Annotated in this window: 46 protein-coding genes (1 of these 46 cut by a window edge); 21 read left to right on the top strand and 25 right to left on the bottom strand. The window is 66.3% G+C overall.

Annotated features, from left to right (window positions below; genetic code table 11):
* Positions 1–135 precede the first annotated feature (135 nt).
* Together BLT03_RS20965 and BLT03_RS20970 are read right to left on the bottom strand one after the other, a co-directional pair.
* Positions 136–1,686: a UxaA family hydrolase gene (locus BLT03_RS20965; RefSeq protein ID WP_092745723.1), complete on the bottom strand. Its 1,551-nt coding sequence runs from the start codon at positions 1,684–1,686 to the stop codon at positions 136–138.
* Between the two features lie 92 nt (positions 1,687–1,778).
* A complete protein-coding gene (locus tag BLT03_RS20970) occupies positions 1,779–2,783 on the bottom strand; it encodes a tripartite tricarboxylate transporter substrate binding protein (protein WP_092745724.1) in 1,005 nt (334 codons plus the stop codon).
* Between the two features lie 159 nt (positions 2,784–2,942).
* Between BLT03_RS20970 and BLT03_RS20975 the strand changes: the two genes are divergently transcribed.
* The 4 genes from BLT03_RS20975 to BLT03_RS20990 all read left to right on the top strand — a co-directional run bounded on the left by BLT03_RS20975 (position 2,943) and on the right by BLT03_RS20990 (position 6,914).
* Complete coding sequence (locus BLT03_RS20975) at positions 2,943–3,398, top strand: thioesterase domain-containing protein (RefSeq protein WP_092745776.1); 456 nt, start codon at positions 2,943–2,945, stop codon at positions 3,396–3,398.
* Positions 3,399–3,458: 60 nt separating this feature from the next.
* Positions 3,459–4,391 carry a LysR substrate-binding domain-containing protein gene (locus tag BLT03_RS20980; protein ID WP_092745725.1) on the top strand — a complete coding sequence of 311 codons (933 nt, stop codon included), beginning with the start codon at positions 3,459–3,461 and terminating at the stop codon, positions 4,389–4,391.
* A 196-nt stretch (positions 4,392–4,587) separates the two neighbouring features.
* The gene (locus BLT03_RS20985) at positions 4,588–6,003 is read left to right on the top strand and encodes an AAA family ATPase (RefSeq protein ID WP_092745726.1); all 1,416 of its coding nucleotides are present in this window, start codon (positions 4,588–4,590) and stop codon (positions 6,001–6,003) included.
* Positions 6,000–6,914, top strand: a complete 915-nt coding sequence (locus BLT03_RS20990; protein ID WP_092745727.1) for a DUF4435 domain-containing protein — start codon at positions 6,000–6,002, stop codon at positions 6,912–6,914. Before BLT03_RS20985 ends, BLT03_RS20990 begins: the two co-directional genes overlap by 4 nt.
* Positions 6,915–7,092: 178 nt before the next feature.
* Here the strand turns inward: BLT03_RS20990 and BLT03_RS20995 are convergent, their stop codons facing one another.
* Together BLT03_RS20995 and BLT03_RS21000 are read right to left on the bottom strand one after the other, a co-directional pair.
* Positions 7,093–7,647, bottom strand: coding sequence for a hypothetical protein (locus tag BLT03_RS20995; RefSeq protein ID WP_245711492.1), 555 nt, complete (start codon positions 7,645–7,647; stop codon positions 7,093–7,095).
* Positions 7,648–7,858: 211 nt separating this feature from the next.
* A complete protein-coding gene (locus BLT03_RS21000) occupies positions 7,859–8,950 on the bottom strand; it encodes a tartrate dehydrogenase (RefSeq protein WP_092745728.1) in 1,092 nt (363 codons plus the stop codon).
* A 105-nt stretch (positions 8,951–9,055) separates the two neighbouring features.
* Between BLT03_RS21000 and BLT03_RS21005 the strand changes: the two genes are divergently transcribed.
* Complete coding sequence (locus BLT03_RS21005) at positions 9,056–10,030, top strand: LysR substrate-binding domain-containing protein (protein WP_092745729.1); 975 nt, start codon at positions 9,056–9,058, stop codon at positions 10,028–10,030.
* Positions 10,031–10,170: 140 nt separating this feature from the next.
* Here BLT03_RS21005 and BLT03_RS21010 read toward each other — a convergent pair whose 3' ends face one another.
* Together BLT03_RS21010 and rpsU are read right to left on the bottom strand one after the other, a co-directional pair.
* On the bottom strand, positions 10,171–10,620 hold the full coding sequence (locus BLT03_RS21010; protein ID WP_092745730.1) for a GatB/YqeY domain-containing protein: 450 nt from the start codon (positions 10,618–10,620) through the stop codon (positions 10,171–10,173).
* A gap of 120 nt (positions 10,621–10,740) precedes the next feature.
* The gene (rpsU, locus tag BLT03_RS21015) at positions 10,741–10,953 is read right to left on the bottom strand and encodes a 30S ribosomal protein S21 (protein WP_007833691.1); all 213 of its coding nucleotides are present in this window, start codon (positions 10,951–10,953) and stop codon (positions 10,741–10,743) included.
* 300 nt (positions 10,954–11,253) lie between these two features.
* On the opposite strand from rpsU, the gene BLT03_RS21020 reads away from it, so the two are divergent.
* Positions 11,254–14,481 (top strand): EAL domain-containing protein, encoded by a 3,228-nt coding sequence (locus BLT03_RS21020; RefSeq protein WP_092745731.1) that lies wholly within the window; start codon positions 11,254–11,256, stop codon positions 14,479–14,481.
* Here the strand turns inward: BLT03_RS21020 and BLT03_RS21025 are convergent.
* Positions 14,436–14,816: an antibiotic biosynthesis monooxygenase family protein gene (locus BLT03_RS21025; protein WP_092745732.1), complete on the bottom strand. Its 381-nt coding sequence runs from the start codon at positions 14,814–14,816 to the stop codon at positions 14,436–14,438. The genes BLT03_RS21020 and BLT03_RS21025 overlap by 46 nt on opposite strands.
* Positions 14,813–15,214 carry an NIPSNAP family protein gene (locus BLT03_RS21030; RefSeq protein WP_092745733.1) on the bottom strand — a complete coding sequence of 134 codons (402 nt, stop codon included), beginning with the start codon at positions 15,212–15,214 and terminating at the stop codon, positions 14,813–14,815. The genes BLT03_RS21025 and BLT03_RS21030 overlap by 4 nt, the downstream gene beginning before the upstream one ends.
* Positions 15,215–15,438: 224 nt before the next feature.
* Between BLT03_RS21030 and BLT03_RS21035 the strand changes: the two genes are divergently transcribed.
* Positions 15,439–16,236: an ArsR/SmtB family transcription factor gene (locus BLT03_RS21035; RefSeq protein WP_175537825.1), complete on the top strand. Its 798-nt coding sequence runs from the start codon at positions 15,439–15,441 to the stop codon at positions 16,234–16,236.
* Positions 16,237–16,260: 24 nt separating this feature from the next.
* On the opposite strand, the gene BLT03_RS21040 is transcribed toward BLT03_RS21035, so the two are convergent.
* Both BLT03_RS21040 and BLT03_RS21045 read right to left on the bottom strand, forming a co-directional pair.
* The gene (locus BLT03_RS21040; RefSeq protein WP_092745734.1) at positions 16,261–17,523 is read right to left on the bottom strand and encodes a BaiN/RdsA family NAD(P)/FAD-dependent oxidoreductase; all 1,263 of its coding nucleotides are present in this window, start codon (positions 17,521–17,523) and stop codon (positions 16,261–16,263) included.
* The gene (locus BLT03_RS21045) at positions 17,523–18,647 is read right to left on the bottom strand and encodes a sterol desaturase family protein (protein WP_092745735.1); all 1,125 of its coding nucleotides are present in this window, start codon (positions 18,645–18,647) and stop codon (positions 17,523–17,525) included. The genes BLT03_RS21040 and BLT03_RS21045 overlap by 1 nt, the downstream gene beginning before the upstream one ends.
* A 119-nt stretch (positions 18,648–18,766) precedes the next feature.
* On the opposite strand from BLT03_RS21045, the gene BLT03_RS21050 reads away from it, so the two are divergent.
* A complete protein-coding gene (locus BLT03_RS21050) occupies positions 18,767–19,291 on the top strand; it encodes an acyl-CoA thioesterase (protein ID WP_217640195.1) in 525 nt (174 codons plus the stop codon).
* A gap of 220 nt (positions 19,292–19,511) precedes the next feature.
* Here the strand turns inward: BLT03_RS21050 and cobA are convergent, their stop codons facing one another.
* The 6 genes from cobA to BLT03_RS21080 all read right to left on the bottom strand — a co-directional run bounded on the left by cobA (position 19,512) and on the right by BLT03_RS21080 (position 29,339).
* Entirely contained in the window at positions 19,512–20,354 is an 843-nt protein-coding gene (cobA, locus tag BLT03_RS21055) for a uroporphyrinogen-III C-methyltransferase (protein ID WP_092745737.1), read from the bottom strand.
* Positions 20,351–21,274, bottom strand: a complete 924-nt coding sequence (ybiB, locus tag BLT03_RS21060) for a DNA-binding protein YbiB (RefSeq protein WP_092745738.1) — start codon at positions 21,272–21,274, stop codon at positions 20,351–20,353. The genes cobA and ybiB overlap by 4 nt, the downstream gene beginning before the upstream one ends.
* Before the next feature lie 62 nt (positions 21,275–21,336).
* Complete coding sequence (locus tag BLT03_RS21065) at positions 21,337–24,276, bottom strand: nitrate reductase (RefSeq protein WP_092745739.1); 2,940 nt, start codon at positions 24,274–24,276, stop codon at positions 21,337–21,339.
* Positions 24,277–25,023: 747 nt separating this feature from the next.
* Complete coding sequence (gene nirD / locus BLT03_RS21070; RefSeq protein WP_092745740.1) at positions 25,024–25,422, bottom strand: nitrite reductase small subunit NirD; 399 nt, start codon at positions 25,420–25,422, stop codon at positions 25,024–25,026.
* A gap of 65 nt (positions 25,423–25,487) precedes the next feature.
* Entirely contained in the window at positions 25,488–27,938 is a 2,451-nt protein-coding gene (gene nirB / locus BLT03_RS21075; protein ID WP_092745741.1) for a nitrite reductase large subunit NirB, read from the bottom strand.
* 384 nt (positions 27,939–28,322) lie between these two features.
* A complete protein-coding gene (locus BLT03_RS21080) occupies positions 28,323–29,339 on the bottom strand; it encodes a zinc-dependent alcohol dehydrogenase family protein (protein WP_092745742.1) in 1,017 nt (338 codons plus the stop codon).
* A 696-nt stretch (positions 29,340–30,035) separates the two neighbouring features.
* Here BLT03_RS21080 and BLT03_RS21085 point away from each other — a divergent pair.
* The 4 genes from BLT03_RS21085 to BLT03_RS24155 all read left to right on the top strand — a co-directional run bounded on the left by BLT03_RS21085 (position 30,036) and on the right by BLT03_RS24155 (position 34,968).
* Positions 30,036–32,438, top strand: a complete 2,403-nt coding sequence (locus BLT03_RS21085; RefSeq protein WP_217640193.1) for an IPTL-CTERM sorting domain-containing protein — start codon at positions 30,036–30,038, stop codon at positions 32,436–32,438.
* Between the two features lie 397 nt (positions 32,439–32,835).
* Positions 32,836–33,525, top strand: a complete 690-nt coding sequence (locus BLT03_RS21095; RefSeq protein ID WP_139160473.1) for a hypothetical protein — start codon at positions 32,836–32,838, stop codon at positions 33,523–33,525.
* A gap of 85 nt (positions 33,526–33,610) precedes the next feature.
* Entirely contained in the window at positions 33,611–34,336 is a 726-nt protein-coding gene (locus BLT03_RS21100) for a DUF2971 domain-containing protein (protein ID WP_092745779.1), read from the top strand.
* 62 nt (positions 34,337–34,398) lie between these two features.
* Positions 34,399–34,968, top strand: coding sequence for a hypothetical protein (locus tag BLT03_RS24155; RefSeq protein WP_139160474.1), 570 nt, complete (start codon positions 34,399–34,401; stop codon positions 34,966–34,968).
* A 718-nt stretch (positions 34,969–35,686) separates the two neighbouring features.
* On the opposite strand, the gene BLT03_RS21120 is transcribed toward BLT03_RS24155, so the two are convergent.
* Positions 35,687–35,935, bottom strand: a complete 249-nt coding sequence (locus BLT03_RS21120) for an IPTL-CTERM sorting domain-containing protein (protein WP_175537826.1) — start codon at positions 35,933–35,935, stop codon at positions 35,687–35,689.
* 133 nt (positions 35,936–36,068) lie between these two features.
* Between BLT03_RS21120 and BLT03_RS21125 the strand changes: the two genes are divergently transcribed.
* Positions 36,069–36,953: a LysR family transcriptional regulator gene (locus tag BLT03_RS21125; protein ID WP_092745749.1), complete on the top strand. Its 885-nt coding sequence runs from the start codon at positions 36,069–36,071 to the stop codon at positions 36,951–36,953.
* Between the two features lie 90 nt (positions 36,954–37,043).
* Here BLT03_RS21125 and BLT03_RS21130 read toward each other — a convergent pair whose 3' ends face one another.
* Positions 37,044–37,379: a hypothetical protein gene (locus BLT03_RS21130; protein WP_139160475.1), complete on the bottom strand. Its 336-nt coding sequence runs from the start codon at positions 37,377–37,379 to the stop codon at positions 37,044–37,046.
* 287 nt (positions 37,380–37,666) lie between these two features.
* On the opposite strand from BLT03_RS21130, the gene BLT03_RS21135 reads away from it, so the two are divergent.
* Entirely contained in the window at positions 37,667–37,993 is a 327-nt protein-coding gene (locus BLT03_RS21135; RefSeq protein WP_092745751.1) for a hypothetical protein, read from the top strand.
* A gap of 6 nt (positions 37,994–37,999) precedes the next feature.
* Here BLT03_RS21135 and BLT03_RS21140 read toward each other — a convergent pair whose 3' ends face one another.
* From BLT03_RS21140 to BLT03_RS21150, 3 genes are read right to left on the bottom strand one after another with little or no spacing between them, the layout of a single operon-like run.
* On the bottom strand, positions 38,000–39,724 hold the full coding sequence (locus BLT03_RS21140) for an efflux transporter outer membrane subunit (protein ID WP_092745752.1): 1,725 nt from the start codon (positions 39,722–39,724) through the stop codon (positions 38,000–38,002).
* A 26-nt stretch (positions 39,725–39,750) separates the two neighbouring features.
* The gene (locus tag BLT03_RS21145; protein ID WP_092745753.1) at positions 39,751–42,906 is read right to left on the bottom strand and encodes an efflux RND transporter permease subunit; all 3,156 of its coding nucleotides are present in this window, start codon (positions 42,904–42,906) and stop codon (positions 39,751–39,753) included.
* A gap of 13 nt (positions 42,907–42,919) precedes the next feature.
* Positions 42,920–44,308, bottom strand: a complete 1,389-nt coding sequence (locus tag BLT03_RS21150; RefSeq protein ID WP_092745754.1) for an efflux RND transporter periplasmic adaptor subunit — start codon at positions 44,306–44,308, stop codon at positions 42,920–42,922.
* Between the two features lie 547 nt (positions 44,309–44,855).
* Here BLT03_RS21150 and BLT03_RS21155 point away from each other — a divergent pair.
* The 4 genes from BLT03_RS21155 (at position 44,856) to treF (ending at position 49,990) form a co-directional block, all read left to right on the top strand.
* Positions 44,856–46,544: a methyl-accepting chemotaxis protein gene (locus BLT03_RS21155; protein WP_092745755.1), complete on the top strand. Its 1,689-nt coding sequence runs from the start codon at positions 44,856–44,858 to the stop codon at positions 46,542–46,544.
* A 131-nt stretch (positions 46,545–46,675) separates the two neighbouring features.
* Positions 46,676–47,332 carry a DUF937 domain-containing protein gene (locus BLT03_RS21160; RefSeq protein ID WP_092745756.1) on the top strand — a complete coding sequence of 219 codons (657 nt, stop codon included), beginning with the start codon at positions 46,676–46,678 and terminating at the stop codon, positions 47,330–47,332.
* Between the two features lie 133 nt (positions 47,333–47,465).
* Positions 47,466–47,912, top strand: coding sequence for a CBS domain-containing protein (locus BLT03_RS21165; RefSeq protein ID WP_092745757.1), 447 nt, complete (start codon positions 47,466–47,468; stop codon positions 47,910–47,912).
* A 374-nt stretch (positions 47,913–48,286) separates the two neighbouring features.
* Positions 48,287–49,990 (top strand): alpha,alpha-trehalase TreF, encoded by a 1,704-nt coding sequence (gene treF, locus BLT03_RS21170; protein WP_092745758.1) that lies wholly within the window; start codon positions 48,287–48,289, stop codon positions 49,988–49,990.
* Between the two features lie 61 nt (positions 49,991–50,051).
* Here treF and BLT03_RS21175 read toward each other — a convergent pair whose 3' ends face one another.
* Genes BLT03_RS21175 through BLT03_RS21185 form a run of 3 tightly spaced genes read right to left on the bottom strand, consistent with a single transcriptional unit; the run spans position 50,052 to position 53,101 of the window.
* The gene (locus tag BLT03_RS21175; RefSeq protein ID WP_092745759.1) at positions 50,052–50,858 is read right to left on the bottom strand and encodes an ABC transporter ATP-binding protein; all 807 of its coding nucleotides are present in this window, start codon (positions 50,856–50,858) and stop codon (positions 50,052–50,054) included.
* A complete protein-coding gene (gene ntrB, locus BLT03_RS21180; protein ID WP_092745760.1) occupies positions 50,855–51,802 on the bottom strand; it encodes a nitrate ABC transporter permease in 948 nt (315 codons plus the stop codon). Before ntrB ends, BLT03_RS21175 begins: the two co-directional genes overlap by 4 nt.
* Before the next feature lie 54 nt (positions 51,803–51,856).
* Positions 51,857–53,101 (bottom strand): CmpA/NrtA family ABC transporter substrate-binding protein, encoded by a 1,245-nt coding sequence (locus BLT03_RS21185; RefSeq protein WP_092745780.1) that lies wholly within the window; start codon positions 53,099–53,101, stop codon positions 51,857–51,859.
* A 464-nt stretch (positions 53,102–53,565) separates the two neighbouring features.
* Between BLT03_RS21185 and BLT03_RS21190 the strand changes: the two genes are divergently transcribed.
* On the top strand, positions 53,566–54,021 hold the full coding sequence (locus BLT03_RS21190; protein WP_092745781.1) for a hypothetical protein: 456 nt from the start codon (positions 53,566–53,568) through the stop codon (positions 54,019–54,021).
* Positions 54,022–54,042: 21 nt separating this feature from the next.
* Here the strand turns inward: BLT03_RS21190 and BLT03_RS21195 are convergent, their stop codons facing one another.
* Complete coding sequence (locus BLT03_RS21195) at positions 54,043–54,669, bottom strand: ANTAR domain-containing response regulator (protein WP_092745761.1); 627 nt, start codon at positions 54,667–54,669, stop codon at positions 54,043–54,045.
* 243 nt (positions 54,670–54,912) lie between these two features.
* On the opposite strand from BLT03_RS21195, the gene BLT03_RS21200 reads away from it, so the two are divergent.
* Together BLT03_RS21200 and tsaD are read left to right on the top strand one after the other, a co-directional pair.
* Complete coding sequence (locus BLT03_RS21200) at positions 54,913–56,064, top strand: branched-chain amino acid ABC transporter substrate-binding protein (RefSeq protein WP_092745762.1); 1,152 nt, start codon at positions 54,913–54,915, stop codon at positions 56,062–56,064.
* A gap of 137 nt (positions 56,065–56,201) precedes the next feature.
* On the top strand, positions 56,202–57,025 hold the 5' portion of the coding sequence (tsaD, locus tag BLT03_RS21205; RefSeq protein WP_092745763.1) for a tRNA (adenosine(37)-N6)-threonylcarbamoyltransferase complex transferase subunit TsaD. 217 nt of this gene lie beyond the right edge of the window; only the first 824 of its 1,041 coding nucleotides appear in the window; the start codon lies at positions 56,202–56,204; the stop codon falls past the right edge of the window.

Genomic DNA, 57,025 nt, shown 5'->3' on the forward strand with positions numbered 1-57,025 from the left:
GTCGGGGCGGGTGAGGGTCAGGGGCATGGGAAAAAGGCCATAAAACGAGGGTTTGAATGAAATCGGACTCTGGCGCAATCAGCACTAGGGAGGTGCGCTATCAATTTAGTAGTGATTGCGCAGGCGGCGAGAAGATCAGCTCACGATGCCCAGGTGCCACGGCACGAATTCATGGTCGCCCAGGCCCAGCAGTTCGCTCTTGGTCGCGCCGCCGCTGGCGTGCCGCAGGATCTGCTCGAAGATGCGCTGGCCCATCTCGGGCACGGTCAGTTCGCCGTCCAGGATCACCCCGCAGTTGATGTCCATGTCTTCCTCCAGCCGCTGGTACATGGCCGTGTTGCTCGCCAGCTTGATCGTCGGCGCCGGCTTGCTGCCGAACATCGAGCCGCGCCCGGTCGTGAAGCAGATCAGCTGCGCGCCGCTGGCGATCTGCCCCGTGGCGGCCACCGGGTCGTAGCCCGGCGAGTCCATGAAGACGAAGCCCCGCTCGTCGATGCGCTCGGCGTATTCGTACACCGCGCGCAGCGGCGTGGTGCCGCCCTTCATCGCCGAGCCGAGCGATTTTTCAAAGATGTTCGCCAGGCCGCCCGCCTGGTTGCCGTGGCCCACCACGCCGTTGAACTGCGCGTTCTGCCCGGCCGCGTAGCGCTCCCACCAGGCGAGGCGGTCCAGCAGTTTCTGCCCCACCTCGGGCGTGATCGCCCGGCGCGTGAGCATGAACTCCACGCCGTGGATCTCCGGCGTCTCCGACAGGATGGCCGTGCCGCCGTGGCGCACCAGCACGTCCATCGCCGCGCCCAGCGCCGGGTTGGCGGTAATGCCCGAAAACCCGTCCGAGCCGCCGCATTCCAGCCCGATCTTCAAATGGCTGGCGCTCACCGTGCTGCGCCGTGCGGCATTGGCCGCGGGCAGCATCGCCTCAATCGCCTCGACCCCGGCGGCGATGGTGGCGCGCGTGCCGCCCACGTCCTGCATCACCAGCGTGCGCATCAGCCGCCCGCGCTGCAGCCCTTGCGAATCCACCAGCCCATCGACCTGGTTGCGCTCGCAGCCCAGCCCCACGATCAGCACGCCCGCCAGGTTGGGGTGGCGCGCATAGCCCGCAATCGTGCGGCGCAGCACGTCGAAATGCTCGCTGGGCGACGACATGCCGCAACCGCTGCTCTGCGCAAAAGCCACCACGCCGTCGATGTGCGGGAAGGCCTTCATCCGCTCCGGCGTGAAGTGCGCGGCGATCTGCTTGATGACCGTGGCCGAGCAGTTCACCGACGACAGGATGCCGATGAAATTGCGCGTGCCCACGCTGCCGTCTTCGCGCACGAAGCCTTCGAACGTCGCTTGCTCGGCCTCGGGCACGTAATCGACCGGCTGCACATCCGCGCCGAAGGCCGGGTCGCGGTAGTAATCGACCAGCTCGATGTTGTGGCTGTGCACGTAGTCGCCCGGCTCCAGGTCGCGCGTGGCCACGCCGATGACCGTGTCGTACTTCTTCACCGCCTCGCCCTGCGCGATGCGCCGCGCGGCGATCTTGTGGCCCGCCGGCACCTGGGCGCGCGTGCGCACACCCAGCTCGGGAATCGACTGCCCGATCGCCAGCGCCGACTTGGCGACCAGCACGTTGTCGTTCGGGTGCAGGTGCAGCAGGGGGCTGTCGGCAAGGCTCTGGGGTGGCGCAATGGCGTTCATCGGTGGGGCTTTCGGGTGGGGCGCGCGGTTGTCGTCAGCGCTGCGGGGCTCGGCGCTTGCAGGCGGCTTGGCAGCGTTGCATCAACTTTTCATCAACTCTTCATCAGCTCGCGCAGCTTGAGCTTGTCGATCAGCACGGTCTCCTTGGCATACACCGTGTTCACGTATTTTTCGTAGTCGGGGCCGTCCAGGTACAGCAGCGGCGCATCGAGCCGGTCGGCCACGGCCTTGAACTCGGGGCTTGCCACGGCCTGGCGGAAGGCGTCGCGCAGCTTGGCCGCCACCGCCGGGTCCAGCCCCTTGGGCGCGCCGATGCCGTTGGGCGCATCGACCACCACGTCGTAGCCCAGCTCGCGCAGCGTGGGCGTGTCCTTGAAGCGCGCGGTGCGCTGCTCGCCCCAGGTGGCCAGCAGGCGCAGCTTGCCGGCTTCGACATGCGGCGCCCAAGAACTGGAATCGGCCAGCGCATCCACATGCCCGCCCAGCACGCCCTGCAGCGCCTCGGCCCCGCCCTTGAACGGCACATGGTTGAGGCGAATGCCCGCCACGCCGGCGAACTCTTCCATGCCCACGTGCGTGGCGCCGCCGACCCCCGCATGCGCATACGTCACCAGGCCCGGGTTGGCCTTGGCGTGTTGCACGAAATCCTGCAGCGTCTTGAAGCGCGAATCGGCCGGCACCGCGATGCCGAAGGTCTGCCCCGAGGTGCGCGCCAGGTAGGTGAAGTCCTTGCGCGGGTCGGCCTGCAGCGTGCCCAGCTGAGAAAACCGCGCCACCGAAATCGGAATCTGCCCGATCGTGTAGCCGTCCGGCTTGGCCGAGGCCAGCGCCTTCGAGCCGATCATTCCCGAGGCACCGGCGCGGTTTTCCACCGCCACGGCCTGGCCCAGCACGCGGCCGGCCACCGTGCACAGCGTGCGCATCGACTGGTCGGCCGTGCCGCCCGCCGGCCAGGGGCAGATGAAGGTGATGGGGCGGTCGGGGTAGCCGTTGGCCCGCGCGGCGGAGGTGAATGTGGATGTGGCGGCCAGGGCGGCCGCACTGGCAGCCCCCAGCACGAACTGGCGCCGCTGCATGGGGCGGGAAGATGGGTTCATCGTTGTCTCCTGTCTGTTTTTATCGGATCGGCACAGACCGGATTCTTGGGCAGACAATCATTGCTTTCCAATGAATTCGCGGACTGGCTTCATAGCCTCTAGGTTATGAAGCCAAAAGCCGCTTTCACCTCCCCGCATCACGAACGAGACGAAGCCTTCATGACCGATCCGACCCACGCCCTGCAGCAGGTGCTGCACCACGACATTCCGCTCACCCGCGACATGGGCCTGACCGTGCTGCGCTGGCAGGGCCACGCGCTGCGCCTGCACCTGCCCCTGGAGCCCAACGTGAACCACAAGAGCACGATGTTCGGCGGCAGCCTGTATTGCGGCGCCGTGCTGGCCGGCTGGGGCTGGCTGCATCTTCGGCTGCGGGAAGAGGGCATCGGCGGCGGGCACATCGTCATCCAGGAAAGCCACATCCGCTACCCGCTGCCCGTGCGCGGCGCGGCGGTGGCGATCTGCGAAGCGCCCGACCCGGCGTTGTGGCGCACCTTCCTCACCACCTACCAGCGCCGCGGCCGCGCGCGGCTGGCGCTGCACACGCGCGTCCGCGCGGAGGACAGCGAAGACGACGCGGTGCAGTTCACGGGGCAGTTCGTGTTGCACCGCTGATCGAGCCACTGCTTCCAATTCACACACACGCACTCCAAACCCACGCCAAGCCCACATCCCATGAGCCAGATCGACCGCGTTTTACGCTCCAACCTCAAGCTGCGGCACCTGCAGATGCTCGTCGCGCTGGACCAGTTTCGCCACGTCGGCCGCGCGGCGGATTTTTTGTCCGTCACGCAGCCCGCCGTCTCCAAGACCCTGGCCGAGATCGAGCGCATGTTCGGCCTGCCGCTGTTCGATCGCTCCACCCGCGGCACCGAGCCCACGGCAGCGGGTGCCAGCGTGGTGCGCTTCGCGCGCTCGGTGCTGGCCGGCTACGACCGCACGCGCGACGAAATCGCCGCCGAAGCCAGCGGCGCGCGCGGCCGCACCAGCGTCGGCGCCATGGTCGCCGCCACGCCCGTGCTGCTCGCGCAGGCAGTCGAGAAGCTGAAGGCCCGGTCGAGCCACACCACCGTGCTGATCGAAGAGGGCGACTTGACGCGCCTGTTGCCGAAGCTGCGCCTGGGCGAGCTGGACCTGTTCGTCGGCCGCCTGGAGCCGGGCTACGCCTCGCCCGACCTGGAAACCGAAGCCCTCTACGACGACCCCATGGTCGCCGTCGTGCGCCCGGGCCACCCGCTGGCGACCAAGCGCAAACCCCGCTGGGCCGACATCGCCACCCAGCCCTGCGTGCTGCCGCCCCCATGGGCCTCGCTGCGCGTGAAGCTGGAGCAGCAATTCTTCGCGCACGACCTGCACCCGCCAGCCGACATCGTGGAGTCGGCATCGTTCCTGTCGCAGATCACCTTCCTGCACCAGCGCGGCGCCGTGGCGTTCATGGCGCGCACGGTGGCCCGGCATTTTGCGGAGCAGGGGATGCTGGCGGTAGTGAAGGTACCGGTGGAGATCGAATTGCCGCCGGTGGGGTTGATCCGGATGCGGGGGGTGGAGGGGACGCCGGTGACGCAGGCGTTGGTGGGGTGTTTGAGGGACGTGGGGATAAATGCCTAGACTGCCGAGGCAATTTATACAAGCTGAAAATTTGGCGTGACGATTGCCACTTCATTCTGCCGTTTACAGCTTGTTGATAGTAGCCGAAGGCATATCAGGATATAAGTAACATCATTGTTGCAAATTGTGGAAATTTAAGATAAGGTGCAAATCTCCTGTGTATTCAATATTATTTTATTATTAAATCGGCAAAATCATGCAATCTCCATATATCACAAGAATCCAAGTTGACGGGATGCATGGCCAGTTTAATGTTGATATTCAATTGAAGTCGGGACTTAATGTCTTATACGGGCAAAATGGCCGTGGAAAAACAACTCTTTTGCATTTAATTGCTAACACTCTTGAGTTGGATTTTGATCGCTTTAAGTATCTTCGCTTTGAACTCATTGATATCAGTGTGTCAAATGGATCGGTGATAAAAATCAGACCTGAAAAAGACGAGTCTGGTATTTTGGTGTCATTGGATGGAAACGAGTTGCAGTGGCGCGAAGATGGTAGTGAAAATAGTAATCTGCATAGACGTATTTTAAGATCTGTTTTGGGAAATAGGCCAAATTATCTTCCTGCTTTTCGTTCTATTTTGGAGCGTGTAAGAAATGACAGTTTTTTGGGCGCCTTAACACCGTCCCAGCAACAAGAGTTTGACAAAATACGCATTGCTGAAGCTCGAGTAATGAGGGAGGATGGAGTATTGCCGGTCCGATATCCATCCCGGACTGAAGGGCCATCTCTGACTGCTCAAAAAACTTTACAGTGTCGGCAATGGTTTGGGGGGTTTTCGCCAATTATTCGGTACCCTTCTATTGGCGAGGTAACTGACAAGTTGGAAACGGAGTTTCGAGATGCCGAACTTGAAACAGCTGCTTTTGAACGTAGGATGTTTTCGGATTTTTTCTTGGGCACGATGAGAGCCCTTTTATCTGGTCAAGATTTGCCATCTGAGCAAGAAGTAGAAACGCTGTTGCAGCGAATAAGAACGGCTGTTGTAGAAGAAGAATCGAATCCAGAGCCTTATGAGCCTCATGGTCCGCAGATTATTCATCAACTTGCCCAAGCCGTTGATTCAGTCGCTGCGGAGGCCGCAAGAGCGGGCGCTGCGGAAAGGCGCGTTCTGAGACTCTATGCCGATATGCTTGAGCAGCGTGGGCGAGAACGGAGAAGTTCGTTCGAAAAAATAAAGAAATTTGAAACGGCAGTCAACAAATTTTTAGATAACAAAACTCTCCATATTGCAGAAGGGAGAAGATATGCGCCACGTTCACGTTCTACATATGTTGAGTCTGAAAATTATCAACAATATCCACTGACATCGTTGTCATCGGGGGAAAGGCAAGTTCTCACAATGCTATTCTCTGCGAGCAGACTCAGCGCAATGTCCGGATCATTTCTCATAGACGAGCCAGAATTATCTTTGCATATTGATTGGCAGCGGATCGTTTTGGCGGAATTGATGGCTCAAGCGGGCGGGCGTCAGATTATTGCTTGCACTCATTCTCCAGAAGTTGGGGCAGACCATATCGATGCTGTGCAGGTTTTTAATCCTATACCCTACCGTCGAAATAATAATCAAGAGGTCGTTTCCGATTCTTTGTTGGACGACTCGCTATGAGTACTTACGATCTAAAATCGTACGAACTTGTTTTGATGCTCCGGAAGAGGAAAACGATAGTCGTAGAGGGAAGTGTTGATAAGCGCGTAATATCGCGCATTCTTTTGGAAAAAGAAGTTATCTCTGGAAAGGAACGCCAATGTGTTATCGATGAGGTGTCGCTAATTTCTCGTGAGCGAAGCTTTTCTGGCTTGGGCAATAGAACTCGTGTAATAAACACCGGGGTGCATTTTTCAAATTTAACCTCAAATCTCAAGTGTCTTGTTGATAGGGAATGGGATGGTGTAAATCTTGTGACATTGCAAAATCCACACCCACCAATTGCTACGCCTAGTTGGGGACATATGACACATGGGCATTCTATTGAAAACTACTGGTTTACTGCATCGGCGGCTTGTAGTTTTCTAAAGATGCATTATGGCTCTAACCTTCAGGCGCAGTTTTTTGTCGAGCTCCTTCAGCGCTTCGAATCCATGCTCAGAATCTCTGTTGCTTTCTCACTTGCGGCAAAAAGACTTAATTTAATTACTACTTGCCAGAAAGGTCTTTTGAAGGCGTCACATGTAATATGGTTGGGAAATGCTTACCAACCTACGTCTGACTTAGCTCTTGCAGGCAAAAATAGAGGAATTGCATTCGATTTGCAGGTTGAGACGCAAGCTGAGCTGAGTCGTGCAGATTTAATGGCATTAAATGCCTCCGACATGCAGTGGATCTGTCATGGACATTTGGGTGAGCAAATGCTTAGGGCTTGTGCTGCAAATCTCGCTACGGAATTTTCGAATGAGGAAATTGCAGTCGATATTGAGCGCGGCTTCCAAGAGATTAAGCTCGCGCATGATGCTAATTGGCTGGCTACAAATGCTTTGAGCTCAAGTCCGTTAAATTGCCTTACTGATTGGGCTTTATAGCTCAATTAATAGCTATCTCGATTTCTATCCAGCAAGTGGCTGAAGCTATTGGATAAGAGGTATGGCACGAATGAGCCGGCGAACCACCACCAGTTCGACTGCCAGTAGGCGATTCCCCAGCATATCCAGGCGAACAGGACGGTTGCTCTGCGCACTACACGCGACGGGGGAACGGGTTTCATCTTGCGACCTTAACGCCTTGGAGGCCCCACCTCACATAGACAAGGTAGGGCACGATTCGCACGGTGCCTGCTGGAGTGGAAATGTGAATGGGGATGCGCGAAACCTTCTCGATGAATCCATTGAGGGGCCTGCCTATGCGGGCCATATACACCCCCGCTCCGAAGATGCCATCCAATCCGAAAGGGCTGGCGTTGATGACCCCAGTGCGAGCTATGCCGGCGGCGCCGGCCCTGGTGGTGAAATGGATCAGATTTTTCGGCAGCGCTGCGAAGCCATACCCCGCGGTCCCAAGCGTCAGGGCTGTGGTGGGTGCAATGTCTGGGGTCCACAGAACGGCCAAGGCGCCGGGCACATGCGCCAGGGGGCCAAGCGGGCTCTTCGAGTTCACTGCGATATCTGCCCAGTACTGAGCGGCACTGTCTCCGGCCAGCGTTGATGCTCGATAGAGTTGCTGGAGCTTGAGGACCACCCTGTTCATCGCGCCCGGATCGGAAACCTCGATAGGTTTACGGCACCCGTCGGGCAAGCACACCAATTTTTGTTCGGTCATAGAGCCTTATCAGTTTCACAGGCAGCGAACCATGGGCTGGTGTGGGCTCGCGTACCTCCCTTTAAATGCCGCCGGATTGGGCTTTTTTAGGCTTTCGTGAAACTGACAATGACTCGCCGAAATTGTGTGCAATGGTGGCTGCGTTGGCTCGGGTTTGAAGGTCGCCGCGCAAGCGCCCGCCGGAGTGACCAGAGCGCCGGCCCTGCGTTGATCAAGCCCTGGTGATTCGTTCCGCAATCGCCTCCCCCACCTGCGTGGTATTGGCCGTGCCCCCCAAGTCCGGCGTCTTGGGCCCGGTCTTGATCACCTCTTCAATCGCCGCCACGATGGCATCGTGCGCCTGCCTGCCCGCGCCCTGGCCCTGCGTCAAAAAGTCCAGCATCAGTGCGCCCGACCAGATCATGGCGATGGGGTTGGCGATGTTCTGGCCGTAGATGTCCGGCGCCGAGCCGTGCACGGGCTCGAACAGGCTAGGGAAGTGGCGCTCCGGGTTCAGGTTGGCCGAGGGCGCGAGGCCAATGGTGCCGGTGGTGGCGGGGCCCAGGTCGCTCAAGATGTCGCCGAACAGGTTGGTGGCGGCGACCACGTCGAAGCGGCCGGGCTGCAGCACGAAACGGGCGGTGAGGATGTCGATGTGCTGCTTGTCCAGCGTCACTCCCGGGTAGCCCTTGGCGATGTCGTCGGCGCGGGCATCCCACCAGGGCATGCTGATGGCGATGCCGTTGCTTTTGGTGGCGAGCGTGACGTGCTTCTTGGCGCGGCTCTGGGCCAGGTCGAAGGCGAACTTCAAGAGGCGGTTGGCGCCGTGGCGCGAGTAGACCGATTCCTGGATGACGATCTCGCGGTCGGTGCCTTCGTACATGACACCGCCAATGGACGTGTATTCGCCCTCGGTGTTCTCGCGCACGACGAAGTAGTCGATGTCACCGGGCTTTCTGCCGGCGAGCGGACACGGCACGCCTTCAAAAAGGCGCACGGGGCGCAGGTTGATGTACTGGTCGAACTCGCGGCGGAACTTGAGCAGCGAGCCCCACAGCGAGACGTGGTCGGGCACGGTGGCGGGCCAGCCGACGGCGCCGAAGAAGATGGCGTCCACGCCGGCCAACTGCGCCTTCCAATCGTCGGGCATCATTTTTCCGTGGGCGGCGTAGTAGTCGCAGCTGGCCCAGTCGATGGTGCGGCATTCCAGCGCGAAGCCGAAGCGCTCGGCCGCGGTGTGGATGGCGCGCAGGCCTTCGGGCATGACTTCCTTGCCGATGCCGTCGCCGGGGATGACGGCGATTTTGTAGGTGGTTTTGCTCATGGTGTCCTTCAGTGAAAGGGGTGCGGCGGGTGCCGGGTGAAGGCATTGTTCGGCAGTGCTGCGCAAAATACAATCCGCCGCCTGTGGTCTCATTCTTCACACTTCGTGCACAAAATTCCTTCCAGCGATGACCTGCGCGTGTTCATCGTGGTGGTGCGCAAATCCAGCTTCGGCGAGGCCGCCATCGAGCTGGGCACCTCACCCGCCTATGTGAGCAAGCGCATTCGCCTGCTGGAGGAAGACCTGGCGGTGAAGCTGCTGCACCGCACCACGCGCCGGGTGGTGGTGACGGAGGAGGGCGAGCGCGTCTTTCACTGGGCGCAGCGCATCCTGGACGATGTGGACCAATTGCTGCAGGAGGTGGCAGTCACCCGCCGCGAGCCGCGCGGCCTCCTGCGGGTGAGCTGCAGCTTCGGCTTCGGCCGGCGCATCGTGGCGCCAGCGCTGTCGCGGCTGGTGGAGCGGCACCCCGGGCTGCAGGTGCGGCTGGAGGTGTTCGACCGGCTGGTGGACGTGGCGGGCGAGGGGTTCGACCTGGACGTGCGCGTGGGCGACGAGATCGCACCGCACCTCATTGCGCGGCGGCTGGCCGACAACCACCGGGTGCTGTGCGCGGCGCCCGCCTATCTGGCGCGCCATGGCATGCCGCGCACGCTGGCCGATCTTTCCAGCCACGACTGCCTGGTGATCAAGGAGCGCGACCACCCGTTCGGCGTGTGGCGCCTGCGCAGCGGCGGGGCGGAGCAATCGGTGAAAGTGCGCGGCCCGCTGTCGGCCAACAACGGCGAGATGGCAGTGCAGTGGGCCATCGACGGGCGCGGCATCGTGCTGCGGTCGCTGTGGGACGTGGGGGCGAGCCTGGTCGGCGGCCAGCTGGTGCGCGTGTTGCCGGACTGGCAACAGGAGGCCAACGTGTGGGCGGTGTACCCGACGCGGCTGGAGCGGTCGGCCAAGGTGCGCGTGTGCGTGGAGTTCTTGCAGGAGCACCTGCGCGGGGAATGGGCGGCCGGCGGTAGCGGCGGTGGTGGCGTTAGCGGCGTTGGTGCCGATGCCGATGCCGATGGTGATGCGCGAGGGTGAAAGAGGAGCGGCCGGGCGGCGCCGGTGCCCGGCTTTTTGAAGCGCTGACAGTGCCGCTCATCAAGCCCGAAAGCGGTCGAGCGCAGGCTGCAAAGACGCAAAAAAAGGCGCGCATTGCACGCGCCTTCGGTGTGCTGAGATCAGCCGGCCAGCGCAGCCTTCACGGCGGCAGACACCTGGCCCATGTCGGCCTTGCCGGCCAGGCGGGTCTTGACCACGCCCATGACCTTGCCCATGTCGCCGGGGCCCGCGGCGCCCAGTTCGGCCACGATGGCTTTCACGGCGGCCAGGGTTTCTTCGGCGGACATGCGCTCGGGCAGGTAGCCCTGGAGCACGGCCATTTCAGACTTTTCCTTGTCGGCGAGGTCCTGGCGGCCCGCGCCTTCGAAGGCGGTGATGGAGTCTTTGCGCTGCTTGATGAGCTTGTCCACGATGGCGACCACGGCGGCGTCGTCGTCCAGGGAGATGCGCTCGTCAACTTCCTTTTGCTTGATCGCGGCCTGCAGCAGGCGGATCGTGCCCAGGCGCTCGCTGTCCTTGGCGCGCATGGCGGTCTTCATGTCTTCGGTGATCTTTTCTTTGAGGCTCATGTTTTTCTCCGGTCAACAAGGGGTGGACGGGTGGGGCGGGTTTTGCCCCAAACGAAAAAACCCGCGCTTGGCGTCCCTAGCGCGGGTTTTGCGGCGGTGAGGCCGGCTGGTGTACCTGGATCAGTACAGCTTCTTGGGCAGCTGCATGCTGCGAACGCGCTTGTAATGGCGCTTGACGGCGGCAGCCTTCTTGCGCTTGCGCTCTGCGGTGGGCTTCTCGTAGAACTCACGGGCGCGCAGGTCGGTCAGCAGGCCGAGCTTTTCGATGGTGCGCTTGAAGCGGCGCAGGGCGACGTCAAAGGGTTCGTTTTCTTTTACGCGGATGGTGGTCATTAGCTAATGGTTTCCAAAATTGTGCCCACAGAGGGTATCCGGGAGATCGGGCCTGGATGCCATGTGTAGCGGGTTCCCCGTCTGTAACTAGTATTGGCCGACGGGGTATTGCCAGCAAAGCCGAAGATTATAGCCTTGTAATCCGGCCTGTCGATGGCCGCGTGGCGGGCACGTTGTAGCCAGGCGTATGGCTTGGAATTTGCATGGGGACTGCGGTGGCGCCGTTTCGATGGGCGCCCGTTCCCGCAACCGCCCCGCGCCGTTTCCCTGGACCCTGCCGCGGGGCCCACGCACCACACCATGGCAATCATGCACCGCGTATCGAGCTGGCTGGGCCGGCTCAGTGTGGGCCGCAAGCTCATGCTCATCTACCTGCTGGATCTGACGGCCGTGATCTACGTGTCGGGCATCTTGATCCACGAGAAGTTTCTGGCCATCGATTTCGCGCGCAAGGAGATCGTGGGCACCGCCTATGCGTCGGTCGTGCGCGACGGGCTGATGGGCGCCTTCTTGCCGGCCGACGGCATTGCCGGCATCTTGCTGCACGACCGGCTGGCAGCAGTGCGCACGGCGCACGATGCGGCGCTCAAGACGAGCGAGCCGGCCGAGCGTTTCGAGGCGCTGCTGCGCCAGTCCGCCGCGGGCGACCCGTCGGGTGCCGGCACCGGCATGCCCCTGGGCGAAGCCAGCGAGCCGGTGCGCGGGCCGTTGCTGCGCCAGGGGCGCGAGCTGCTCACCACGGTGGGCAACCAGTCCAACCTGATCCTCGACCCCGACCTGGACAGCTATTACGTGATGTCGCTGATCCTGCTGCGCTTTCCGGAGCTGCTGCAGGTCACGCACGACACGGTGGCGTTCCTGAACACGCACAGCGCGCGCCAGGGCGACCACCGCGCGGCCGAGCTGCTCACGCTGGCCGGCCGGCTCGATGCGGTCATGCTGGGCATCGATGCGGATTACAACCAGGCTTTCATCGCGGGCTCGCCGGCGCTGCGGACGGCGCTGGGCGCGCAGCGCGCGGCCTTGCGCACGGCGGGCAGCGAATTGCAGGCGCTGCTGCAGGGCATCGCCCAGGGCGACGTGGGCACGGCGGTGGCCGAGCTGCCCGCGCGGCAGAAGGCGCTGCTGGGCGCGCTGCAGACCGCCTGGGTGCAGGGCACGGTGGAGCTGGACCGGCTGCTGTACGCGCGGGTGGACGACCTTTTCGCGCGCATGTGGCTGCACCTGGGCACGGCGGTGCTGCTGCTGGGCTGCATCCTGAGCCTGGTGACGCTGGTGGCGCGGCAGATCGCCAAGCCGCTGCAGCAACTGGCGCGCGTGGCCGACGAGGTGCGCCGAAGCGGCGACCACACGCTGCGCGCGCACTGGGTCAGCCGCGACGAGATCGGCCGGCTGGTGACTGCCTTCAACGGCATGCTGGCCCAGTTGGACCGCGAGCGCGTGCTGCAGCAGGAACTGGCCGCCAGCGCCCGCGCCGCCGAGGCGCAGCGCGAACTGGTGGAGGCGCTGCCCATTCCGATGGTGGTCACCTCGGTGCCCGAGCATGAGGTGCTGCACGCCAACGCCCCGGCAGGCCTGTGGCTGAACGGCACCACCATCGACCCCTGGCGCACGGGCATGGAGCCGGGCGTGCGTGCGCGCTTCTTCCAGCGGCTGGCCGACCAGGGCGTGGTGGACGAATTCGAGGTGCGCTGGAAGGGCAGCGCCGAGCCGCTGTGGGCCGTGCTGTCGGCGCGGCGGCTGCATTTTCAGGGGCGCGATGCGATGCTGACCGCTTTCACGCCGATCAACGTGCTCAAGGTGATGGAGCAGCGGCTGGAGCTGTGGGCCAAGGTGTTCGAGGCGTCGTCCGAGGGCATCATCATCATGAGCGCCGGCCAGAAGATCCTGAGCGTGAACAAGGCGTTCTGCCGCAGCACGCACTACGATTTCTACGAGGTGATCGGCGAAGACCTGGGCTTCTTGCTGGAAGACGCGGGCGAGCCGCCGCTGGGCCAGCGCATCGCCCGCACGCTGCAGGACAAGGAGTCGTGGCAGGGCGAGGTGCGATTTCGGCGCCGCTCGGGCGAGACCTACCCGGCCTGGCTCATGGTGTCGGCCGTGCGCGAGGGCGGCAAGGGCGGGGCGGTGGCCAACCACATCGGCATCGCCATCGACATCACCGACCGCAAGCGCAATGAAGAGCGCATCCAGTTCCTGGCCCACCACGACGTGCTGACCGAGCTGCCCAACCGCTCGCTGTGCGTGCAGCGGCTGGAGGCGGCCCTGGCGCATGCGGCCACGGCGGGCGAGCGCGTGGCGGTGCTGTTCGTCGACCTGGACCGGTTCAAGTCGATCAACGACACGCTGGGCCACCACATCGGCGACGGCCTGCTGCGCTCGGTGGCGGCGCGGCTGGTGCAGGCCGTGCCCGCGCACGACACGGTGAGCCGCCTGGGCGGCGACGAATTCGTGATCGTGATGCGCGGCGTGAGCGGCTCCCAGGCGGTGATGCAAACCGTGGACGAGCGGCTGATTCCGCTCATCCGCCAGAGCCATCCGGTGCAGGGGCACGAGTTGAACGTGTCGTGCAGCGTGGGCATTGCGGTGTACCCCGAAGACGGCACCGATCTGGACGAGCTGATGCGCCGCGCCGACGCCGCCATGTACGAGGCCAAGACCACCGGCCGCGACATGGCGCGCCTGTATTCGCTGGAGACTGACCGGCGCGTGCAGGCCCGCCAGGCCATGGAGCAGATGCTGCGCCGCGCGCTGGAGCGCAACGAGCTGGAGCTGCACTACCAGCCGCGCGTGGACACGCACTCGGGCCGCCTCACGGGCCTTGAGGCGCTGGTGCGCTGGAACCACCCGGTGCTGGGCCAGGTGCTGCCGGGCGAGTTCATTCCCATCGCCGAAGAGGCCGGCCTGATCCGCGCCATCGGCGCCTGGGTGATGGAGCAGGCCTGCCTGCAATGGGCGCGGTGGCAGTCAGGGCCGGCCGCGCTGGCGGGGCTGCCGGTGTCGGTCAACCTCTCGGCCGCGCAACTGGCCGACCCGGCGCTGGTGCCCGACATCCGCACGCTGCTGGCGCGTTGCGGCATGCCCCCGCGCTGGCTCGAACTGGAGCTGACCGAATCGCAGCTGATGGAAAACGCGGGCGCTGCGCAGCAGCAGCTCGCGGCGCTCAAAGGGCTGGGCGTGCAGTTGTCCATCGACGACTTCGGCACGGGCTATTCCAGCCTGGCCTACCTCAAGCGCTTTGACATCGACAAGCTCAAGGTGGACAAATCGTTCATCCGCGACATGCTGACCAGCAGCGCCGACATGGCCATCGCCCGCGCCGTGATCGCCCTGGGGCACACGCTGGGCCTCAAGGTGGTGGCCGAGGGCGTGGAAGACCCGGCCACGGCCCAGGCGCTGGACGTGCTCGACTGCGACGAACTGCAGGGCTACCACTTCAGCCCCGCGCTGCCCGTGCCGGCGCTGGAGGCCTGGGCACGCGCCTATGCGGGATCGGGCGCCGACGCCGAGGCCCCCGTGCCGTCGTGAACGCAGCGCGAATCGGGGGGCGCCTGTTCGCGCTCGTTCAGGCCGTAGTCGCGCAGCACGGCCGCCACGCGCAGGCGGTAGTCGGCGAACATGCCCGCGCGGCCGGCAGCCTGCGCGTGGCGGTGGGTCTCGCGCTGGCGCCACTGCGCCACGGCGGACTCGTCGCGCCAGAACGACAGCGACAAGAGCTTGCCCGGCTGGCTGAGGCTTTCGAAGCGCTCGATGGAGACGAAACCGTCCATGCGCTCCAGCTCGCCGCGCAGCGCCGCCGCGGTGTCCAGGTAGGGCTGGCGGCCTTCGGCGCTGGGCACGACTTCGAAGATCACGGCGATCATGCGGCGGCTCCGGGCGCGACGTGGGGCTGCGGTGCGGCTGCGAGCGACAGCGACAGCGGCGGATGGGGCGGTAGGGCCGCGCGCTGGAAGGTGCCATCCACCACCTCGGCGAAGGTCCGCTCCTCGCGCAGGATGAAGCGCTGGCGCTGCGCCCGCTCGAAGTTGGCGCGGCCTTCCGGATCGGCCCGCAGCCGCGCGCGGTAGGCCTCGTAGGCGGCCAGGCTGTCGAAGGCGATCAGGCCCCAGGCCTCGTAGTTCGTGCCTTCGCTGGGCACGAAGTAGCCCAGCAGGTGGCCGCCGCAGCGCGGAATGATGCGGCCCCAGTGCGCGGCGTAGTCGCGAAAGGCGTCGATCTGAAAGGGGTCGAGTTCGTAGCGGATGAAGCAGGTGAGGGCCATTTGGGTGTCTCCAGTGGGGATGGCGATGAAGGCGGAACGACAGGCAGCGTGGAGGCGGCTTGGCGGCGGAGTGCGGCGCAGACCGCGAAGGCACCGTACGGGCCTCACGGGCCGCAGGGGCCACGCAAAACACTGCATGGCCGCTATTGGGCGTCCTTCGCCAGAGCCGATGCTTCGCCCTGGAACGAACCATTGCCACCTCCGCCTGCGGCACACTCGCCGGCATGAACACCAACCAGATCGCGCACATCGCCGCGCTCGTCGGCGAGCCGGCGCGCACCGGCATGCTGCTGGCGCTGATGGACGGGCGGGCGCTCACCGCGCGCGAACTGGCCGATGCCGCGCACATCACCCCGGCCACCGCCAGCCGGCACCTCGCGCTGCTGGTGGAGGCGCGCTTGCTGTCCGTGCAAAGCCAGGGCCGCCACCGCTACCACCGCCTGGCCACGCCCGAGGTGGCGCGGCTGCTGGAGGGGTTGATGCAGCTCGCCGTGGGCCAGGCGCCCGCCACCCGCCCCGTGGCCGTGGGGCCGCGCGATGCGGCGCTGCGCCAGGCACGCACCTGCTATGACCACATCGCCGGCCGCCTGGGCGTGGCGGTGGCCGAGCACCTGCTGGAAGAGGGCGCGATCGTCTTCGACGGCGAGGCCGGCGGGCAGGTGACCGACCGGGCGGCCAGCGTGCTCGGGCGGCTGGGGCTGGACCTGGGCGGGGAGCCGGCCGGGGGCGCTGTGGGTGGCGACGGCTCAGGCCGCTCAGGCAACTCGGGCAGTTCAGGCCGCGTGGGCCGCAGCCAGCGCCCGCTGTGCCGGCCGTGCCTCGACTGGAGCGAGCGGCGCCCGCACATGGCCGGGCGCCTGGGTGCGCTGGTCTGCGCGCACTGCCTGGACCAGGGCTGGCTGCTGCGCCGCGACGGGTCGCGCGCGCTGGGCATCGCCCCGCCCGGCGCCGCCGCGCTGCGCGACTGGCTGGGCACCGCGCGCTGGGGTGCGGTGGTGGCGCAAGGCCCGTCGGGCGGTTGAGGGGCTATTCCCCCTGCGCTTTTGTTACCCGCCCGGCAGCGCCTGCGCACAGGCGTGCGCGCTGGCCCAGGCCCACTGGAAGTTGTAGCCCCCCAGCCAGCCGGTCACATCGACCACCTCGCCGATGAAGTACAGCCCGGGCTGCGCCTTGGCCTCCATGGTCTGCTGCGACAGCGCGCGCGTGTCCACGCCGCCCAGCGTCACCTCGGCCTTTTTGTAGCCCTCGGTGCCCGTGGGCACCAGTTCCCAGCGCGACAGGCGTTCGGCGAGCCGCGCCAGCGCCTTGTCGGACGCCTCGTTGATGGGCCGCTGCCAGTCCGCGTCCTGCTGCACCCAGGTGTCGGCCAGGCGGCTGGGCACCAGTCCGGCCAGCTCGTTGGCGATGAGCTTGCGCGAGCGGGCCTTGCCCTGCGCGAGCAGGGCCGGCAGGTCGGTGCCCGGCGCGAGGTGGATGGACAGCGGCTGCCCTTCCTGCCAGTAGCTGGAGATTTGCAGCACGGCCGGTCCCGACAGGCCCCGGTGCGTGAACAGCAGGTCTTCCAGGAACGCCATGCGCGACTTCTTGGCGCCCGTGGCGATCTCCACCGGCAGCGCCAGCCCGGCAAGCTGCGCATAGGGCGCCCACGCGTCGCCGTCGAAGGTGAGCGGCACCAGGCCCGGCCGGCGCTCGATGAGCGCAATGCCGAACTGCTGGGCCAGCCGGTAGCCGAAGTCGGTCGCGCCGATCTTGGGGATCGACAGCCCGCCGGTGGCCACCACCACGCTGCGCGCCAGCACGGGGCCGCGATCGGTATCAATTTGATAGCAATGCGCCCTAGTGGAATCTGCGCTGGAGGCCGAAAACGCCAAATGTTTCACCCGGCACGGCTGCCAGCGCTCCACGCCGCCTGCCGCGCATTCGGCCAGCAGCATCTGGATGATGTCCTCCGCCGAGCGGTCGGCGAAGAGCTGGCCCTTGTGCTTTTCGTGGTGGGCGATGCCGTGCTTGTCCATCAGCGCGATGAAGTCGGCCGGCGTGTAGCGCGACAGCGCCGAGCGGCAGAACTGCGGGTTCTGTCCCACGAAGTGCTTGTGCGGCGCGGCCGGGTCCAGGTCGCGGTTGGTGAAGTTGCAGCGCCCGCCGCCCGAGATGCGGATCTTCTCGGCCACCTTCTCGGCGTGGTCGATCAGCAGCACTTTCAGGCCCCGCTGGCCCGCCTGCGCGGCGCAGAACAGGCCGGCCGCGCCGGCACCGATGACGACCGCGTCGAAACGCTGCGCGCCGCCCGCCGTGTCCGTGGAGGCCATCAGCCCTTCCACGTGAACGGAAACTTGAGCTGCTTCATGAACCCGTTGGGCACGTAGTCGCCCAGCACGCCGTAGTGCTCGGGCCAGAGCCTGGTGCTCTTGACCGCCGTGCCGAAGGCGTAGTCGATGAAGGCGAAGTGCGCCGCGTAGTTCTTGTCCAGCGCCTCCTGGTCCTGGCTGTGGTGCCAGTGGTGAAAATTGGGCGTGACGATCAGGTAGCGCAGCGGCCCCAGGCGCACGCTCACGTTGGCGTGGTTGAACACGGCCTGGAAGCCCACGATCACGATGTACGCGTCGATCACTTCCTTCGAAAAGCCCAGCACGTAGATCGGCGCCAGCACCAGCGTGCGGGTGATCAGCAGCTCCAGGATGTGCTGGCGCGAGCCGGCCATCCAGTCCATGCTTTTGACGCTGTGGTGCACGGCGTGCAGGCGCCACAGCGTGGGCACCTCGTGGTAGGCGCGGTGCGTCCAGTACTGCACCAGGTCGGCCACCAGGACGATCAGGAACAGCGCGATCCAGAAGTTCAGGCCCTGCACCCAGCCGCGGATGCCGTCGTTGGCGGCCCAGCCGAAGAACTTGTGCACCAGCAGGTTGGTGGCCAGCAGCACGAAGCCCACCACCATGTGGTTCACGATGAAGTGATGGAAGTCGGTCTGCCACTCGGCGCGGAAAATCGGCTGGGTGCGGCGCAGGGCGAACAGCTTTTCGATGAAGATGAAGATCAGCGCGCTGCCCAGCAGGTCGAGGATGAACCAGTCCAGGCCGATGTACGGCGTGTTGTCCGCGAAGTCGTGCACCGGCACCTTGTGCCCGCCCAGCAGCGCGGTGGACACCACCAGCAAAAAGGCCGCCGCCGACAGCCAGCGCGAGCGGTTGAACAGCATGTTGACCAGCGAGATGCCGCCCGCCGCCACCAGCGCGGCCAGCATGATCATGCGGATCACGTCCACGTTGTAGCTCTTGCGCAGCTCCGGCGTGGTGAGGTACTGCGGGAAGTGGAAGGCCAGCACGCCCAGCATGCACAGGATGGCCAGCGACAGGGCGATGACGCCCGAGACCAAGCCGCGGCCGGTGCGAAGTTCGCCATGGCTGGCGGTGAGTTCATTGAGTTTGTCGAGCATTTTTTCTCCGGGCGAGAACGCCGGGCGCGAGTGTAGCGAAGCCGCATCACCGCCCTGTAACCGCCCACGCAAGCCGCGTGCCGCGGCGCCGTGCGCTCCTAGAATCGCGGCCCATGACCATCAACCTCCCGGCCAACCAGCTCAGCATGACCGTGCTGATGTCCCCCGACATGGCCAACTTCTCGGGCAATGTGCACGGCGGCGCGGTGCTGCGGTTGCTGGACCAGGTGGCCTATGCCTGCGCCACGCGCTACTCGGGCTGCTACGCCGTCACGCTCAGCGTGGACCAGGTCACCTTCCTGCAGCCCATTCACGTGGGCGAACTCGTCACCTTCCTGGCTTGCGTGAACTACACCGGCACGTCGTCGATGGAAGTGGGCATCAAGGTGGTGGCCGAGAACATTCGCACCCAGGTGGTGCGCCACGTGAACAGCTGCTTTTTCACCATGGTGGCCGTGGACGAAGACCGCAAGCCCGTCGCCGTGCCGCCCCTGTCGCCTTCCACTGCCGACGAACGCCGCCGCTGGGAAGCCGCGCTGCTGCGCAAGGCCCTGCGCAAGGAGCAGGCCGAACGCTTCGAGCAGGTGCGGCTGGCGGCAGCCGGGCCGGCTGCCGGTGCCGCTGCAGTCGCCGCAGCGCTCTGACCGCCACCGTGCTGGCGCATGCCGGGCTGGCAGCCGGCGTGCGCCACCCCGCCGTGGAAGGCGAAGCACGCGCAGGTCCGTTGAAGGTTTTTGAATTCCGATCAGCGAAGCATCGCTTCGTCCTGCGGGCATGAGGATGGGCAGTTTCTTCCCGACCTTTTAGTGAGCGGGATGGGAACGCTGCCAGTTGCGACCGGCTGCCTTGGTCGCCTTTGTTTGTTTATGCGCCCGCAGCCTGGCGGTTGGCCGAAGGCAGGGCCGTTGCACCGCTGCCCGTGCCGATCCCTGTCCCTGCCGCTGCGGCCACGCCGCTCACCACGTCCCCCACCACGATCACCGACGGGCTCGCCAGTTGCTCGCGCTCGATGGTCGCGTGCAACTCGCCCAGCGTGGTGACGGCGTGCCGCTGCTGCGGCAGGCTCACGTGCTGGATGACGACCACGGGCGTGCTGGCGGGCAGGCCGGTGAGCAGTTCTTCCTGGATGTGCGCGGCGCTGCTCACGCCCATGTAGATGACCAGCGTGAGGCGTGCGGCGCGCGCCGTGGCGGCGAGCTGGCGCCAGTCGGTGCCGCTGTCGCCGGGTTTGGCGTGGCCGGTGACGAACACCACGCCGTGCGCGTGCTCGCGGTGGGTGAGGGGGGTGCCCAGCAGCGTCATGCCGGCCAGGCCCGCGGTGATGCCGTTGACCACCTGCACCTCGATGCCGGCCGCGCGCAGGTGCTCGACCTCTTCGCCGCCGCGCCCGAAGATGAACGGGTCGCCGCCCTTCAGGCGCACCACGTTCTCGCCCTCGTTCACCGCCATCACCATCAGCTTTTCGATGAAGGCCTGGGGCGTGCTCTTGCACCCGCCGCGCTTGCCCACGTGCACGATGCGCGCGCCGGGCGGGGCCATGGCCACGATCTCGTCGCTGACCAGGTCGTCCACCAGCAGCACGGTGGCGGCCTGGATGGCTTTCAGCGCCTTGATGGTGAGCAGCTCCGGGTCGCCCGGGCCGGCGCCGACCAGCGTGCAGCGGCCCGGCGGCATGCCTTCGAACGCGGGGGTGGATGGGTGATTCATGGGGTTGTCTCCAAAGGGATCTGGCCGGCCAGACGCAAGATGTGTTCCACCTGGCGGGACAGCGGCGCGGGCACCGGCAGCGTGCCATCGAGCACCTGCCGGGTGTAGCGCGCGGTGGTGTCCACGTCGATCTCGTGCGGCAGGCCGGGCACTTCGCTGGCGGTGCCGGGCTGCTGCTCTTCCCACACATGGTGCGCGCCGGCCACGAAGGCGTCGTAACGGGGCGTGCGGCGCGGATCGGCAGCCACTTCGCCCTCCAGCCCGCGCGAGAGCAGGGCGTTCATGCCCAGCGTGCCGAAGGTGGCGTGCAGCATTTCCTGGTACTCGGGGTGGGTGTAGGCCGTGACCACCATGGCCGGGCCGGCGCAGGGGTTCATCAGCTTGACGACGCTGTGCCCGGGGTTGCGCAGGCCGACCACTTCGCGCGCGGCCAGCAGGCGGGCCAGGCCGGGGTGCAGCACTTCGGTAGGGATGTGCGCCACGCTGCCGTTTGCTATCTTTTCAGGAGCTGCCAGCGCAGGAACCCCTAGGGCGGTGAGCACATCGGAGGCCAAGATCCGCCGCGCTTCGGTGCGCATGCCGTGCAGCAGCACGGGCAAACCTTCGCGTGCCAGCAGCAGCGCCAGCAGGGGCGTGAGCACGGGCAGCTTGCGCGCGCCGTTGTAGCTGGGCAGCACGACCACGGGGCGGTCGCTGGCGGGCAGGCGGGCCAGCCGCGCGTGGGTGGCGTCGAGAAAGCCGCACATCTCTTCGGCGGTTTCGCCCTTGATGCGCATGGCGATGCAGAAGGCGCCGATCTCCAGGTCGGTCACCTGGCCGTCCAGGACCTGGCCGAACAGGTCGGTGGCCTGCTCGCGGCCGATGGCGCGGGCACCGCGTGCGCCGCGGCCGAGGTCCTTGAGGTATTGGCTGATGCCCATGGCGTGGGGTATTTGGCTTGGCGAAGGGGAGCGAATTCTCCCGCACTTCTGCCTACTTCTGGTTATATGGGGACGGCAGCGGGCAGCGCCTGCGGAACGGCCGGGGCCAGCGGCCCGGTGGCGCGCACCATGCGCTTGAGTTCGGGCACGCACGAGCCGCATTGCGTGCCGCAGCGCAGCGCCCCTTGCAGTTGCGCCAGCCGGTCGGCATCGGTGCCGTGGCACTGCTGCAGTTGCGCAGTGATGGCGGCATCGGTCACGTTCAGGCAGGTGCACACGGGCTTGCCGCGCGATTGCACGGCCTGCGCGCCGGAGGGCGCCTGGGCGCCGGGCACGAGCAGCAGCCGGCCATAGCCTTGAGCGGGCAGTTCCTCCTGCAGCAGCGTCTTGAGCCAGCCTTCGGCCCGCGTGTCGCCGGCCAGCACCATGCCGGCCAGCCGCGTGTCGCCGCCCTGGCGCTCCAGCCGCAGCGCGCGGCGCTGGCCTTTGCGGCGGTCGGCGTAGCGCAGGGTTTCGGCGGTGTCGAGGCCCAGCAGCGCCTCGATGCGTTCGATCAGCGTGTCGGGCGCGGTCTCGTGGCCGGCGGCGCGCAGCAGCACGCCGTGGCGCTCGCGCTCGGGGCTGGCCAGCGGCGCGTTGTTGCTGAAGGGCACGCAACTGGCGAAGGGCAGGGTGGGCAGCAGCGCGGCGAGGGCTTCGCGCACGGCCAGGGCCTTGTCGGCCGGCAGCCAGGCCATGGCGAGCAGGCGCCAGGGCAGTTCGGCCTTCAGGATTTTGACGGCCGTGTGCTTCAGCTCGGGCTGTTTCGAGGTGGGGCAGAACGCCGGCGTGGTGAGCGCGTTCACGCCCGCCAGCGGCGTGCCGGTGGAGGACTGCCCGCTCAGGTATTCGCTGCCCCAGTGCATGGCGATGAAGGCTTGCGACAGGCCCACGTCGGTGCTGCCCTGCACCGGCACCACGATGGCGCCGCGCGGGCTGGTGACGTGCACCAGGTCGCCATCGGCCAACTGCCGGCGCGCCATGTCCTGCGGGTGCATCTGCACGCTGGGCTCGGCCACGTGGCCGAACAGGCGGCCCAGCGTGCCGGTGCGGCTCATGCCGTGCCACTGGTCGCGCAGGCGGCCGGTGGTCAGGCTGAACGGGTAGCGCGCCTGCCGCGGCTCGGCGACGGGCTGCCAGGCATTGGCGGCGAAGCGTGCACGGCCGTCGGCGGTGGGGAACACGCCGTCTTCGTACAGGCGGGCTTTGCCGAGCGGGCGGGGCGGTGCCGAAGGATCGGCATCGGCGCTGGTGGCGTCGGCCGGGCAGGGCCACTGTTGCGGCCCTTGCGCATCGAGCAGCGCCCATGACAGGCCGGTGATGTCCAGGTCGCGCCCGCGCGTCGTTTCGCGGTGCTCGTTCCACACGGCTTCGGCGCCGCGCTCGGCCTCAAGGGCTTCGGTGGCATACGGAAAAAGCGTGGGCGCGCCCGGCCGCAGCCGCGTCTCCAGCCGCTGGGCGAACTGCACGGCGATGGCCCAGTCGTGGCGCGTGTCGCCGGGCGCGGGCATGGCGGGGCGCACGCGCGAGATGCGGCGTTCGCTGTTGGTGACCGTGCCGGTCTTCTCGCCCCAGGTGGTGGCGGGCAGCAGCAGGTCGGCGTACTGCGCGGTGGCCGTGGTGGCGAAGGCTTCCTGCAGCACCACGAACTCGGCGCGCTCCAGCGCGCGGCGCACGGTGGCCTGGTCGGGCAGGCTCTGCGCCGGGTTGGTGCAGGCGATCCACAGCGCGCGGATCTCGCCGTCGGCCGCGGCCTGGAACATCTCCACCGCCGTCTTGCCGGGCGCACTCGGCACCTCGGGCACGCCCCACAGCGCGGCCACTTCGGCGCGGTGCTCGGGGTTGGCCAGGTCGCGGTGGGCCGACAGCAGATTGGCCAGGCCGCCCACTTCGCGCCCGCCCATGGCGTTGGGCTGCCCGGTGAGCGAGAACGGTCCCGCGCCCGGTTGGCCGATCTGCCCCGTGGCCAGGTGCAGGTTGATGAGCGCGGCGTTCTTGGCCGTGCCGCTGGTGCTCTGGTTCAGGCCCTGGCAATAGAGGCTCAGCGTGGGCTGGCGCGCGGCCACGGCGCCATTGCCATTGCCACTGTTCCCCACGCCGGCGAACCAGCGCGCGGCGGTGGCGAGGTCCGCCTCGGTGATGCCGCACACCTCCGCCACGCGGGCGGGCGTGCAGTCGCGCACCAGGCTTTTGAGTGCGTCGAACCCCGTGGTGTGCGCGGCGATGTAGGCGCTGTCCACCCAGCCCTCCCACAGCATGAGGTGCAGCATGCCGTGGAACAGCATGACGTCGCTGCCCGGCTGGATCGGCAGGAACAGGTCGGCCAGCCCGGCGGTCTCGGTGCGGCGCGGGTCGGCCACGATGATCTTCATGCCCGGATTGGCGGCCTTGGCGTCTTCGATGCGGCGAAACAGGATGGGGTGCGCCCACGCGGTGTTGCTGCCCACGATGAACAGGCACTGCGCGTGCTGCACGTCGTCGTAGCAGGTGGGCGGCGCATCGGCCCCCAGCGTGGCCTTGTAGCCCGCCACGGCGCTGCTCATGCACAGGCGGGAGTTGGTGTCGATGTTGTTGGTGCCGACGAGGCCCTTGGCGAGCTTGTTGAAGACGTAGTAGTCCTCGGTGAGGAGCTGGCCGGAGACGTAGAAGCCGACGGCGTCGGGGCCGTGGCGGGCGATGGTGTCGGCGAATTTTTGCGCGGCGATGTCGAGGGCCGTGTCCCAGCCGATGGGGTGCGGTGACTGGCCGCGCTGGGCGCGGTGCTGGGGGGTGAGGAGCCGGGTCTGCAGGGTGACGGGGCTGGTGGCGGTGAGGTGGAGGGTGGAGCCTTTGGTGCAGAGGCGGCCGAAGTTGGCGGGGTGGGTGGGGTCGCCTTTGACGTGGGTGATCTGCGCGCCGGTGGATTCGATGATCACGCCGCAGCCTACGCCGCAGTAGGGGCAGGTGGATTTTGTTTGGGTCATGGCGTGATTTTTGGTTAACTTGCGGTTGCTTTGCTTAGTGGTTTGCTGGGCTGGTGCTGATTTTTGTTGATTGCTGATTGGTTACGTTCCGGGGCCGGGTCTCGGCCCGGCGGCCGAGGTACTTTTCTTTGCTTCGCCAAAGAAACGTACCCAAAAGAAAGGCGACCCTACTGTCCGTGTCCCCTGCGCTGCGCTCCGGGGCAACCTGCGGTGCTCGCGGCTGGCGGGGTCCGCGCAAACTCGCTTCACTGCGTTGCGCTCAGACAGCGCGCGGCCCTTTTTCCGCCAGCCGCTGCGCTCCTCGGCACGGCCAGAAGGGAACCCGGCAGTCAGACATCCCACACGGGCCATTGCTTCGCTCGGCCCTCGGTGCGCGAGCGCTTTGCGCCGCGCACTTTTGGCCGAGCGCAGCGATGGCCCGGATGGTTGGGTTGGGGGCCCTTCTGGGTGCGCCGAGGAGCGCAGGGTGCGGGGTGGGCAGGTGTGCCGCAGGACACACCTGCTTCGTGAACTGACTCGCCGTGGTTGTCCGAGCGCAGCGCGCAGCGCGAAGCGAGTTCCACGGCGCACCCCGCACCCGAGCACCGCAGGTTGCCCGAAGCGCAGCGCAGGGACGCACCCAGCAGGGTCGCCTTTTCTTTGCTTACTTTCTTTTGGCGAAGCAAAAGAAAGTGAGTGCGCCGCCGGGCGCATACCCCGGCCCCGGGAAAACAAGCCGCAGCCAGCGCAAAAACAGAACACAGCCAATCAAGCCCCCAACCCAGACCCAACCACCCCCCGCCTCACAGGCCCGGCCACCGGCCGCACCAACTCCACCCCATGCCCCGCCAACTCACCAGCATCCAAAAACACCTCCCCCCCCTCCACCTTCACCGCAAACTTCGGCGTACACCCCTCATCCGGCGCCGAAGCCTGCCCATCGCACAACCCGATCGTCCAGTTGTGCAGCGGACACGCCACGCTCGTCCCGAACACGATCCCCTGCGACAGCGGCCCGCCCTTGTGCGGGCACCGGTCCAGCAGCGCGAACACCTCGTCCGCCCCGTTGCGGAACACCGCCACGTCCAGCCCCTGCGGCCGCGCCACGCGGCGCGAGCCCAGCACGGGAATGTCGTCCACGCGGCAGATGTATTTCCAGTCGCTCATGGCGGTTGCTCCTTGCGAATCGGGTGGGGTCATGGGGGTGTGCAGTGGCGATTGCGGGGCCGCGCTCATGGCGCAATCGCGGCGAACTGCCGCGTGTCCACGCGCGCTTCCTGAAAATCGAACCACGGGTCGGGCTCGCCATCCAGCGCGAACTGCAGCTGCTCCCACAGCGCCTTGCGGCCTTCGTGGTCTTCGAGGATGCGTTTCTTCACGTGGTCGAGGCCCACGCGGTTCACGTAGTGCACCGTGCGTTCCAGGTACCAGCCTTCCTGGCGGTACAGCTCGCAGAACGCGCCGGTGTATTCCAGCACCTCGGCGGCGGTCTTGAGCTTGGTGAAGAAGTGCGCCACCTCGGTCTTGATGCCGCCGTTGCCGGCGATGTACATCTCCCAGCCGCTGTCCACGCCGATGATCCCCACGTCCTTGATGCCGCTTTCGGCGCAGTTGCGCGGGCAGCCGCTGACGGCGAACTTGACCTTGTGCGGGGCGTACATGCGCCACATCGCACGCTCCAGGTCCTTGCCCATCTGCGTGCTGTCCTGCGTGCCCATGCGGCACCACTCGCTGCCCACGCAGGTCTTCACCGTGCGCAGGGCCTTGGCGTAGGCGTGGCCGCTGGGCATGCCGATGTCTTTCCACACGGCCTGCAGGTCTTCCTTCTTCACGCCCAGCAGGTCGATGCGCTGGCCGCCGGTCACCTTCACCGTGGGGATCTGGTATTTGTCCACCACGTCGGCGATGCGGCGCAGTTCGCTGGCCGTGGTCTCGCCGCCCCACATGCGCGGAATCACGCTGTAGGTGCCGTCTTTCTGGATGTTGGCGTGGCTGCGCTCGTTGATGGCGCGGCTTTGCGGGTCGTCCTTCGCTTCCTTGGGCCAGGTGCTGGTCAGGTAGTAGTTGACGGCCGGGCGGCAGGTGGCGCAGCCGTTGGGCGTCTTCCACTCCATAAAGGCGAACACGTCGCCGATGGACAGCAGCTTGTTGGCACGGATCGCATCGCGCACCGCCTGGTGGCCGTGGTCGGTGCAGCCGCACACGGCTTTCGTCTTGGGCGTGGCGGAGTAGTCGCCACCGGCCGTGAACATGATGATCTGCTCCACCAGGCCGGTGCACGAGCCGCAGCTGGCGCTGGCCTTGGTGTGCTTTTTCACGTCGTCCAGCGTGAACAGGCCCTTGTCCTTGATCGCCTTGCAGATCGCGCCCTTGGTCACGCCGTTGCAGCCGCACACCTCGTCGCTGTCGGCCATGGCGGCGGCCTTGCTGTGGCCCTGGTGGCCCGCGTCGCCGATGTTGCTCTCGCCGAACATCAGCTTGTCGCGGATGTCGCCCACCGTGCGGCCGTCGCGCAGCAGCTTGAAGTACCAGCTGCCGTCCACCGTGTCGCCATACAGGCAAGCGCCCACCAGCTTGTCGTCCTTGATCACCAGTTTTTTGTACACCCCGCCGAACGGGTCGCTCATCACGATCTCTTCGGTGCCTTCGCCGCCCTGGAAGTCGCCCGCGCTGAACAGGTCGATGCCCGTCACCTTCAGCTTGGTCGAGGTGAGCGAGCCCTGGTAGCGCCCGATGCCGAACTCCGCCAGGTGGTTGGCCAGCACCTTGCCCTGCTCGAACAGCGGCGCGACCAGCCCGTAGGCGATGCCCCGGTGCGCGGCGCACTCGCCCACGGCGTAGATGCGCGCATCGGTCGTGGTCTGCAGCGTGTCGCTCACCACGATGCCTCGGTTCACGTGCAGGCGCATCTTTTCGGCCAGCTGCGTGTTGGGGCGAATGCCCACCGCCATCACCACCAGGTCGGCGGGCACCTCGGTGCCGTCCTTGAACCGCACGGCCGTCACACGGCCTCCGCCGTCCGGGCCGCCCACCAGCTCCTGCGTCTGCGCCTTCATCAAAAACTGCATGCCGCGCTCGGCCAGCGACTTTTGCAGCATCTTGCCGGCCACATCGTCCAGCTGCCGCTCCATCAGCCAGTCGCCCACGTGCACCACGCTCACCTGCATGCCGCGCTTCATCAGCCCGTTGGCCGCCTCCAGCCCCAGCAGCCCGCCGCCGATGACGACCGCATGCTTGTACGTGGCGGCGGCGTCGATCATGGCCTGCGTGTCGGCGATGTCGCGGTACGCCAGCACGCCTTGCAGATCCTTGCCAGGGATCGGCAGGATGAACGGGTTGGAGCCGGTGGCGAGGATCAGCCGGTCGTACTCGGCGCTGATGGCCTCGCCTGCGGCGTTGGTGGCATGCACCACGCGGCGCACGCGGTCCACTTCATGCACCGTGAAGCCGGTGTGCAGGTGAATGCCGTGCTCTTCGTACCAGGCCCAGTCGTTCAGGATGATCTCGTCGATCGTCTGCTCGCCCGCCAGCACGGGCGACAGCAGGATGCGGTTGTAGTTGGGGTGCGGCTCGGCGCCGAACACCGTGATGTCGTACAGGTCCGGGGCGATCTTGAGCAGCTCTTCGAGCGTGCGCACCCCGGCCATGCCATTGCCCACCATCACCAGCCTGGATTTTTTCATCGTGACCCCCAATGGGTGTTCGTGCCAAAAAACAAAAAAGGCGTCCGCACAGAGCGCGGGCCGTTCAGCCTGCACATCGGTGGGGACGCCTTCGTCCTGGCCGCCCCGTTTCCGCCATTGGAAGGGGCCAGCCATGTGACCGGCATTGGTCACGGGGTGGGTGTTGCAATGGCCGTGCCAGGTGGGGCGGGTTCGGAGAGGTTTGAATGAAATCGGCCTCCAGCGCAGATAGCAGTAGGGAGGTGTGCTATTGTTTTTGTAGTGACCGGCCCGTCGGCACGCGCAAGGGGGCGGGGCGGCGATGACCCGCTTTGGTGCTTCGCCCCCTGCGCCGGTGCGTTCCCCGCCGCGCCAAGGCCGCCTCGATGTCGCATCAAGGCCGCGTCAATGCACGATCGCGATCTTCCCGAAGTGCCTCCCGCCGGCACTCAGCGCCGCATAGGCCGCCGGCACCTCCTGCATCGAAAACGTCTGGTCGATCACCGGCACGATGCGGTGCGCCGCGATGGCCCGCGCTGCTTGGGCCAGGTCGTCCACCGAGCCGGTGTTGTTGCCCACCACGCGCAGAGACTTGACGATGATCGGCAGCAGGTCGATGGACGAAGCCGTGCCGCCCAGAAAGCCGATGGTGAACACCGTGCCGCCGATGGCCGCCGCGTTGAGCGAGCGCGCGAAGGTGGCCGCGCCGACGGTTTCCACCACCAGGTCGGCGCCGCGGCCCTCGGTGATGTTTTGCACCGCTTCGTCCCAGGCGGGCGTGGTGCGGTAGTTGATCAGGTGGTCGGCGCCCAGCAGGCGGGCTCGCTCCAGCTTCGCGTCGGAGGATGACGCCAGGATCACCGTGGCGCCACAGGCCTTGGCGAACTGCAGGGCGAACAGGGCGACGCCGCCCGTGCCCAGCAGCACCACCACGGAGCCTGGGCGCAGCGGTGCCGAGCGCACGGCATTCCACGCCGTGGTGGCCGCGATGGGCAGCGCGGCGCCCTGGGCGAAGTCGAGGTGGGCGGGCAGCGTGACCAGGCTGGCCGCAGGCACCACGGCGTACTCCGCCAGCGAGCCCGGCAGGGTGATGCCGCGCATCGCCGCGAGATGGCGCGCCGACGCGGCCCCGCCTTGCCAGTGGGGCATGAAGTGCGGAATCACCCGGTCGCCCACGGCCAGGCCCAGGGCCAGGTCTTCGACACCGTAGCCCAGCGCGGCCACCTCGCCCGCGCCATCGGCCACGGGCACCATCGGAAAGCCCGCCGCCGGGAACTGGCCGGTGGCGACCGCCACGTCCACGAAGTTCAGCGTGGCAGCGCGCAGGCGCACCAGCACCTCGCCTTTGCCGGGTTGCGGATCGGGCAGTTCGGCGGGGCGAAATGCGTCGAGGGAGGGGGCGGTGAGCTGGAGGGCTTTCATAGGCTTCTCTGAGTGGGGTGGACAAAGAGAGGCAGTGTCATTAAATAGCTGCGCTGGATAAACTGCGCACTGTTTGATGCATTCGGAACCGACAGTTATCAATGGGCTGGATCGACCGACTGCCGATCTCCCCGCACACGCTGCAAAAAAAGGCAGCCTGAGCGCCGCCGTCGTAGCTTGCGCAATCTCAACCACGCTGGCCGGTAGCCCCTTCGCACCCCCCGCTGATTGGCTCTGTGGGCTGCACCGCCAGCAGCCACCGGTCCTCAGGAACAGGCCGGATCGCCGGCAATTCGCCCCGCCACCTGCCTCCGGCGTCGCCTTCAAATTCACCAATTTCAGGTAACGACAAAAACGGCAACCACTCGTAACATGCCGGATCGGTCGAAGAGGCACACCCTCCGGTCCGATGTCACACCCGTGTGCGGAAACCTGAATGGTTCGTCGCGCAACGTTACCAACCCATGTCAGTGGATTCCCGGTCAGGGGCCTGAGCGCGCGAGATGGCCTCCTGCCTGACCAAAACCAGCCCGAGCGACTCTGAATATGACCCTGCATCCTGTCTTGGACTTCGCCTGGTTTCGGCGATTCCGGGTATTTCTTGTCGCCTCTCTGCTTCTTGGCGCCAGTGGCGCTGCCCTGGCGCAGCCCGCCTGGAGCACTGTGGCCAGCCTTACCACTGAACGCTACTCATCCGTGGCCACGCTGTTGCCCAGCGGCAAGGTGCTGGTTTCGGGGGGAGGCAGCAATAGCGGCGTCGTCGCGAGCGCGGAGCTGTACGACCCGTCCACCAATGGCTGGAGCAGCGCGGGCAGCCTGGGCAATGGGCGCCTGTACCATACGGTCACGCTGCTGCCCAGCGGCAAGGTGCTGGTCTCGGGGGGCTACGAAGACAACAGCGGCATCCTCGCCAGCGCGGAGCTGTACGACCCGGCCACCAATGGCTGGAGCAGTGCGGCCAACCTTAACTCCGCGCGCTACCTGCACACGACCACGCTGCTGCCCAGCGGCAAGGTGCTGGTCACGGGAGGTTACGACAACAGCGGCGGCCTCGCCAGCGCGGAGCTGTACGACCCGGCCACCAATGTCTGGAGCAGCGCGGGAAACCTGACCGATGCGCGCGCCGAGCACACAGCGACGCTGCTGCCCAGTGGCAAGGTGCTGGTCACGGGAGGAAACCGCAACAGCGGCGCCGTCGCCAGCGCGGAGCTGTACGACCCGTCCACCAATGGCTGGAGCAGCGCGGACAGCCTCGGCACGGGCCGCCTCCAGCATTCAGCCACGCTGCTGCCCAGTGGCAAGGTGCTGGTCTCGGGAGGGTTGGGCGACAGCGGCCCCCTTGCCAGCGCGGAGCTGTACGATCCGGTCGCCAATGGCTGGAGCACCGTGGGCAGTCTGGGCACTGGGCGCTACCGGCATACGGCCACGCTGCTGCCCAGCGGCAAGGTGCTGGTCGCGGGAGGGGGCGGTAGCGGCGTCGTCCTCGCCAGCGCGGAGCTGTACGACCCGGTCACCAATGGCTGGAGCAGTGCGGGTAACCCGGGCACTGGTCGCCAAGCGCACACGGCCACGCTCTTGCCCAGCGGCAAGGTATTGTTCGCGGGAGGGAGCGGCAACGGCGGCGCCCTCGCGAGCACAGAGCTGTACGACCCGGCCACCAATGTCTGGAGCAGCGCGGGCAGCCTGGTCAATGCGCGCTACGGGCACACAGCGACGCTGCTGCTCACCGGCAACGTGCTCGTCACGGGAGGGAACGACAACAACGACAGCAGCCTCGCCAGCGCGGAGCTGTACGATCCGGTCGCCGATGGCTGGAGCACCGTGGGCAGTCTGGGCACTGCGCGCTACCTGCACACCGCCATGCTGCTGCCCGATGGCAAGGTGCTGATCGCGGGAGGGCATGACAACAGCGGCAGCCTCGCAAGCGCAGAACTCTTCCATTGGGAGCTGGGCGCCCCCATCACCCGTCAACCGGTTCTGTCCAGTGCCAGCCCAGGCGCCCTGCAGCCAGGGGCTGCGTTGACCCTCGGCGGCACGCTGCTGCGCGGTGACAGCGAGGCCAGCGGAGGCTCTACCAACAGCTCGGCGACCAATCTGCCGCTGGTGCAGCTGCAGCGCCTGGACGGCGGGGCAACCGCATGGCTTGCACCCGTCACGTCCAGCAGCACCAGCTACACCTCGCAGCCTTTGCCGTCTTCGCTCGCCAGCGGCTGGTATGCCTTGCGTGCGGTGGTCAACGGCATTGCTTCCGACGCACTGCTGGTGCGTGCCGTCACCGTGCCCAACCCGCCGACGGCGGTAGCGTCCTCGACGGGCGACGGTGCCGTCGCATTGACCTGGGCCGCGCCAGCCGATGACGGCGGCAGCGTTGTCACCGGCTACACCGTGCTCAAGCAAGCTGTGCCTGCGGGCGCCAGCACGGTGGCGTGCACAACGACCGGGGCTTTGGGCTGCACGGCCTCGGGGCTCACCAACGGCCAGGCCTATTCCTTTACGGTGCGGGCCGCCAACGGGGTGGGCGACAGCACCCTGTCTGCTGCGGTGCAGGCCACACCGCAGCAGTTCGTCAACCCGAGCGTGCCCCTGACGGGGGTGCCGGGCGGGGGCAATGCCTCCGTGCAGATCGCTGGGGGGCCTGCGGGATGCACAGTGGGCGCGCTGAACATCGACACCTCCGTGCCTCCTGGGGCGCCCAGCAACGCGAGCTTTCCGCTGGGCGTGCTGCGCTTCATCGCCACGGGGTGCGACAACGCCACGCTCACGGTGAAGGTGACCTATCCCAGCGCCATTCCGGCTGCGGCCCAGTTGCGCAAATACGGCCCGCAGACGTTCGGGGCACCGAACAGCTGGTTCTCGCCCAGCGGCGCCAGCATCAGCGGTGACCGCTTGACGGCAACCTACCAGGTGACGGACAACGGGCAGGGCGACAGCGACGGCACGCTGGGCAGCATCAGGGATCCATTCGCTCCCATGGTGCTGGCCGCAGTGCCGGGTCCTAGTGGCGTGGCCGCGATTCCCACGCTCAGCGAGTGGGGCCTGATCCTGATGTCGCTGATGGCGGCGGGGCTGGGAATGCTGGCGGTGCGCAGGCGCACTTGAGACGGCAGTGCGTGTGGGCTGCGTTGCTACCGCGAGGGGCGGCGTTGGGCCCAGAGCCGCCATCCAGCCAGAAACTCCAAAGCCGTCATTCAACCAGGCTGCATGTGCAAGGCCACCAACGGAACATCGGCCTGTTCGGTGCGCAAACTATAGTGTTTGTAACGAATTCGCTCACGGACCTGATCCAGCAACCGTGTGGCGCGCAACACAGGAGGAGCTGTGGGTTTCATGGCTGAATTTTGTACTGCTTATTCATGCAGCATGCATGCCGGAAAACTAGGCAGGAAGCCCCTTCCCGCGTTCTTTTCGTGCCAATTTAGACCGCAAGCGCCAGATATGGCCTGCGGCTTGGTGCGGTCTACATTACGTTAGTCATCACACAAGTACCGGGGGAGACATGGCACCAGAACAGTCGATTCAACCACTAAACGTTGCTGCAGCAACCCTTTTAATTCAACTCCTTCTTATCACCTTGCTAGCGATCACCTCATCACTATTCCGAGGTAAGAGATGGGAACCTGCAAGAGAGAGTCGACTCGATCTAGGACTGCGAGCCGAGGAACACATTGCAGGCATGCCGCTGCGTCGCTCCCCCACGCTGTTCGTGGCTCTCGCCTCGTTCGCCGTACTCCTCATATCGGATGAGCTGTACTCAATCTGGAGCCCAATCTTTCAGGGTGTCGGGATCAACACCATATCTGCGGCAGCAGCGATCGGCACGGTCTTTATCCTGAATCTCTCGCTCGTTGGCTACTTGGTCTTTGCGACTGGCGGAAGCCGTTCGAGCCCATTTCTCTCCGCGCTATTCACCATTCCCGCACTAGCGATCTTTCTGCGACTTCCGCCAAGCATGTTCATCACGTATGCAATAGTCGCGTGCTTTCTCTATCTGTTGCTGTTGGTGCCAACCTTGGAGCGGGTTCAAGCTAACCAGTCAGCGGCAGCGTTCATGAACATCTCATGCCTCTTGCTCTCCATGTTCACTGGCTATATCACGAGACCAGTGCCTATCAACGAGTTGAAGGCGTCGTCGAGCAAGCCCGCCATCTCTGTCCCTGCCGCAGCGTCGGGCATGTCATCCAACTGAGTCGAGCGATGCCTAACTCTTCCATAGAGCGGACTTGTCTTCGGCAAGTCTCTCATGTCAAATGTTAGTCAGCACAGGAGACTTCGTGCGCATCATCGGCGATCAAGAACTCAACCCATGCGAGCCCCTTTGGAGATACTTCAAAACGGAAAGGTTCTTGGAGTTGCTGCAGTCCAACGAGCTTTATTTCGCATCAGCACGGCAATTCGACGATCCGTTTGAAGGGGCAGTGGCTGTGCTCCCGCCAAGTTTCCCCGTTGATCCACGCTATGCGGAACGGGAGTTCGGTGACAAAGCCTTCGAAGAACTGCGCCGCCTTACAAAGGTCAGTTGCTGGCACCGTGCGAGCTATGAAAGTGATGCGATGTGGCAGCTGTACGCTGGTTCGCGAAAAGGTGTTGCCGTCCGCACGACCCTCGACAGAATTCGCGCCGCCGCGAGGCCGTTTCGGTTGAAGCCGGAGTACGGGCACGAAGACCTTTGGGCAGGAAACGTGAGATATGTCGACCTACTTAAAGAGCGGCTTCGCGTAAACATGATGGATCGCTTTTGGTACAAGCACATGGCATTCGCATGGGAGCAGGAGTTTCGCTTGGCTGTATCAGTGCGCATGGCGGAGGAGTTTGGTGTCCAAGTGCCCGAGTTCGGAATCAAGGTGGAGTTCGATGTTCCGCGACTCATTGAACGCATTTATCTCGGTCCATTGCTTCCCGAGACTGACGCGATGGCCGTTCGGGTCGCCGCACGTACCCATGGCCTTGAAGACCGAGTCAGGGTTACGAGCATGCTTGGAACTCCGAGGTACACATAGTGCTGGCTAACCCTTCATTCCAGCGGACTGCCTTCGGCAACCGCTGAATTCAAGCGTCCTCAATGGATTTACCCGAGGCGATCACATTGGATGTCCCGAATCTGCTCACGGCCGCTGGCGTGGCCGTGGCGATTTTGGCAGCCCTTTATTCAGCGCGTTCCGCTCGCTCCGCGCATCGGCAGGCTGAGGCAGCGGAAGCAACTGTCGCAGAAGCAAAGGTTCAGTCGAAACTCGCCGAAGCGGCTCTTGCCGAAACTCGACGGCAAAATCAAATTGCTGGGCATGGTCACCGACTTGATGCCTATAAAGCTCTTTTGGCCTTCCGAGGAAAAGTGACTGCTACTGGCGTCGGATTCGAGCGCGAGGCCATTTGGAGTCTTTGGGACCATGTCCAAGTAGCTGAGTTCTACTTCTCGGGGACGGTTGCGAAGCAACTTTCGGAGCTTGTAGATGCAGCCCTCGCAAATCAAGCAATGAACGATGAACTGGAGGAGAGCACGAATTTCACCGGCTCCCAACGTCCGGAGATGGTCAGGAAGACCCATGAGCACCTCTGGCAGTTGAGAGAACTCATCGACGCGGCTGATAGCTCAATGCGTAAGGAAATGAGGATCACGCGCGATGAAGACTAACAATACGCTGCAGCGGATGGCTACGCCGCCCGCTGAGCTATGTCGTTAGGCAGCTTTGTCAGCCGGTGGTGCCGCAACCCCTTGCCTCATGGAAACCCTTGAATACATCGAAGACGCTGTTCGAACTCGGCTTCAGGGCCAGAAATCTCGCCTGGCCGAGCTATTTCTGAACGAAGCGTTCCTTCTTGAGTTACAGCAACTCGCAAGGAACTCCGACTGGTATCACTTTCAGCCAAAGTCATGCGATGGCTGCTACTTGGTTCAAGGCTCAATTGGCTACGAGGTCTACCAACAAGACAGAGGAGCCAAGTCAGGCTATCGTGTCTTCCAGACGCTATTCGACGCTGCGAGACACTTCTTTGAGTCTTACTGGTAGCGGCTTCTTTCAGCAATACCAGTGCACCGAGGCGCAGGCCGCCTCTTACGCCGAACGTTGAGCGTCCTCTTTACTCGCAACCACCGTCTGCTTCTGGCCGAAAGCCGTCGCCAACGGCCGCCCGCCAAGCGGCGCAAATCAGGCACTGTCGCGCGCTCAATCGAGACAGGCGTCCAGTATTTCGTCCATTGGCACTCTGTTCGTTTTCCACAGCGCCTGTTTCCGCGAGAAACCACCCCCGGAAGCCCATTCGGCCCAACTTGCAAGCCGGTCAGCATTGGGACCCTGGAGATTCACCCACCGTCCCTGCTCGGATTCAATTCAAGTGGCGCGTCGCATGAGTCAAGCCATCAGGCCGAGCAGCAAACTCATCAGCACCAGTCCCCATTGAGACAGAGCGGGCACACCGGTTATCCCGGCCGCAGCCAGGACGACCATCGGCGCGAACGGATCGTCAATGGCGCCCACTGAGGTGTTCGAATCACCGGCTTGGTTGTCGGTGACTGAATAGGCCACCGTGCGGCGGTCGCTGCTCAGCGAATAGCTTGCCGCTGGCAGCTCAAACCATGCAGCTGACGGGTTGGCTGCCAACCTGAAGATCAGTGCGCAAGTTCTACCGACAGTGTCGTACCGCAGTTGGATGGCTTTCTCGGGCTGCTCCCATTCAATAGCTGGGCTGGATAGACTGCGCGATATTTGATGCATTCAGCATCTGGAGTGATCAATGGACTTGCTCGACAGCATGCAGGTGTACGTGCACACGGTGGAAAAAGGCAGCCTGAGCGCCGCCGCCGAGGCCAGCGGCATCTCCGCCACCATGGCGGGCAACCACCTGCGCACGCTGGAAAAGCGGCTGGGCATGCAACTGCTGCACCGGACCACGCGGCGCCAGCACCTGACCGCGTTGGGCGAGGACTACTACGCGCGCTGCAAGGAGATCCTGCGCCTGGTGGCCGAGACCGACGCGCAGGCGCAAAACCTGCAGCTCGCGCCCGCCGGCAAGCTGCGCATCAGCGCGCCGGTCACCTTCGGCACCGAGGCGCTGATGCCGGCGCTGTCGGTGTACCTGGCGCGCTACCCAGACGTGAGCATCGATGTGTCGCTGAGCGACCGCGTGGTCGATCTGGTGGAGGAGGGCTTCGAAGCCGCGATCCGCATCGGCCAGCTGCCCGATTCGGCGCTGATCGCCAGGCCGCTGGCGCCGTACCGGCTGATGATCTGCGCCTCGCCCGAATACCTCGCGCGCCGCGGCACGCCGGCCCGGCCCGAAGAACTGAGCGGGCACGAATGCCTGTCTTTCAGCCCTGCCGCGCTGGCCAACTGGCGGTTGCAAAGCGGCGACGACGGGCTGTGCATTCCCGTGTCGGGCCGCGTGCAGGTCAACAACGGGCAGGCGCTGCGCGTGGCCGCGCTGCATGGCTTAGGGATCGTGCTGCAGCCTGCAATCCTGCTGGAGGCCGACGTGGCGGCCGGGCGGCTGGTGCGGCTGTTTGCGGGGCATGACCTGCCCGTGCGGCCGATGAGCGTGGTGTATCTGCAGGACCGCTACCGGTCGCCCAAACTGCGCAGCTTCGTGGAGTTCCTGGTGGAGCGGTTCGCTGGCGGCTGAGTCTGGTCAGGCCAAGCTCTCTCCGAGAGTCACGCCCAGGTAGTACCAAACCAAGCCTTCACGGTCTGGCCTGCCCTGCGGGCTTTGATTTCAGCGGCGATGCTTTTGGATCGTGTCCCGGACAGCGAACACGAACATGACAAACACCAGGACCGATCCGAAACCAAAAGCGCCTCGACAGGTTGCCTCCGACACAGCGACGCGCATGCTTTGAGATCCGCTGGTGCATTGCGTGGCCGCGCCGCTGGTGGCTATCCATGCGGGTAACACCACCATGGCCGCCAACAGGCAGCAAACCAGCCAGCGCACCGCAGCGTTCTTGCGAAGCGCCAACAGAATCACGCACACGCCACCGAGCCCCAATAGTCCTGCCGCCCAGAAGCCGACCCAGAGGGGAGCGCGCAGTTTCTCGGGGTAGAAGGTCATGAGCAGAGCCAACGCAGCGGCCAAAAGCAGCATGCATGTGCCGAATGGAACCGTCGGTGGAGTGTTGTTCGAGCTCATCGGGGGGCGCAATTCGTGTCTGAGTCGTTGACTGTAAGACAAGCTAATTCGTCGCCTGGCGATGGGATGCGGGGGCGCGATTGGCTCGAGAAGCACGCCGCGGTGGAGCTGGTGCTGGCGGGTTAAGGTTTCGCCATGGTTTCCGAACCACCGTGGACCTGCCAGGTCGGTCAAGATCGCGGATCTGGCAATTCAACGGAGAGGGTTCGATGACCGTGATTCGAGGCTGTTTTGTACTGACCCTGGCCACGATGACGTTGGCAGGCGCTGCCGGTGCGATGGGCCGGAGCCCGCCCTATCCTGAATGCCCGCAGGCCAGCCGCGATGCGATGGTGGGCGCCATCCAACAAAAGCTCTTTGAGAAGCACCCGAACCGCCGGTTCGAGGTTTCAGGGCTTTACTACGTGCCTGGGGAAAAGCTCCCCTTCTGGCACGCGCAGGCGACCACGCTGAACGGCTCGAAACAGTCAACGCTTTTCGCGATGGTTTACTGCGACCTAAGCGTCGAGTTGACCGCTCTGGCAACCGGTCGGTAAAGCCTGTCAGCGCAGAACCGGATCGTCCGCCGCCGCACTCGCACTGCCTGCGGCCCAGCCGCCCCCCAGCACCTTGTACAGCGTGACCCGGTTGGTCTGCTCGGCCAGCAGCAGGGTGATCTGCGTCTGCTGCGCGGCATACAGCGAGCGCTGCGCGTCCAGCACCGTGAGGAAGCTGTCGGCCCCCAGCCGGTAGCGTGCATCGGACAGGTCCAGCGCACGCTGGGTGGCGTCCAGCAGCGAGCGCTGGGCGGCCAGGCGTTCGCCCAGCGTGGCGCGGTCGGCCAGGGCGTCGGACACTTCGCGGAATGCGGTCTGAATGGATTTTTCGTACTGGGCCAGCGCGGTGTCGCGCGCCACTTCGGCCACGCGCAGGTTGGCGTTGTTGCGGCCGGCGTCGAAGATCGGCAGGCGGATCTGCGGGGCGAAGCTCCAGGTGCCGTTGCCGCCGTCGAACAGGCCCGACAGCGCATTGCTGGCCGTGCCGATGGAGCCGGTGAGCGTGATGGACGGGAAGAACGCCGCGCGCGCCGCCCCGATGCTGGCGTAGCTGCCTTGCAGCGTGCGCTCGGCCGCGCGCACGTCGGGGCGGCGCAGCAGCACGCTGGAGGGCAGGTCGGCCGGCACGGTGAGCAGGGTGGCGGCCGGTGTGGCCGGCACCACGGCCGTGCTGTCGATGTTGGCCGTGCCGGCGGTGCGCGGGGCGCCGGTATTCACGTTGCCGGTGGCGTTGGCCTTGGCCTTGGCGTTGGCGTTGGCGTTGGCGGGCGCCGGGGCCGTGTCCGCCGCGGCGGCCACGGCGATGGGCGGCAGCAGGGCATCGGGCACGGCGGCGCCGACCAGCAGGGCGAGCGCATTGCGGTCGCGCGCGACCTGGGCGGTGTAGGTGGCGACGTCGGCGCGCGCGGTGTCCACGGTGGTCTGGGTCTGCGCCAGGGTGAGGCCCGAGGTGGCTCCCAGCGCGTGGCTGCGCTGGGTGAGGTCCAGCGACTGCTGGCGGGTGCGCAGCGTTTCGCGGGCCAGTTGCAGGCGGCGGCCGTCCGCGTCCAGGGTGAGCCAGGCGTTGACCGCTTCGGCCACCAGGCTCAGCTGCACGCTGCGGCGGTTTTCAGCGGCACGGAAAAATTCCTGCAGCGCGGCGTCGTTCAGGTTGCGCACCCGGCCGAAAAAGTCGATTTCGTAGCTTGCAAAGCCCAGTTGCGCGCTGTATTGGCCGCCGATGTTGGAGCGGCCCGCCGTGGTCAGGTCGTCGGCCGTGCGGCTGCGGCTGCCGGCGCCGGTGGCGTTCACGCCCGGGAACATGTCGGCACGCGAGACGCCGTATTGCGCCCGTGCGCGCTCGATGGCCAGCACGGCCACGCGCAGGTCGCGGTTGTTGGCCACGGCCATCTCGGCGATGGACTGCAGGCGCGGCTCCTGCAGGAAGGCGGCCCAGTCCAGCGGGCGTTCCAGCGGATCGGCAGGGGCTGCGGTGGCCGGGCTTTGTGCGGCGGCGGCGGCGGTCCCTGTGCCAACACCGGCACCAGCGCCAGCGCCAGCCAGGGTCGGGGGCACGGAGCCGGTGCCCAGCGTGGCCGGTACCGGCAGCGAGGGCGCCTGGTAAACGGGTGCGAGGTTGGTGCAGCCGGACAGGGCGGCCAGCGCCACGGTGGCGGCTGCGGCCCAGGCGATGGGGCGGTATTGGGGCGCCCTCGGGCCGGCGGGGGGCGAAGGGTGGCTCGGGGTCGTCATCGGGACTGCGGAGAAGGCTTGGCGCGTCATGCGGTGGCTCCGGTGGGCTGGCCGGCCTTGGCGGCCCGGTCGGCGAAGAAGCCGCGGATGAGTACGAAGAACACGGGCACGAAGAAGATGCCCAGCACGGTGGCCGAGATCATGCCGCCCAGCACCGCGGTGCCGATGGCCTGGCGCCCGCCGGCGCCGGCGCCCGTGCCGATGGCGAGCGGCAGCACGCCGAAGCCGAAGGCCAGCGAGGTCATCAGGATCGGGCGCAGCCGCAGGCGCACGGCCTCCAGCGTGGCGTCGATGACGCTCTTGCCCTGGGCCTGCAACTGGGTGGCGAACTCCACGATCAGGATGGCGTTCTTGGACGACAGCCCCACGGTGGTGAGCAGCCCGACCTGAAAGTAAACGTCGTTGGAGAGCCCGCGAATGCCGATGCCCAGCAGCGCGCCCACGATGCCGAGCGGCACCACCAGGATCACCGAGAACGGCACCGACCAGCTTTCGTACAGGGCCGCCAGGCACAGGAACACGAACAGGATCGACACGGCATACAGCAGCGGCGCCTGCGAGCCCGACAGCCGCTCCTGGTACGAGGCGCCGGTCCATTCGTAGCCGATGCCGGGGGGCATTTCCTTCATGATGGATTCGACCGCGTCCATGGCCGCGCCGGAGCTCACGCCCGTGGCCGCATCGCCCACGAACTCGTAGCTGGGGCTGCCGTTGTAGCGCTGCAGCTGGGGCGAACCGTAGGTCCAACTGGTGCTGGAGAACGCCGAGAACGGCACCATCAGCCCCTGGCTGTTGCGCACCGTCCAGGGTGCGATGTCCTGCGGCAGCATGCGGTAGGGCGCGTCGCCCTGCATGTACACGCGCTTGACGCGGCCCTTGTTCAGGAAGTCGTTCACGTAGGTGCCGCCGATGGCGCTGCCCAGCGTGGCGTTCACGTCGGTCGTGGCCAGGCCCAGCGCGCCGGCCTTGGCGTCGTCGATGGCCACGCCCAGCTGGGGCGTGTCGTCCAGGTTGTTGCTGCGGGTGTTCGATAGCTCGGGCCGCTGGCCGGCGAGCTGCAGCACCTTGTCGCGCGCGGCCACCAGCGCATCGTGGCCCAGGCCGTTCAGGTCCTTGAGCTGGAAGTTGAAGCCCGCGTTGGCCCCCAGGCCGCGCACGGCCGGTGGCAGCACAACGAAGATGCGCGCGTCGCGAATCTTCGAAAGGTCGCGCGTGGCCTTGCGGGCGATGGCGTCGGCGCTTTGCGAGGCCAGGGGGCGCTCGCTCCATTCCTTCAGGCGCACGAAGCCACGCGCCGAGCTCTGGTCGCCGTTGGAGCCGGTGATGGAGTTGAAACTCACCACGTCGGGCTGCGCCGCGAAGTATTTCTGCACCTCGGCCATCACCGCCTGCAGCCGGGTGTTGGAGGCGCCGGGCGGCAGCGTGATCTGCACCTGCACGGCGCCCTGGTCTTCATTGGGCAGGAACGAGGTCGGCAGGCGCAGGAACAGCACGGCCATGCCACCCACGATGAGCGCATACACCACCATCATCCGTCCGCCGCGCCGCACCACGCGGCCCACGCCGCGCTGGTAGCCGTCGGCCGTGCGGTCGAAGCGGTGGTTGAACCCGGTGAAAAAGCGGTCCACCCAGCCCAGCACGCCCCGGCGCCGGGCGCCGTGCGGGCTGTGCTGGCCCTTGGGGATGGGTTTGAGCAGCGTGGCGCACAGGGCCGGCGTGAGGGTCAGCGCCACCAGCACCGACAGCACCATGGCCGAGACGATGGTGATGGAGAACTGCCGGTAGATCACCCCGGTGGAGCCGCCGAAGAACGCCATGGGGATGAACACCGCCGACAGCGTGAGCGCGATGCCCACCAGCGCGGGCGTGATCTCGGCCATGGATTTGCGGGTGGCTTCCTTCGGTGGCAGGCCTTCTTCGCTCATCACGCGCTCGACGTTTTCCACCACCACGATGGCATCGTCCACCAGCAGGCCGATGGCCAGCACCATGCCGAACATGGTCAGCGTGTTGATCGAATAGCCCGCCACCGACAGCACGCCGAAGGTGCCCAGCAGCACCACGGGCACGGCGATCGCGGGGATCAGCGTGGCGCGGAAGTTCTGCAGAAAGATGTACATCACCAGCACCACGAGCAGCATGGCCTCGACCAGCGCCTTGACCACCTCTTCGATGGAGGCGCTCACGAAAGGCGTCGTGTCGTAGCTGGTGAAGGGCTTGAGCTGGTACGGAAAGAAGGGCTGCAGCTCGGCGATCTTGGCGTTCACCGCCTCGGCCACGGCCATGGCGTTGGCACTGTCGGCCAGCACCACGCCCATGCCGGCGCCGGGCTGGCCGTTCAGGCGCGAGGTGATGGTGAGGTTTTCCGCGCCCAGTTCGATGCGGGCCACGTCCTTCAGGCGCACCACGGCGCCCTCGACGGTGGACTTGAGCACGATGTTCTCGAACTCTTCGCGCGACTGCAGCTTGCTGCGCGCGGTGATGGTGGCGTTGAGCTGCTGCTCGCCCACGGCGGGCAGGGCGCCCAGCTGGCCGGCCGAGACCTGCGCGTTCTGCGCATTGATGGCGTTGCCCACGTCGGAGGGCATGAGCGCGTATTTTTCGAGCTTGGCGGGGTCCATCCACACGCGCATGGCGTAGGGCGTGCCCAGCGTGGCCACGTCGCCCACGCCGTCGATGCGGCTGATCACGTCCACCAGGTTGCTGGAGATGTAGTCGCCGATGTCCACCTGCGTCACGCTCGGATCGGGCGAGGTGAAGGTGACGATCATCAGGTAGTCGTTGCCACCCTTGGTGACGGTGACGCCGCGGCTTTGCACGGCGGGCGGCAGGCGCGACATGGCCTGCTGCAGCTTGTTCTGCACCTGCACCTGGGCCACGTCGATGTTGGTGCCGGCATTGAAGGTGAGCGTGGTGCGCGAGCCGCCCGAGGCGTCGCTGGTCGAGCCCATGTAGATGAGGTTGTCCAGGCCCTTGAGCTGCTGCTCGATCACCTGGGTGACCGATTCCTCGACCGTCTTGGCCGAGGCGCCGGTGTAGGTGGCGCTGATGGACACGCGCGGCGGCGCGATGTTGGGGTACTGCTCCAGCGGCAATGTCTTGATGGACATGGCCCCCGCCAACATGATGACGATGGCGATGACCCACGCGAAGATGGGCCGGTTGATGAAGAACTGTGCCATGGCGGACGGTCCTTCAGCGGGCGGCCGAAGCCGCAGCGCCCGGCGCGGCAGGGGCTGCGGCCGGAGCGGTCGATGCGGCCTGGCCCGTCGAAGCTGCCTGCGACGCGCCGCTGGCCGGGGTGCCGGCCGCCTGCGCCGCCTGCCCCGCCTGACCGGTTTTTGCCGCCACTTCCACCGGCTTGACCGTGTCGCCCACCTTCACGCGCTGCAGGCCGTCCACCACCACGCGGTCGCCGGCCGCCAGGCCGCCCACGGCCTGCCAGCGGTTGCCCACGGCGGCCTCGACCTGGATCTTGCGGCGCTCGATCTTGTTCTCGGCATTGACCAGCAGCACGCTGGCATTGCCGGCGGTGTCGCGCGTCACGCCCTGCTGGGGCACGAGCAGCGCCTGTTCGTTCACGCCCGTCTCCAGCACGGCGCGCACGTACATGCCGGGCATGAGCAGGCCGTCGGGGTTGGGGAACACCGCGCGCAGGGTGACCGCGCCGGTGGCGGGGTTCACCGTCACGCCGCTGAACTGCAGCCGGCCGGCCTGGGCGTAGGTGCTGCCGTCCTCCAGCTTGAGCGTCACGCGCGCCTGGCCTTCGCCCGCGCGCTGAAAGCGCCCCTTGGCCAGATCGGTCTTCAGGCGCAGCACGTCGGTGCTGGACTGGGTCACGTCCACATAGAGCGGATCGATCTGCGAGATGGTGGTGAGCGCCGTGGTCTGGTTGGCGGTGACCAGCGCGCCCGGCGTCACGGCCGAAGTGGCGGTGCGGCCCGAGATGGGCGCCTTGATGCGCGTGTAGCCCAGGTTGATGCGGGCGTTTTCCACCGCCGCGCGGTTCACGGCGAGGTCGGAGCGCGCCTGCACCAGCACGGCCTGGCTGTCGTCATACACCTGGCGGCTGATGGCGTCGATCTTCACCAGTTCGGCATTGCGCCGGGCATTGGTTTCGGCCGTGCCCACCGTGGCCTGCGCCTTGCCGAGCGAGGCTTCGGCGCTGGCCAGCGCCACCTGGAAGGGTGATGCGTCCAGCTGGTACAGCACCTGGCCGGCCTTCACGTCCGCGCCTTCGGTGAAGAGCCGCTTTTGCACGATGCCGCCCACCTGGGGCCGGATTTCAGCCACCAGGAAAGCGCTGGTGCGGCCGGGCAGCTCGGTGGTGATCGACTGCCGCTCTGGCTGCAGCGTGACCACGCCGGCTTCCACCGGAGCGCGCGGCGCGGGCTGCTTGGCGGACTTGTCCGAACACCCGGCCACCGCCATCGCGGCCGCCAGCACGGCGGCACCCGCCCAGCGCAGGGTGGGCGGGTGGGCGGATGGCGAAAACGGTGGTGAAAGGAGGGACGGGAAAGGCCGTGGGGGGCAGTCGGCAGACAGAGCGGGCAGCGAGCGTGTGGCGGATCGAGGGCAATTCATGGGCGAGGCACGGCTTTCGTTGTGGCGAGCATTCTGACGGTCAATTGAAAAGATCGTGTGAAGCTGTAGCAGGCGGCAAAGACCTCGCGGCGGGCCTTTGCCGGACCTTGCAACCTTCATGCCGCCAAAGGGCGAGCGGCGGCCTGCGGAGCGCCGGCCGGGCGCGCGCACATTGGCCGGGTCGCCGGCCCGCTCGCGCGGCTGGCTCCGGAGTGTGAAGCGCGGCACACCGGGCGCGCAGCGGGCCCAGCCGTGTCGCCAGGGGTTTCTGCGCCGTGGAATGGCGGTTTATGGGTCAAATCGCCCCTGCGCCTTAGGGAATATTGCGGTGGCAGCTATAAAAATAATAGCAATTGGGTGGTTGGGAAACGACTGTGCGCCGCGCGAGCGGGCCAAAAGTCTTGACCCAGATCAAGCCCGGGCGAAAGGTTTTCCAGCGCCAGGGCGGCGCCCCTACGATCGGCCGCACTGCTTCCCACAGTGGCCTGCGGCGCCGTGCCGCATCGTCTGTCAGAGACAAAAGCTTCTTTCCCCGAAAGGCTTCCCCATGCGAAGAAATCTCCCGGTCAGCACGCAGGAATACCCGTTTCCCCCCGGCGAAACCCTGGTCTCCACCACCGACCTGAAAGGCCGCATCCTTTACTGCAACCCGATGTTCATCGAGGTGAGCGGATACGAGCGCGAGGCGCTGCTCGGCCAGCCGCACAACATGATCCGCCACCCCGACATGCCCGAGGAAGCCTTCCGCGATCTCTGGGCCACCATTTCGCAGGGGCTGCCCTGGTCGGCCCCGGTGAAGAACCGCCGCCAGGATGGTGACTTCTACTGGGTGATGGCCAACGTCACCCCGCTCGTGGAGGGCGGTCGGCCCGTGGGCTACCTTTCGGTGCGCACCGAAGCCACCCGCGAACAGGTGCAGGCCGCCGAGGCGCTCTATGCCCGCATGCGGGCAGAGGCCGCCGCCGGCCGGCCGGTGCATGGGCTGCACGCGGGCCGGGTGACGCGCCGCACGCTGGCGGGCCGCATCGCCGAATGGGCGCGGGCGGGGCTGGGCGCCAAGGTGGCGATGGCGTTCTTCGCGGTGCTGGCGGCGGCCTTCCTGGCCGGGCTGGTGGATGAAGACCTCGGCATGTTCTCGGCCGCGGCCTGGCTGGCGGTGGCGGGCGTCACGCTGGCGGCCTTCGCCTATGTGCGCCGCTTGGCCGTGGTGCCGCTGTCGGACCTGGTGCGCGCCGCCAACCGCATGGCGGCCGGCGATCTGACCGGCCGCACCGGCAGCACCGGCGCGGCCCGGTCCGACGGCGTGGGCGATCTGCAGAAGGCGCTGAGCCAGCTCAACGTGAACCTGCAGTCCATCGTGGGCGACGCCCGGCGCGAGAGCGAGAAGATGCAAGCTTCCAGCGGCACCATCGCCCAGGGCAACCAGGAACTGTCCGCCCGCACCGAAACGCAGGCGAGCAACCTGGAAGAAACCGCTGCGTCGATGGAAGAAATCACCGGCACCGTCCGCCAGACCGCCGACTCGGCGCGCCAGGCGGCCGAGCTGGCCCGGCAGGCCACGGGCGTGGCCGAGCGGACCAGCGGCGTGGTGGACAGCGTGGCCGACACGATGCAGCAGATCCAGGCCGCTTCGGGCCGGATCGGCGAGATCACCCAGCTCATCGACTCCATCGCCTTCCAGACCAACATCCTCGCGCTGAACGCCGCGGTGGAGGCAGCGCGGGCCGGCGAGCAGGGCCGGGGCTTCGCGGTCGTGGCCGGCGAAGTGCGCAGCCTGTCGCAGCGCACGCTGACCGCCGCGCGCGAGATTCGCCAACTCATCGACCAATCGGCCGAGAAGGTCGGCGAAGGCCGCCAGCGCACCGAAAGCGCGCAAAAGACCATGCAGGAATCGCTGGGCCTGGTGCGCAGCGTGGGCGCGCTGATCGGGCAGATCCACAGCGCCGCCGACGAGCAACTGGCCGGCATTTCGCAAGTGAACAGCGCCGTGGCCCACCTGGACGGCATCACCCAGCAGAACGCCGCGCTGGTGGAGGCCAATGCGGGCCTCGCGCTGCAGTTGCAGGCCCAGGCGCGCACGGTGGCGGAAACGGTCGGCGTCTTTCACGTGCACGGTGGCCGCGGCCGTCCGCGCGACATGGCGGTGCCCGGTGCGGTGGCGCTGCGCAAGGCCGCGCGTGCGGTGGCCCCCGCGGCCCGGGTGCGGGCCGAGCACCCGGCCCTGGCTGAAACGTGACCGCTTGAAACGGGCGGAGGGGATTCAGGCCCCGGCACCCGGCACAGGCATACCATGGCGCCCGGGGCCGATGTCCGGCCTCGCTGCCACCGTATCTGCGATCGCATCGCAACCGCACCGAAGGAGCGCCCATGAACCCATCCACCCCTTCCCTGGCCGACGAACTGATGGTCCAGCTGCAAGGCGCGCCGCTTCAGCAACTGGCCGGCCAACTGGGCACCGGCGCCCAGCAGACCCATTCCGCCGTGGCGACCGCGCTGCCCCTGCTGCTGGGCGCGCTGGGCCGCAACGCCGCGCAGCCCCAGGGTGCCGACGCGCTCTTCGGTGCGCTGCAGCGCGACCACATGGGCGGTGCCGCCGCCAGCCCGGGCGGGCTGGACCTGGGCGGGCTGCTGGGTTCGCTGCTCGGCGGGGCGGCCGGTGGCGGTGGCAGCGCCGCGGGTGGCCTGGGGCAGGGCGCCGACATCCTGGGCCATGTGTTCGGCAACCAGCGCCCGCAGGCCGAGGCGGGCCTTGCGCAGGCCACCGGCCTGGGCGCCAACGCCGGGCAACTGTTGAAACTGCTGGCGCCCATCGTCATGTCGTTCCTCGCGCAGCGCGTGCAGTCGGGCGGAATGGACGCCGGCAGCCTGGGCCGCACCCTGGGCCACGAGCGCGAGCGTGCGCAGCAGCAGGGCGGCCTCGGCGGCGGACTGCTGGGCAGCTTGCTCGACCAGGACGGCGACGGGCAGGTCGGCCTGTCGGACCTGGTCAAGATCGGCGGCGGACTGTTCGGCGGGCGCCGCTGACGCACAGCCAGCCCCGGGTTTTGCAACAGATTGCTCCGCCGTCCCTGGGCGGTCGGCAAACTCCCTGTTGCGCCCACCCCGCCGTTCGGCGGAAACTGCGGCCATCCACGCCACTTCAAAACGGGAGGCCCCCATGACCGCAGTTGCAGACATTCTCCAGTCCAAGCCCAGCGCGGAGGTTCACACCATCGGGCCATCGGATTCGATGCTCGACGCGCTGCGGCTCATGGCCGACAAGGGCATCGGCGCGCTCCTGGTGATGGAGGGCGAGCGCATCGCCGGCATCGTCACCGAGCGCGACTACGCCCGCAAGGTCGCCCTGCTGGGCCGCACCTCCGGCGCCACGCAGGTGAGCGATGTCATGACCCGCGCCGTGCGCTTCGTGCGGCCGCACCAGACCAGCGAGCAGTGCATGCAGCTCATGACCGCCAACCGCCTGCGCCACCTGCCCGTGGTGGACGAGGCGGAGCGGCTGGTGGGCCTGATCTCCATCGGCGATCTGGTGAAGAACATCATGTCCGAGCAGCAATTCATCATCGAGCAGATGGAGCAATACATCACCGGCAGCCAGCGGGCCTGAAGGCCGAGCCGCAGGGCTGCCCCGGCCCCGACGCAACGGGCATCTCATCGCAGTGGCCGGGCAGGGGCGCTGCCAGGGTCTGCCGCGCAAACCCCTTCGCTTGCGGGGCGGTGGCCTGTCGCGCCATCGGCTGGCCAAGTGGAATCGGTCCAGTCATGGTGATGCCGTTCATGACCTTGCTCACCGCGGACACCGGCCCGCGCCTTGGTCAGCAGAACCCCTCGAACATCTGCCGCGCGGAGATCCACGGCTCAGCCGACGGGGCTTCGGCGCGTTGTCCTGCGAATTTATTCAGGCTGCGGAACCCAAGGGGTATCTCGACCGTCGTTCAATAGGGGACTTCTTTCGACGCCCGCCCTTTGCCTGGAACCTGAATGTCCGCCTTGCCTTCCCGCACCGAGCCTCGCAGCGCCACGCCGCCCCCTTCGAGCAGCCCCATTCCCGCTGCCCACCACAGTGCATCGCGCCGCGCCGCCGCCGCCCTGGTGCCGCCGGCCGACACGCATTCGCCGGCCGACCGCTATGAAGAGCTGTTCGTGGAAGTGCAGCGCCAGCGCATCTTCGACGACTCCAAGACCTTCGTGGACTGCGCCCCCCGCCAGCCGCCCGAGGCCATCCTGGCCGCGTACCGCGCGCAGTGCCATGCGCCCGGGTTCGATCTGCATGCCTTCGTGCACCACCACTTCACGCCCCAGCACCGGGCCTGCCAGCAAGCCGCCGTCGCCGCGCCCGGCCTGTCGATGGCCGCGCACATCGACGCGCTGTGGGACGAACTCACCCGCCACCCCGCACACCACCCCTCGCGCGGCTCGCTGCTGCAGTTGCCGCACGCGTACGTGGTGCCGGGCGGCCGCTTTGTCGAGATGTATTACTGGGATTCGTACTTCACCATGCTGGGCCTGGTGCGCAGCGGCCGTCCGCACCTGCTGCATGCGATGACCGACAACTTCGCCTACCTCATCGACACCTACGGCCATGTGCCCAACGGCACGCGCACCTATTACCTGAGCCGGTCGCAGCCGCCCATGTTTTCGCTGATGGCCGACCTTTGTGAATCGTGCGCGGGGCACGGCGCACAGCAGTACCTGCCGCAGATGCTGCGCGAATACGCCTTCTGGATGGACGGCGCCGACACGCTGGCGCCGGGCGCCACGCACCGCCGCGTGGTGGCCTTGCCGGACGGCGCCGTCCTCAACCGCTACTGGGACGACCGCGACACGCCGCGCGAAGAATCGTGGCGCGAGGACGTGGAAACCGCAGAGCGCTGCCACCGCCCCGCGCAGGAGGTGTACCGCGACCTGCGCGCCGCCGCCGAATCGGGCTGGGACTTCAGCGCGCGCTGGCTGTACGACGGCCTGGGCGCCACCTGCCGCACCCAAACGCTGACCACCATCGGCACCACGCGCATCCTGCCCGTGGACCTGAACGCTCTGCTGCACAAGACCGAGACCACCATCGCCCGCCTGAGCCGCGAAGCGGGCGACACCGCCACCGCACACGCCTTCGACGACAAGGCCCGAAGGCGCGCCGAGGCCATGTCCCGCGTGCTGTGGAATGCCGAGGCCGGCGCTTTTCTCGATTACGACTGGCAGCTGGGTGCCTCGCGCCCCGCGCTCAATGCGGCCACGGTGGCGCCGCTCTTCACCGGCACGGCCACGCCCGAACAGGCGCGGGCACTGGCCGCCACCGTGCGCCGCCGGCTGCTGGTGCAAGGCGGCCTGTCCACCTCGGAAACCGCCAGCGGCGAACAGTGGGACCGCCCCAACGGCTGGGCGCCGCTGCAGTGGATGGCCGTGCAGGGCTTCGCGGCCTACGGCGCTGCGGACGACGCCTGCCGGCAGTTGTCAGAGGACATTCGCACCCGCTGGCTCGCCACGGTGCAAAACCTGTACGACCGCGAAGGCAAGCTGGTGGAGAAATACTCGCTGTGCGAGATGGGCGGCGAGCCCTCCGCGGGCGGAGACGGGGGCGAATACCCGCTGCAGGACGGGTTCGGGTGGACCAATGGGGTGGTGCGGGGCTGGCTGCCAGACGCCGCCCCGGTGCCGGCAGCCGCTTTGCCAACGCCGCAGGCATAGCGCGCTGAGCGGGGCATCGGCGAGGGGCGAAAGCACGCCCTCGCGGTAGTGCCGGCCCGCCTCAGGCCACCTTCTCCACATGCGCCTGGCGCGTGTACAGAAAATCGATCACCGCCTTGCGGCTGCGCAGGTAGCGCGGGTCTTCGGCCAGGGCGACGCGATTGCGGGGGCGGGGAATGTCCACGGCCAGCACCTCACCGATGGTGGCGGCCGGGCCGTTGGTCATCATCACGATCTTGTCGGACAGCAGCACGGCTTCGTCCACGTCGTGGGTGACCATGACCACGGTGCTCTGCGTGCGCGCGACGATCTCCAGCAGCTCGTCCTGCAGTTTGGCGCGGGTGAGGGCGTCGAGCGCGCCGAAGGGTTCGTCCATCAGCAGCACCTGGGGCTCCATCGACAGGGCCCGGGCGATGCCCACGCGCTGCTTCATGCCGCCCGAAATTTCGCCGGGACGCTTTTGCGCGGCGTGGGTCAGGCCCACCATCGACAGCGCCGCTTCGGTGCGGGCCTTGAGTTGTGCCTTGGTCTCGGTCTTGGCGAACACGCGCTCCACGGCCAGATGCACGTTGCCTTCGCAGGTGAGCCAGGGCAGCAGCGAATGGTTCTGGAACACCACCGCGCGCTCGGGGCCGGGGCCCTTGATCTCCTTGTTGGCGCACAGCAGCGCGCCGGCCGTGGGCACCGTGAGCCCGGCGATCAGGTTGAGCAGCGTGGACTTGCCGCAGCCCGAGTGCCCGATGAGGGCCACGAACTCGCCCTTGGCGATGGTCAGGTCGATGTCCTTCAGCGCGGGGAACAGGCCCTTGGCGGTCTTGAAGGTTTGCGCGACGCCCTGGACTTCGATGAATTTCGCGGGGTTGTTCATGCCTTCACCTCTTCGAACGTGAATGCCGTGGCCAGCTTGACCAGGGCGTATTCGAGCAGCAGCCCGACGATGCCGATCACGAAGATCGCGATGATGATGTTCTTGACGTTCAGGTTGTTCCACTCGTCCCACACCCAGAAGCCGATGCCCACGCCGCCGGTCAGCATCTCGGCCGCCACGATCACGAGCCAGGCGGTGCCCACGGCCAGGCGCACGCCGGTCAGCATGTAGGGCAGCACGGCGGGGAACAGGATGGTGGTGGCGATCTTCCATTCCGAGAGGTTGAGCACGCGGGCCACGTTCATGTAGTCCTGCGGCACGCGCTGCACACCCACCGCGGTGTTGATGACCATGGGCCAGATCGAGCAGATGAAGATGGTCCAGATGGCGGCAGGGTTGGCGCCCTTGAACACCAGCAGGCCGATGGGCAGCCACGCCAGCGGCGACACGGGCCGCAGCAGGCTGATGAGCGGGTTGAACATGCGCGAGAGGAAGTGGAACCGCCCGATCACGAAGCCCGCGGGAATGCCCACCAGCGCCGCCAGCCCGAAGCCGACCGCCACGCGCTCCAGCGAGGCGAGCACGTTCCAGCCCACGCCCTGGTCGTTGGGGCCGTTGCGGTAGAAGGGGTTGCTGAAGACTTCCAGCGCCTGCTTCCAGGTCTCCAGCGGGCCGGGAATGCTCTGGCCAGTGGTGGAGGACACCACGGCCCACAGCCCGATCAAGAGGCCCAGGCCGCAGGCCGGCGGCAGCACGGCGAGCCAGAAGGCGCGCGAGGCGGCCGCCCAGTCGCGGGGCGCCCGCGGCGGGCTGGGCGGGGCGGACTGCAGTGGTTTTTGCCCCGATGCCGGCGTTTTGATTGCCGGTGTTGCTATTGTTTGCATAGCAGAAGGGGCCGCGGCTGGGGTGGGCTCCGGCGGGGCGTGGAAGACGGCGCTGACCATGGTGGGATTCTCCTGACAGGGGCTGGGGGCGGGCGGCTCGGGCGGGGCCCGGGGTCAGGCCTTGATCTTGAAGCTGTCGGCGTACTTGGCCGGCTCCTTGCCGTCCCAGACGATGCCGTCCATGAACTTGCTGGCGCGCATGTCGCTCTTGGGCAGCGGCGCCTTGGCGGCGGTGGCGGCCTGCTTGTACAGGTCGATGCGGTTGATCGACTTGGCCACGGCCAGGTAGTCGGGGTGGTCCTTGAGCAAGCCCCAGCGCTTGTGCTGCGTGAGAAACCACATGCCGTCGGACAGGTAGGGAAAGTTCACCGCGCCGTCGTTGTAGAACTTCATGTAGTTCGGGTCGTCCCAGGTCTTGCCCAGGCCGTTCTGGTAGCGGCCCAGGATGCGCTGGTTGATGGCGTCCACGCTGGTGTTCACGTAGGCCTTGCCGGCGATGGTTTCGGCCATCTTGTTCTTGTTGGCGAGGCCCTCGTCGATCCAGCGGCCGGCCTCCAGGATGGCGGCCGTCACGGCGCGGGCGGTGTTGGGGTATTTCTGCACGAACTCCGACGTGGTGCCCAGCACTTTTTCTGGGTGGTCCTTCCAGATGTCCTGCGTGGTGGTGGCGGTCACGCCGATGCCGTCCATGATGGCGCGGTGGTTCCAGGGCTCGCCCACGCAGAAGCCGTCCATGTTGCCCACGCGCATGTTGGCCACCATCTGCGGCGGCGGCACGGTGATGACTTTCGCGCCCTTGAGCGGGTCGATGCCGTCGGCGGCCAACCAGTAATAAAGCCACATGGCGTGCGTGCCGGTGGGGAAGGTCTGGGCGAAGGTGTATTCGCGCTTTTCCTTGGCCATGAGCTGGGCCAGGCCCGCGCCGTCCACTGCGCCGGCATCGGCGAGCTTCTTGCTCAGCGTGATGGCCTGGCCGTTGTTGTTCAGGGTCATGAGCACGGCCATGTCCTTCTTGGGGCCGCCAACGCCCAGGTGCACGCCGTACACCAGGCCGTACAGCACGTGGGCGAAGTCCAGTTCACCGTTCACCAGCTTGTCGCGCACGCCGGCCCAGCTGGCTTCCTTGCTGGGCACGATCTTCACGCCGTATTTCTGGTCGATGCCCAGCACCGACGCCATCACCACGCTGGCGCAGTCGGTCAGCGGAATGAAGCCGATCTTGACTTCCTTCTTCTCCGGCGCGTCGGAGCCGGCCGCATACACCATGGATCGCAGCGCGGGGCTCACGCCCACGGCCCCTACGGCGGCGGCCTGCAGCACGGTGCGGCGGTGGAGGCTGGTTTTGGACAGGTCGGTCATGGAAGGCATCCCTTGGCTTGGCTGGCAACGTGAAAAACAAAAAAGGCGTCCTCACACGCCTGCAGGCTGCCTTGAGGGCAGCGCCGCAAGCGGTGGGGACGCCTTTGTCCGGGTTGGAAGAAAGTCACCCGCCGTTGGATGGCTTCTTCTCAGGAGACCCATGGGTCTCGATAGTTTGAACAGCAAATCTCGTGCCAATAAAGTCCGCGTGTTGGCTTGCTCTCTCACGGGCGGGAGCGGTACACCGGTTACAGCAAAGGCGTGGAGGGGCTTTCGAATTGCCCGGTTTATTGGGGCGGGGCGCCCTATGCCTGTGCAAGCGATCCCTGTTGAGGTGCAAACAGGCATCAGTCTGCGTTCCCGCCGATTCGCTTTTCGGTATGCCATTTCGTCACAGGGGTGTCACCGGTCTCAATGTCGATAAATATTGCATCCCCCGTAATTGATAAACAAAAGGATTGAAATTGTTCAACAGAATCAGTGGCAATAGCTCTTCGTATCGTCCGCCAGTAGATCATTCGCCTGGCAGTTCTCCCGAGCGCATTGCGGAGTCGACAAGCAAGGTGCAGGCATGGGACATGTCTTTCAGTCCACCCCGCGCATCAAATCGCCCGCGCCCAAGCTCTTCGGAACCATCCAGCTTGCCGCCCAGGGGGGCATTCTTTTCGTCGAGCACCAAGCCAGATCGGGGGCACAACCCCCTCGATGGCAAGAGCGTCGCCGGCGGCGGTGGTGATCGAAAAATGCAAGCTCAGATAGAGCGCAACCAACGAGCGGGCGGATTGCTGAAAAGTTACCCAGACGGACTTCCGGAAAATGTGAAAAAAGCAGTCAAATCGGGCAGCGCGTTTCAGATTTCGTCCAACGAAGGCAAGAAGGTGTATGAAACGTATAAAACAATGCTGAAAGAATCCGATTGACACGTCGGTTTCAGGTCGAGGTCAACCCAGCAGGTCCGCCACGTCGAGCATGCGCTGGGCCACCTCGACCAGCTTCATGCCTTTGTCCATCGCGCTCTTGCGCAGCTTGTCGTAGGCGGCCTGTTCGGTCAGGCCCTGGCGCTGCATGAGCAGGCCCTTGGCGCGGTCGATGGTCTTGCGGTCTTTCAGCTCGCTGCGCGCGTCGGCCAGTTCGGCCCGCAAAGCCTGCTCGTGCTGAAAGCGCGCCATCGCCACGTCCAGGATGGGGCGGATGCGCTGGGGCGACAGCCCGGCCACGATGTAGGCCGACACGCCCGCAGCCACGGCCTGGCGCACGTGAGAGGGGTCGTCGTCGTTGGTGAACATGACGATGGCGCGCGGCGCATCGCGCGTGGCCATGACCACATGCTCCAGCGCGTCGCGGGCGTCGCTCTCGGCGTCCACGATCACCAGGTCGGGCTGCAACTGCGCGAGCCGCTCGCTCAAAAACACATCGGCCGGCAGCGTGGCGATGAGGTTGAAGTTGTTTTCCAGCAGGCCGATGCGCAACGCCCGCGAGCGCTCGGCTTGCAGCTGGGCGTGTTCGTCGTCCTCGGCGCCCACCGCCAGATCGGGGGCGACCACCACGATGCGCAGGGAGTCGGTCATGCCCCAAGCTTAAGCAATAAATACGCCCATGCTGGTGCGCCGGCGGGGTGCAAACCCCGATGGATCGCCGCGGATACCCGAAAGCGCACTGTGCGGGTGCATTAGCACCGCTTTCGGCCTGGGATGGAAATTGCTAATGGATGTAACTTGCTATGGAGCAGGGGTTACCCGATAGCGTAAGACTCTTCGGTCTTATATACATCCGGATACATGTAAACCACTGAATGGATTGGAGCTGGGTCTATGAGCACACAAGGAAGCAGGCGTGCCGCGCTGCTGGCGATCGCGGCGCTGGCCGCCACGTTGGGGGCAGGGTGCAGCAAGGTGCCCGACACCATCAAGATCGGCGTGGCCCAGCCGCTGTCGGGGCCGCTCGGCGCGCTGGGGCAGGATATGCTCAACGGCGTGACGCTGGCGGTGCAGGAGCTCAACAAGTCCGGCTTCACGGTCGATGGCAAGACCGTCACCCTGGAAGTGGTCGCGCAGGACGACCGGGCCGACGCCGACTCCGGCAAGAACGCCGCGCAGCAGCTGGTGGAGTCCGGCGTGGTGGCGGTCATCGGCAACCTCAATTCGGGCGTCAGCATCGCGGCGGCGCCCATCTATGCCGAAAAGGGCATCGCGCAGCTGGCCATCTCCACCAACCCGCGCTTCACCGAACTGGGCCTGCAGACCACCTTGCGCCTGGTGGCCAATGACAACCTGCAGGCCCGCGCCATGGGCTCGTTCGCGGCCACGCAGCTCAGCACCGCCAGCTACGCCGTGCTGGACGACGGCACGCCCTACGGCAAGGGCCTGGCCGATGGCGCGGCCAAGCAGCTGGCGACGGAGAAGAAGGAAGTCACCGTGCGCCAGTCGTTCGACGACAAGACCACGGATTTCGACGAGGTGGCCCGCCGCATCCAGACGGCGAAGGTGGGCGTGATCGTCACCACGCTCAACGACTTCCAGGTGCTGGCGCTGATGCAGGCGCTGCAGAAGATCAACTACACCCAGCTGTCCGTGCTGGGCGGCGACACGATCAAGACCACCGACATGGCCAAGGCCACGGGCATGGTGACCGCCATCTACGCCACGTCGCCCGTGCTGGAGCCGCGCGAGTTCATCACCGGCCGCCAGTTCCTGGACCGCTACAACACCGCCTTCAAGAAGGCTCCGGCATACGGCGGCCACTACAGCTACGACGCCACCTACGTACTGTCGGCCGCCATCAAGCAGGCCAAGTCGGCCGACCCGAAAGAAGTCACCAAGGCCCTGCGCGCCATCAACGGCTACGCCCCCGTCACCGGCACCATGACCTGGGACGACAAGGGCGAGCAGCGCTACGGCGCCGTGGGCGTGTACAGCCTGCGCGGCAGCAACTGGGAACTGCGCATGCGCTCCGACCGCTGGTGATCGGCACGGCGCGGGCTGCGGCAGGGCAGGCGGGCAGCCTGCCGCCGCGCCCTTGCCGAGCGCCTTTTCCCAACGTCATGCCAAGCGCTTTTCCCTGGGCGCCAAGGGCCCGGCGCCCAGGTCCTACACTTGGGCGCATGAGTCTGCTGATCCTCGGAATCGAATCTTCCTGCGATGAAACCGGCGTGGCGCTGGTGCAATCGCCTACCGGCGACGGCCTGCCCACGCTCGTCGCCCATGCCCTGCACAGCCAGATCGACATGCACCAGGCCTATGGCGGCGTGGTGCCCGAACTGGCCAGCCGCGACCACATCCGCCGCGTCCTGCCCCTCACCGAAACCGTGTTGGCCGAATCCGGCCGAAGCCTGGCCGATGTCGATGTGGTCGCCTACACGCGCGGCCCCGGCCTGGCCGGCGCGCTGCTGGTGGGCGCCGGCGTGGCGTGCGCCCTGGGCGCCGCGCTCGACAAGCCCGTGCTGGGTGTGCACCACCTCGAAGGGCACCTGCTGTCGCCGTTTCTCAGCGCCGACCCGCCCGAGTTTCCGTTCATCGCACTGCTGGTCTCCGGCGGGCACACGCAGTTGATGCGCGTCGATGGCGTGGGCCGCTACGAAATGCTGGGCGAAACCATCGACGACGCCGCCGGTGAAGCCTTCGACAAATCCGCCAAGCTGATAGGCCTGGGCTACCCCGGCGGCCCTGCGCTGTCGCGCCTGGCAGAGCAGGGCGACCCGGCCGCCTTCAAGCTGCCGCGCCCGCTGCTGCACAGCGGCAACCTCGATTTTTCGTTCGCCGGCCTGAAGACTGCCGTGCTCACCCAGGCCAAGAAGCTGGGCGACGACCTGCCCGCGCGCAAGGCCGACCTGGCCGCGAGCACGCAGGCCGCCATCGTCGATGTGCTGGTCCGCAAGACCATGGCGGCCCTGCAGCAGACCGGGCTGCAGCGCGTGGTGGTGGCCGG

Origin of the sequence: Paracidovorax valerianellae, from assembly GCF_900102625.1 — a bacterium.
Taxonomy (GTDB): domain Bacteria; phylum Pseudomonadota; class Gammaproteobacteria; order Burkholderiales; family Burkholderiaceae_C; genus Paracidovorax; species Paracidovorax valerianellae.

Bases quoted from the DNA above. Each gene is read 5' to 3' on its own strand.
- BLT03_RS21095 (WP_139160473.1), top strand. From the start codon at position 32,836: ATGGCACCAGAACAGTCGATTCAACCACTAAACGTTGCTGCAGCAACC.
- BLT03_RS21175 (WP_092745759.1), bottom strand. From the start codon at position 50,858: ATGAACAACCCCGCGAAATTCATCGAAGTCCAGGGCGTCGCGCAAACC.
- BLT03_RS20980 (WP_092745725.1), top strand. From the start codon at position 3,459: ATGAGCCAGATCGACCGCGTTTTACGCTCCAACCTCAAGCTGCGGCAC.
- ntrB (WP_092745760.1), bottom strand. From the start codon at position 51,802: ATGGTCAGCGCCGTCTTCCACGCCCCGCCGGAGCCCACCCCAGCCGCG.
- BLT03_RS20990 (WP_092745727.1), top strand. From the start codon at position 6,000: ATGAGTACTTACGATCTAAAATCGTACGAACTTGTTTTGATGCTCCGG.
- BLT03_RS21020 (WP_092745731.1), top strand. From the start codon at position 11,254: ATGGCAATCATGCACCGCGTATCGAGCTGGCTGGGCCGGCTCAGTGTG.
- BLT03_RS21200 (WP_092745762.1), top strand. From the start codon at position 54,913: ATGAGCACACAAGGAAGCAGGCGTGCCGCGCTGCTGGCGATCGCGGCG.
- BLT03_RS20975 (WP_092745776.1), top strand. From the start codon at position 2,943: ATGACCGATCCGACCCACGCCCTGCAGCAGGTGCTGCACCACGACATT.
- cobA (WP_092745737.1), bottom strand. From the start codon at position 20,354: ATGAATCACCCATCCACCCCCGCGTTCGAAGGCATGCCGCCGGGCCGC.
- BLT03_RS21130 (WP_139160475.1), bottom strand. From the start codon at position 37,379: ATGACCTTCTACCCCGAGAAACTGCGCGCTCCCCTCTGGGTCGGCTTC.
- BLT03_RS21125 (WP_092745749.1), top strand. From the start codon at position 36,069: ATGGACTTGCTCGACAGCATGCAGGTGTACGTGCACACGGTGGAAAAA.
- BLT03_RS21000 (WP_092745728.1), bottom strand. From the start codon at position 8,950: ATGAGCAAAACCACCTACAAAATCGCCGTCATCCCCGGCGACGGCATC.
- nirB (WP_092745741.1), bottom strand. From the start codon at position 27,938: ATGAAAAAATCCAGGCTGGTGATGGTGGGCAATGGCATGGCCGGGGTG.
- BLT03_RS21045 (WP_092745735.1), bottom strand. From the start codon at position 18,647: ATGCTCGACAAACTCAATGAACTCACCGCCAGCCATGGCGAACTTCGC.
- rpsU (WP_007833691.1), bottom strand. From the start codon at position 10,953: ATGACCACCATCCGCGTAAAAGAAAACGAACCCTTTGACGTCGCCCTG.
- ybiB (WP_092745738.1), bottom strand. From the start codon at position 21,274: ATGGGCATCAGCCAATACCTCAAGGACCTCGGCCGCGGCGCACGCGGT.
- BLT03_RS20965 (WP_092745723.1), bottom strand. From the start codon at position 1,686: ATGAACGCCATTGCGCCACCCCAGAGCCTTGCCGACAGCCCCCTGCTG.
- BLT03_RS21080 (WP_092745742.1), bottom strand. From the start codon at position 29,339: ATGAAAGCCCTCCAGCTCACCGCCCCCTCCCTCGACGCATTTCGCCCC.
- BLT03_RS20985 (WP_092745726.1), top strand. From the start codon at position 4,588: ATGCAATCTCCATATATCACAAGAATCCAAGTTGACGGGATGCATGGC.
- BLT03_RS21025 (WP_092745732.1), bottom strand. From the start codon at position 14,816: ATGATCGCCGTGATCTTCGAAGTCGTGCCCAGCGCCGAAGGCCGCCAG.
- BLT03_RS21140 (WP_092745752.1), bottom strand. From the start codon at position 39,724: ATGACGACCCCGAGCCACCCTTCGCCCCCCGCCGGCCCGAGGGCGCCC.
- BLT03_RS21150 (WP_092745754.1), bottom strand. From the start codon at position 44,308: ATGAATTGCCCTCGATCCGCCACACGCTCGCTGCCCGCTCTGTCTGCC.
- BLT03_RS20970 (WP_092745724.1), bottom strand. From the start codon at position 2,783: ATGAACCCATCTTCCCGCCCCATGCAGCGGCGCCAGTTCGTGCTGGGG.
- BLT03_RS21065 (WP_092745739.1), bottom strand. From the start codon at position 24,276: ATGACCCAAACAAAATCCACCTGCCCCTACTGCGGCGTAGGCTGCGGC.
- BLT03_RS21155 (WP_092745755.1), top strand. From the start codon at position 44,856: ATGCGAAGAAATCTCCCGGTCAGCACGCAGGAATACCCGTTTCCCCCC.
- BLT03_RS21185 (WP_092745780.1), bottom strand. From the start codon at position 53,101: ATGACCGACCTGTCCAAAACCAGCCTCCACCGCCGCACCGTGCTGCAG.
- BLT03_RS21165 (WP_092745757.1), top strand. From the start codon at position 47,466: ATGACCGCAGTTGCAGACATTCTCCAGTCCAAGCCCAGCGCGGAGGTT.
- BLT03_RS21010 (WP_092745730.1), bottom strand. From the start codon at position 10,620: ATGAGCCTCAAAGAAAAGATCACCGAAGACATGAAGACCGCCATGCGC.
- BLT03_RS21145 (WP_092745753.1), bottom strand. From the start codon at position 42,906: ATGGCACAGTTCTTCATCAACCGGCCCATCTTCGCGTGGGTCATCGCC.
- BLT03_RS20995 (WP_245711492.1), bottom strand. From the start codon at position 7,647: ATGACCGAACAAAAATTGGTGTGCTTGCCCGACGGGTGCCGTAAACCT.
- BLT03_RS21160 (WP_092745756.1), top strand. From the start codon at position 46,676: ATGAACCCATCCACCCCTTCCCTGGCCGACGAACTGATGGTCCAGCTG.
- nirD (WP_092745740.1), bottom strand. From the start codon at position 25,422: ATGAGCGACTGGAAATACATCTGCCGCGTGGACGACATTCCCGTGCTG.
- BLT03_RS21040 (WP_092745734.1), bottom strand. From the start codon at position 17,523: ATGGCCTCCACGGACACGGCGGGCGGCGCGCAGCGTTTCGACGCGGTC.
- BLT03_RS21135 (WP_092745751.1), top strand. From the start codon at position 37,667: ATGACCGTGATTCGAGGCTGTTTTGTACTGACCCTGGCCACGATGACG.
- treF (WP_092745758.1), top strand. From the start codon at position 48,287: ATGTCCGCCTTGCCTTCCCGCACCGAGCCTCGCAGCGCCACGCCGCCC.
- BLT03_RS21030 (WP_092745733.1), bottom strand. From the start codon at position 15,214: ATGGCCCTCACCTGCTTCATCCGCTACGAACTCGACCCCTTTCAGATC.
- BLT03_RS21035 (WP_175537825.1), top strand. From the start codon at position 15,439: ATGAACACCAACCAGATCGCGCACATCGCCGCGCTCGTCGGCGAGCCG.
- BLT03_RS24155 (WP_139160474.1), top strand. From the start codon at position 34,399: ATGGATTTACCCGAGGCGATCACATTGGATGTCCCGAATCTGCTCACG.
- BLT03_RS21195 (WP_092745761.1), bottom strand. From the start codon at position 54,669: ATGACCGACTCCCTGCGCATCGTGGTGGTCGCCCCCGATCTGGCGGTG.